General features: G+C 51.9%; 50 protein-coding genes (1 of these 50 running past the window's edge). 38 read left to right on the forward strand and 12 right to left on the reverse strand.

Features of this window, described 5'->3' with window-relative positions:
• Positions 1–771: 771 nt before the first annotated feature.
• From CG67_RS18810 to CG67_RS12630, 4 genes are all read left to right on the forward strand, one after another.
• Complete coding sequence (locus CG67_RS18810; protein WP_074011233.1) at positions 772–1,281, forward strand: sterol desaturase family protein; 510 nt, start codon at positions 772–774, stop codon at positions 1,279–1,281.
• A complete protein-coding gene (locus tag CG67_RS12620) occupies positions 1,278–2,360 on the forward strand; it encodes a PrpF domain-containing protein (RefSeq protein ID WP_025903304.1) in 1,083 nt (360 codons plus the stop codon). Before CG67_RS18810 ends, CG67_RS12620 begins: the two co-directional genes overlap by 4 nt.
• Before the next feature lie 663 nt (positions 2,361–3,023).
• The gene (locus CG67_RS12625; RefSeq protein WP_025903305.1) at positions 3,024–3,239 is read left to right on the forward strand and encodes a DUF6500 family protein; all 216 of its coding nucleotides are present in this window, start codon (positions 3,024–3,026) and stop codon (positions 3,237–3,239) included.
• A gap of 273 nt (positions 3,240–3,512) precedes the next feature.
• On the forward strand, positions 3,513–3,794 hold the full coding sequence (locus tag CG67_RS12630) for a YfcL family protein (protein WP_025903306.1): 282 nt from the start codon (positions 3,513–3,515) through the stop codon (positions 3,792–3,794).
• A gap of 20 nt (positions 3,795–3,814) precedes the next feature.
• Here CG67_RS12630 and mnmC read toward each other — a convergent pair whose 3' ends face one another.
• The gene (gene mnmC / locus CG67_RS12635) at positions 3,815–5,824 is read right to left on the reverse strand and encodes a bifunctional tRNA (5-methylaminomethyl-2-thiouridine)(34)-methyltransferase MnmD/FAD-dependent 5-carboxymethylaminomethyl-2-thiouridine(34) oxidoreductase MnmC (protein ID WP_025903307.1); all 2,010 of its coding nucleotides are present in this window, start codon (positions 5,822–5,824) and stop codon (positions 3,815–3,817) included.
• A 155-nt stretch (positions 5,825–5,979) separates the two neighbouring features.
• Here mnmC and fabB point away from each other — a divergent pair, with 155 nt between their 5' ends.
• The gene (gene fabB, locus CG67_RS12640) at positions 5,980–7,200 is read left to right on the forward strand and encodes a beta-ketoacyl-ACP synthase I (RefSeq protein ID WP_025903308.1); all 1,221 of its coding nucleotides are present in this window, start codon (positions 5,980–5,982) and stop codon (positions 7,198–7,200) included.
• Between the two features lie 393 nt (positions 7,201–7,593).
• Complete coding sequence (locus tag CG67_RS12650; RefSeq protein WP_025903310.1) at positions 7,594–8,793, forward strand: arabinose transporter; 1,200 nt, start codon at positions 7,594–7,596, stop codon at positions 8,791–8,793.
• A gap of 51 nt (positions 8,794–8,844) precedes the next feature.
• Here CG67_RS12650 and flk read toward each other — a convergent pair whose 3' ends face one another.
• On the reverse strand, positions 8,845–9,867 hold the full coding sequence (gene flk, locus CG67_RS12655) for a flagella biosynthesis regulator Flk (protein ID WP_025903311.1): 1,023 nt from the start codon (positions 9,865–9,867) through the stop codon (positions 8,845–8,847).
• Between the two features lie 144 nt (positions 9,868–10,011).
• Positions 10,012–10,893: a DMT family transporter gene (locus tag CG67_RS12660; protein WP_025903312.1), complete on the reverse strand. Its 882-nt coding sequence runs from the start codon at positions 10,891–10,893 to the stop codon at positions 10,012–10,014.
• Between the two features lie 202 nt (positions 10,894–11,095).
• Here CG67_RS12660 and pdxB point away from each other — a divergent pair, with 202 nt between their 5' ends.
• The 15 genes from pdxB to yfcD all read left to right on the forward strand — a co-directional run bounded on the left by pdxB (position 11,096) and on the right by yfcD (position 25,289).
• Entirely contained in the window at positions 11,096–12,232 is a 1,137-nt protein-coding gene (gene pdxB / locus CG67_RS12665) for a 4-phosphoerythronate dehydrogenase PdxB (protein WP_025903313.1), read from the forward strand.
• Between the two features lie 76 nt (positions 12,233–12,308).
• On the forward strand, positions 12,309–13,316 hold the full coding sequence (locus CG67_RS12670; protein WP_025903314.1) for an aspartate-semialdehyde dehydrogenase: 1,008 nt from the start codon (positions 12,309–12,311) through the stop codon (positions 13,314–13,316).
• A 2-nt stretch (positions 13,317–13,318) separates the two neighbouring features.
• The gene (gene truA, locus CG67_RS12675; protein ID WP_025903315.1) at positions 13,319–14,146 is read left to right on the forward strand and encodes a tRNA pseudouridine(38-40) synthase TruA; all 828 of its coding nucleotides are present in this window, start codon (positions 13,319–13,321) and stop codon (positions 14,144–14,146) included.
• Positions 14,147–14,152: 6 nt separating this feature from the next.
• On the forward strand, positions 14,153–14,809 hold the full coding sequence (locus CG67_RS12680; RefSeq protein ID WP_025903316.1) for a DedA family protein: 657 nt from the start codon (positions 14,153–14,155) through the stop codon (positions 14,807–14,809).
• A 151-nt stretch (positions 14,810–14,960) separates the two neighbouring features.
• On the forward strand, positions 14,961–15,872 hold the full coding sequence (accD, locus tag CG67_RS12685) for an acetyl-CoA carboxylase, carboxyltransferase subunit beta (RefSeq protein WP_025903317.1): 912 nt from the start codon (positions 14,961–14,963) through the stop codon (positions 15,870–15,872).
• 66 nt (positions 15,873–15,938) lie between these two features.
• The gene (gene folC / locus CG67_RS12690; protein WP_025903318.1) at positions 15,939–17,207 is read left to right on the forward strand and encodes a bifunctional tetrahydrofolate synthase/dihydrofolate synthase; all 1,269 of its coding nucleotides are present in this window, start codon (positions 15,939–15,941) and stop codon (positions 17,205–17,207) included.
• Entirely contained in the window at positions 17,197–18,045 is an 849-nt protein-coding gene (locus tag CG67_RS12695) for an SPOR domain-containing protein (RefSeq protein ID WP_025903319.1), read from the forward strand. Before folC ends, CG67_RS12695 begins: the two co-directional genes overlap by 11 nt.
• A gap of 211 nt (positions 18,046–18,256) precedes the next feature.
• Positions 18,257–18,745 (forward strand): colicin V production protein, encoded by a 489-nt coding sequence (gene cvpA, locus CG67_RS12700; protein WP_025903320.1) that lies wholly within the window; start codon positions 18,257–18,259, stop codon positions 18,743–18,745.
• A 36-nt stretch (positions 18,746–18,781) separates the two neighbouring features.
• On the forward strand, positions 18,782–20,299 hold the full coding sequence (gene purF / locus CG67_RS12705; RefSeq protein WP_025903321.1) for an amidophosphoribosyltransferase: 1,518 nt from the start codon (positions 18,782–18,784) through the stop codon (positions 20,297–20,299).
• Between the two features lie 122 nt (positions 20,300–20,421).
• Complete coding sequence (locus CG67_RS12710) at positions 20,422–20,994, forward strand: UbiX family flavin prenyltransferase (RefSeq protein WP_025903322.1); 573 nt, start codon at positions 20,422–20,424, stop codon at positions 20,992–20,994.
• Between the two features lie 261 nt (positions 20,995–21,255).
• Positions 21,256–22,038 carry a lysine/arginine/ornithine ABC transporter substrate-binding protein gene (locus tag CG67_RS12715; protein ID WP_025903323.1) on the forward strand — a complete coding sequence of 261 codons (783 nt, stop codon included), beginning with the start codon at positions 21,256–21,258 and terminating at the stop codon, positions 22,036–22,038.
• 63 nt (positions 22,039–22,101) lie between these two features.
• On the forward strand, positions 22,102–22,788 hold the full coding sequence (locus CG67_RS12720; RefSeq protein WP_025903324.1) for a histidine ABC transporter permease HisQ: 687 nt from the start codon (positions 22,102–22,104) through the stop codon (positions 22,786–22,788).
• Complete coding sequence (locus tag CG67_RS12725) at positions 22,785–23,489, forward strand: ABC transporter permease (RefSeq protein WP_025903325.1); 705 nt, start codon at positions 22,785–22,787, stop codon at positions 23,487–23,489. The genes CG67_RS12720 and CG67_RS12725 overlap by 4 nt, the downstream gene beginning before the upstream one ends.
• A 17-nt stretch (positions 23,490–23,506) precedes the next feature.
• Entirely contained in the window at positions 23,507–24,280 is a 774-nt protein-coding gene (gene hisP / locus CG67_RS12730) for a histidine ABC transporter ATP-binding protein HisP (RefSeq protein WP_025903326.1), read from the forward strand.
• Between the two features lie 463 nt (positions 24,281–24,743).
• Positions 24,744–25,289 carry an NUDIX hydrolase YfcD gene (gene yfcD, locus CG67_RS12735; protein WP_025903327.1) on the forward strand — a complete coding sequence of 182 codons (546 nt, stop codon included), beginning with the start codon at positions 24,744–24,746 and terminating at the stop codon, positions 25,287–25,289.
• A 55-nt stretch (positions 25,290–25,344) separates the two neighbouring features.
• Here the strand turns inward: yfcD and pta are convergent, their stop codons facing one another.
• Complete coding sequence (pta, locus tag CG67_RS12740) at positions 25,345–27,480, reverse strand: phosphate acetyltransferase (protein WP_025903328.1); 2,136 nt, start codon at positions 27,478–27,480, stop codon at positions 25,345–25,347.
• Positions 27,481–27,566: 86 nt separating this feature from the next.
• Entirely contained in the window at positions 27,567–28,769 is a 1,203-nt protein-coding gene (locus tag CG67_RS12745; protein WP_025903329.1) for an acetate kinase, read from the reverse strand.
• A 302-nt stretch (positions 28,770–29,071) separates the two neighbouring features.
• On the opposite strand from CG67_RS12745, the gene yfbV reads away from it, so the two are divergent.
• A complete protein-coding gene (gene yfbV, locus CG67_RS12750; RefSeq protein ID WP_025903330.1) occupies positions 29,072–29,521 on the forward strand; it encodes a terminus macrodomain insulation protein YfbV in 450 nt (149 codons plus the stop codon).
• Positions 29,522–29,724: 203 nt separating this feature from the next.
• Here the strand turns inward: yfbV and yfbR are convergent, their stop codons facing one another.
• Both yfbR and CG67_RS12760 read right to left on the reverse strand, forming a co-directional pair.
• Complete coding sequence (gene yfbR, locus CG67_RS12755) at positions 29,725–30,330, reverse strand: 5'-deoxynucleotidase (RefSeq protein WP_025903331.1); 606 nt, start codon at positions 30,328–30,330, stop codon at positions 29,725–29,727.
• A gap of 128 nt (positions 30,331–30,458) precedes the next feature.
• Positions 30,459–31,676 (reverse strand): pyridoxal phosphate-dependent aminotransferase, encoded by a 1,218-nt coding sequence (locus CG67_RS12760; protein WP_025903332.1) that lies wholly within the window; start codon positions 31,674–31,676, stop codon positions 30,459–30,461.
• 925 nt (positions 31,677–32,601) lie between these two features.
• Here CG67_RS12760 and CG67_RS12765 point away from each other — a divergent pair.
• The 15 genes from CG67_RS12765 (at position 32,602) to CG67_RS12835 (ending at position 49,860) form a co-directional block, all read left to right on the forward strand.
• Positions 32,602–33,537, forward strand: a complete 936-nt coding sequence (locus CG67_RS12765) for a LysR family transcriptional regulator (RefSeq protein WP_025903333.1) — start codon at positions 32,602–32,604, stop codon at positions 33,535–33,537.
• 520 nt (positions 33,538–34,057) lie between these two features.
• Positions 34,058–34,498: an NADH-quinone oxidoreductase subunit A gene (locus tag CG67_RS12770; protein WP_025903334.1), complete on the forward strand. Its 441-nt coding sequence runs from the start codon at positions 34,058–34,060 to the stop codon at positions 34,496–34,498.
• Positions 34,499–34,513: 15 nt separating this feature from the next.
• A complete protein-coding gene (locus CG67_RS12775) occupies positions 34,514–35,194 on the forward strand; it encodes an NADH-quinone oxidoreductase subunit B family protein (protein ID WP_025903335.1) in 681 nt (226 codons plus the stop codon).
• Between the two features lie 113 nt (positions 35,195–35,307).
• Positions 35,308–37,107 (forward strand): NADH-quinone oxidoreductase subunit C/D, encoded by a 1,800-nt coding sequence (gene nuoC, locus CG67_RS12780; protein WP_025903336.1) that lies wholly within the window; start codon positions 35,308–35,310, stop codon positions 37,105–37,107.
• Positions 37,108–37,109: 2 nt separating this feature from the next.
• On the forward strand, positions 37,110–37,625 hold the full coding sequence (nuoE, locus tag CG67_RS12785) for an NADH-quinone oxidoreductase subunit NuoE (protein WP_025903337.1): 516 nt from the start codon (positions 37,110–37,112) through the stop codon (positions 37,623–37,625).
• Positions 37,622–38,968 carry an NADH-quinone oxidoreductase subunit NuoF gene (gene nuoF / locus CG67_RS12790; RefSeq protein WP_025903338.1) on the forward strand — a complete coding sequence of 449 codons (1,347 nt, stop codon included), beginning with the start codon at positions 37,622–37,624 and terminating at the stop codon, positions 38,966–38,968. Before nuoE ends, nuoF begins: the two co-directional genes overlap by 4 nt.
• Positions 38,969–39,076: 108 nt before the next feature.
• A complete protein-coding gene (nuoG, locus tag CG67_RS12795; RefSeq protein WP_025903339.1) occupies positions 39,077–41,794 on the forward strand; it encodes an NADH-quinone oxidoreductase subunit NuoG in 2,718 nt (905 codons plus the stop codon).
• Positions 41,791–42,768 carry an NADH-quinone oxidoreductase subunit NuoH gene (gene nuoH, locus CG67_RS12800; RefSeq protein ID WP_025903340.1) on the forward strand — a complete coding sequence of 326 codons (978 nt, stop codon included), beginning with the start codon at positions 41,791–41,793 and terminating at the stop codon, positions 42,766–42,768. Before nuoG ends, nuoH begins: the two co-directional genes overlap by 4 nt.
• Positions 42,769–42,779: 11 nt before the next feature.
• Positions 42,780–43,322, forward strand: coding sequence for an NADH-quinone oxidoreductase subunit NuoI (gene nuoI / locus CG67_RS12805; protein ID WP_025903341.1), 543 nt, complete (start codon positions 42,780–42,782; stop codon positions 43,320–43,322).
• Between the two features lie 10 nt (positions 43,323–43,332).
• The gene (gene nuoJ, locus CG67_RS12810) at positions 43,333–43,887 is read left to right on the forward strand and encodes an NADH-quinone oxidoreductase subunit J (protein ID WP_025903342.1); all 555 of its coding nucleotides are present in this window, start codon (positions 43,333–43,335) and stop codon (positions 43,885–43,887) included.
• Positions 43,884–44,186 (forward strand): NADH-quinone oxidoreductase subunit NuoK, encoded by a 303-nt coding sequence (nuoK, locus tag CG67_RS12815; RefSeq protein ID WP_025903343.1) that lies wholly within the window; start codon positions 43,884–43,886, stop codon positions 44,184–44,186. The genes nuoJ and nuoK overlap by 4 nt, the downstream gene beginning before the upstream one ends.
• Positions 44,183–46,018, forward strand: coding sequence for an NADH-quinone oxidoreductase subunit L (gene nuoL / locus CG67_RS12820; RefSeq protein WP_025903344.1), 1,836 nt, complete (start codon positions 44,183–44,185; stop codon positions 46,016–46,018). Before nuoK ends, nuoL begins: the two co-directional genes overlap by 4 nt.
• Positions 46,019–46,124: 106 nt before the next feature.
• The gene (gene nuoM, locus CG67_RS12825) at positions 46,125–47,645 is read left to right on the forward strand and encodes an NADH-quinone oxidoreductase subunit M (RefSeq protein ID WP_025903345.1); all 1,521 of its coding nucleotides are present in this window, start codon (positions 46,125–46,127) and stop codon (positions 47,643–47,645) included.
• Between the two features lie 6 nt (positions 47,646–47,651).
• Entirely contained in the window at positions 47,652–49,109 is a 1,458-nt protein-coding gene (nuoN, locus tag CG67_RS12830) for an NADH-quinone oxidoreductase subunit NuoN (protein WP_025903346.1), read from the forward strand.
• A gap of 301 nt (positions 49,110–49,410) precedes the next feature.
• Positions 49,411–49,860 (forward strand): GNAT family N-acetyltransferase, encoded by a 450-nt coding sequence (locus CG67_RS12835; RefSeq protein ID WP_038024800.1) that lies wholly within the window; start codon positions 49,411–49,413, stop codon positions 49,858–49,860.
• Positions 49,861–49,888: 28 nt separating this feature from the next.
• Here CG67_RS12835 and CG67_RS12840 read toward each other — a convergent pair whose 3' ends face one another.
• Entirely contained in the window at positions 49,889–51,544 is a 1,656-nt protein-coding gene (locus CG67_RS12840) for a glucan biosynthesis protein D (protein WP_025903347.1), read from the reverse strand.
• 411 nt (positions 51,545–51,955) lie between these two features.
• Here CG67_RS12840 and CG67_RS12845 point away from each other — a divergent pair, with 411 nt between their 5' ends.
• Positions 51,956–53,143: a nicotinamide mononucleotide deamidase-related protein YfaY gene (locus tag CG67_RS12845; protein WP_038024801.1), complete on the forward strand. Its 1,188-nt coding sequence runs from the start codon at positions 51,956–51,958 to the stop codon at positions 53,141–53,143.
• A 243-nt stretch (positions 53,144–53,386) separates the two neighbouring features.
• Here the strand turns inward: CG67_RS12845 and yfaE are convergent, their stop codons facing one another.
• From yfaE to ubiG, 4 genes are all read right to left on the reverse strand, one after another.
• On the reverse strand, positions 53,387–53,656 hold the full coding sequence (yfaE, locus tag CG67_RS12850) for a class I ribonucleotide reductase maintenance protein YfaE (protein WP_025903349.1): 270 nt from the start codon (positions 53,654–53,656) through the stop codon (positions 53,387–53,389).
• A 2-nt stretch (positions 53,657–53,658) separates the two neighbouring features.
• The gene (gene nrdB, locus CG67_RS12855; RefSeq protein ID WP_025903350.1) at positions 53,659–54,789 is read right to left on the reverse strand and encodes a class Ia ribonucleoside-diphosphate reductase subunit beta; all 1,131 of its coding nucleotides are present in this window, start codon (positions 54,787–54,789) and stop codon (positions 53,659–53,661) included.
• An 82-nt stretch (positions 54,790–54,871) separates the two neighbouring features.
• Positions 54,872–57,151, reverse strand: coding sequence for a class 1a ribonucleoside-diphosphate reductase subunit alpha (gene nrdA / locus CG67_RS12860; protein ID WP_025903351.1), 2,280 nt, complete (start codon positions 57,149–57,151; stop codon positions 54,872–54,874).
• A gap of 438 nt (positions 57,152–57,589) precedes the next feature.
• Positions 57,590–57,671 carry the end of a bifunctional 2-polyprenyl-6-hydroxyphenol methylase/3-demethylubiquinol 3-O-methyltransferase UbiG gene (ubiG, locus tag CG67_RS12865; protein WP_025903352.1) on the reverse strand. Its footprint extends 644 nt past the window's final position, so the window shows 82 of its 726 coding nt (coding positions 645–726); the start codon falls outside the window, past its right edge — the gene reads right to left on this strand; the stop codon is at positions 57,590–57,592.

The following is a 57,671-nucleotide window of genomic DNA, read 5'->3' on the forward strand; positions in this document are numbered from 1 at the left end:
AGGATGTAAACCAGACTTAAATCAGCGACCTGCTTCTTCAGTCGCTGATTTTTATCCTCCGGCTACTACCGATAAGGCAGGGTTCCCACGAATTTATGAAAAATGGCCTTAGAAACAGTCATCTTTTTGCAGGTGTTACCTGCAGCGGGTACCGGTTTCGGCGCGGCTTCAGCACTGATATTCATACAAGCTGGGTCCTCGTGCAGTAGCGGCCAGACTGATACGCCTGGCCAGCTTCAGTGCCTCGTCACGGAATCCGGGCGTATGCTGCTTTCCGGGCTTTTTAGTGTTGGCAGAGATTTTTTCATCTGAGTTACTTCTGATGGAGAGTTTGTTCATTTAATCGCGAATCCACTTTTGCCGCGGAGGAACTGCCAGCTAGCCTGATACTTATCGGGTTGTAATAGCTCTCATTAAAACCACACATCCGGAAATCAATAGAAACAAAATACCGATAAAAAAGTATTTTAATACTAATTTGCTACGTTATATTAAAGAACCGAAAGAGAGGAGGGCAATATCATGCATTTCATTACTGAAAATTGGTTAGTTGCCTGGTTTTCCTTATTGTTTTTTTTAGAGGTTTTAATCTATAAGGATATTATCCTTACATGAAAAATAAAGAAATACTGGGGGGTAAATATTTTAAATTTTATTGCGACAAAGTTAGTCAGTATATTACTCATCGTCCCTTTCCTATCTATTTCATCTGATAATAGTTCTCACTTCATTAGCTCATTACCTTACTGGATTTCAATTCCCATTGGAGTTGTGCTCTTAGATTTATCTGGTTATATATTTCATCGGTTGAGCCATGAACTTGAGTTTTTTTGGCGGTTCCATGAAATTCACCACTTAGATGAGGTGTTAGATGTCAGCACATCACTAAGGGTCCATTTTTTAGAAGCAGTTTCTCACGCGTTGTTAAATGTATTATTCATCTATGCATTTGGGATAAGTCAGGAATGTATAGCGGCTCATGCATTAATATCTTTTTTATTTGCCACGTATCATCATTCCCGATTCAAACTACCATTGAATATTGAGAGTAAATTATCATTACTTGTGACTACCCCTGGATTCCACGAGCCACATCATGATGTTAATATTGAGAATAATCAAAGTAACTATGCCTTTATATTTCCTGTATGGAATTATATGTTTTCAACTTATCACCAGAATACATTTAAAAAAGAATGGGATTTTGGCCTCTCATATTCAAGAGATGTCGGTGCCATAAAGTCTTTAATTAAACCATTATCGAAGGATGGTGGAAAATGAAAAAAATAAAGTTATATTATGTCAGGGGCGGAACCTCATCAGGAGTCATCATTCAAAAAAAAGATTTGCCTGAGGACAGGGAAAGCATAGAACGTATCGCAAGGGAAATATTCGGTGTTCCCAGGAGTAGTTGCCAGACACCCGATGAGTACCAGATAGAAGGCATAGGTAAAGGTAAAAGTACCAGCAATAAGCTCTTTATTATTGATGTAAATATTGAAGATAAAATGGTCTGCAGTACATTTATTCAGTTGGAAAATATAAGTAGCCGTGTTTCGTGGGACGTCAACTGTGGGAATATGACAACTGCAATCCCCTTAGTTTTAGATGACCTGGGGTTAATGGACGTCATTAAGCATAATGAAAAAATAACAATCCACAATACAAATACCAATAAAATGATTTACTGCTCACTTCCAAAAAAAGGCGGAGAAAATAAGTTATGTAAAATACCCGGAGTTTATCATCGTTACCCGGAGATTGATATTTCCTTTAAAAATCCGGAAGCAAGCACGACAAACGCTCTTTTCCCGACAGGGAAAAAAACGGATAATATTAACGGGAAAAGTATTACCTGCATTGATGCCGTAATTCCAATGGTTATTATGAGGGCAGAGGATTTTGGTTTGTCTGGCATGGAGAGTAAAACTGAAATGTCGGAAAAACACAGGGTGCTTAATGAGATTGAAGAGATAAGGGTAAAGGCCGGAGTCCTGATGGGGATAAAGAACAAGTCAGGAGAGAATATGACAGAAGATGAAATAAGGGAGTCAATAACGGTTCCAAAAATATCGCTAATCAGTCAGGGAGGGGACGGATATGATATTTCTGCGTTTTATTTAACCCCCAAAGAGATACATAATTCAATAGCCGTTTCCGGAGGTGCATGCTTAAGCTATGCCTGCTATATAAGTAATACCGTTGCCTCTCAAATTTATTGTAATGCTGATGTGAGAATAAAACATTTCTCAGGGGTTTCTGAGTTTGGAGTGGTGGATAGTGATGGCGAAATTGAAATATATACTAAGAGGAATGCCCAGATATATATAAGTGGTAATTTTTATTTATATGATACCTAAATAGATAAATCAATAATCATACTTACTTCAGGCGTACCCTGGCAGGTAACAAGGTATGGCTGGTTGGTTTTTATCCGCTTTTACTTTTCTCCGGATGATTATTATAAGAGATTTTGAAACGGATGCAGAGAGAGTTCGGGTGCCGTTGGTCGGCAGGCTCATTACAGAGAAATGCTGCAGGATATTTTATGCCTGTAACCGTAATACCAGAAGTCAGTTGATTATTTTCGTCCATAAAATGCAACTCCAGCCAGCACTGCAGCGAATGACCACAGAAACCTTTTTTACTTCATTTCGTGGTTCAGGCAGGCCACTGTTGTGTTATCTGTCGATACATTCATGTCCGCCAGGCTGATTAAACATTTCCCGTCATACATGGTTCAGGATTGAACCCAAATATTTTGTATGTCGTAATCGGTTATGAGATACGCAACTTTCATCTGCAGCCGCCAGGTCTCCGGGGGGGAAGTGATGAGTGAGTTATCTGTAAGATCCTGACAGGATCACGCCACTTAGTGGGGGATATACACTCAGGATTATCTGAGCCATTCTGAGGTGTTTTTAGAGTGGGTTGAATAGAGCCCTGAGGTTGTTTCTGTGGTGAGAGCAAGACGGTGTTATAGTCAATCCTCCGACTTACAGCAATATCGGCAAGGAGATTATGTGCGGGAAGAAATGAAGGAAAAGATGATCAGTGTCTGTGAAGCAAAGATAATAGCCAAGGGGAGTAACGTTGGGCTGTCATTCTACGCTTTTTTTGCCAACAAAAATGATGACCCGGAGTTGCTGATGGAAGTTGCTCACTGGTGGATTATGGAAATGAAGCTGGACCATTTTGAGAAGGCTGAAAAGATAAAAATGCTCGTCTCAGCCATATAGTTTTGCGGGGAAGTCTCCTGCCACCTCCTCAGGCCCTCAGGGCTGCGCCCCTGACTCCGGCAGAATAAACACGGCATAAGTTAATACGCAACTTCACCGCGAAAAAGTCGGGCACTGCCTCGTTTTGTTATACAATCACTGACACCTGATACCATGGGCTGCTGAGGCGGTAGCAAGCGGAACCGGGTGTGGGTGAACGTCTGGCACTGCTCCCACACGATCAAACCTTTTGCAGGGTGAAACATACATAAAAACAAGTAAGAGGAATGCTGTTTGATTATTGAGATTGAAACAAAAATACTGACGATGATTGATGACATGGTCGAAGACGCGACCGATGATCAGTTATTCGCTGGCGGGTATATCCGCGGCCATCTTACCCAGTCGGTGGCCGAGCTGGAGCTGCAGGGGAAGACCAGTGCGGCAGCGCTGAAACAGCAGGTCGAAGAGAGTCTGCAGCAGGCAATCCGCCAGCAGGAACTCTCGCCACCGGATCAGGTGCTGGTACTGGATTTATGGCAGGAACTCTACCTGAAAGCCAGCAGTGCCGCCTGAGCCGGGCAGCATCCCCCCGGTCAGGTGACCGGGCGTCCTTTCAGTAACTTTCTCACCCAGAAACGGTTCGGTTGCAGGGCATCCAGTGTTTCTGCATCCAGCGGCTGAGGTTCCCCGCTGATCTGTGCCGCCAGAATTTCAGCGGCCAGCGGGGCACTGCATAATCCGCGGGAACCCAATGCGCCGAGCATAAACATCTCCGGCCAGACCGGGGCGTCAGGCACGGCCTCAGGCTGATGGCGTTGTTCGGAAAGCCGGGCATAGGCGGTCAGTAAACCCGCATAGTCCGGTACCGAACCGGCCATCGGCAGATGATCGCGGATAGCGCAACGCACGCCATTCCGGGCCTGCTGATCGGTGATATCCACTTCGGCTGGCCACTGACTCTCCGGCAGACAATCGATCAGCCGCTGGCGATTTTCCCGCTGGTCACTCTCACGATAGACCGCCTCACTCTCTCCCCGGTGATAACTGGCTCCGATGCAATGGGTATGGTGCGTTTCACTGACCGGCGTGAGATAGCCGTCGTAACACAATACTGTTTTCAGGGCAGAGAGTTGCGGGGTTGACGGCACATGGCTGACCTGACCTGACACGGCATACAACGGTAACTCCCGGGTCTGGCTGAACCCGGGGAGACGATGCCCGTTCGCCAGCACTACCGTCTGATGCCGTTGTGCCGGCTGGTCCCTGAAACGAAGTTCCCAGTGGTCGGTATCACGCTCACACTCCTGCAGATCATGCTGCCAGTAACAGCGCAATCCCTGCTGCTCTGCCAGCGCAATCATCTCACGGGTAAGCTCCCCCGGATTCAGCCAGCCTCCCTGTGGATAGCTGAGCGCAGTACAGTGAATGTTAACTCCGGCGAGCGCTGTGGCTTCTTTAGCATCGACGCCGGTGGCAATGGTCGCGGGCAAATCCATTGCCAGCATTTGCCGGATTTTGTGCTGACTTTTTTCATCCCAGCCAAGCTGCAGCACGCCGCTCCATTGATGTTCATAGGTGCAGGGGAGGGCATCATAGAATCGCCGGGCAAAGCTGAATGCCGTCGGAAAAAAACGCGCCAGTGCCGGGTCATGGCTGTTCAGTAACGGATAAAGTGCCCCCTGGCGGTTACCGGAGGCATTCTGAGCCGGGCAGGCATCGGCACAATAGAGGCTGACCTGATATCCCCTGCGTAGCAATGCCAGTGACAGGCAGGCGCTGGCGATACCGCCACCAATAATCGCGATATCCTGGCTTGCGGAAGCCTTCCTGGAAAACCAGGGGCGGGGCGGCGGTGAAGTCACGGCGCGGGGCAGAGTACCGCACAGCATTTCCCGTTTATGACCAAATCCCTTACGGCGTTCTACCTCAAAGCCTGCCTGCTGCAGACCACGCCGGACAAAGCCTGCGGCGGTGAAGGTCGCAAAGGTGCCTTCCTGGCGGGAAAGTCTTGCCATTGCCTGAAACAGCCGGTCATTCCACATCTCCGGATTTTTCGACGGCGCAAACCCGTCCAGAAACCAGGCATCGACCTGGCCGTTCATGCTGTCATCAAACGTCTCAGTCAGCTGATTAATATCTCCCAGCCAGAGATCCAGCGTGACCTGTCCCTGATTAAACAGCAGTCGCTGGCAGCCGGACAGGGCATCCGGCCACTGTTGCTGTAACTGTTGTGCATACCCGGCCAGCGCCGGCCAGTGCTGGTGGGCAGCAATCAAATCCTCGCGGATCAGTAAATATTTTTCACAGCTGATAAAGTGCAGACGTTTCAGCGGACCCTGCGGACCGGCGGCGATAGCCTGATCAAAAGCCTGCCAGAGTGTCAGAAAATTAAGGCCAGTGCCAAAACCGGTCTCAGCGGCGATAAAAACGGGTCTCTCATGGGTGTCGAAGCGCGCCGGCAGGCGATTTCCGCCCAGAAAGACATAGCGGGTTTCTTCCGCGCCATTGTCATTTGAGAAGTAGACATCATCAAAAAATTCGGAAACAGGTGTACCCTGTTCATTCCAGCGTAAGGAAGCATGGTCAATTCGGGAGGCGTTCACTGTCGGGGGCTCATTGGTCAGGCAATAGGCTAATTTTATCGATATCGTCCGGATGACGCAAATTTACACCGATATTTGCTGATCGGACTTGTTCGGCTTACAAGTGTACGCTAAAGTGCATCGTCAATCGAAGAGATGTGGAAGAGGACTTTTGAATGAAACGTGCAGTGATCACTGGCCTGGGGATTGTTTCCAGCATTGGTAATAATCAGCAGGAGGTTCTGGAATCCCTGCGGGAAGGGCGTTCAGGCATTACCTTCTCAGAAGAGATGAAAGACGCAGGCATGCGCAGCCATGTCTGGGGTAAAGTTAAACTTGATACCACAGGCCTTATCGATCGCAAAGTTGTGCGTTTTATGAGCGATGCGTCTATCTATGCTTTCCTCTCGATGGAAGAAGCTGTTAAAGATGCCGGACTGGAAACCGAACTCTACCAGAACAACCCGCGTGTTGGTCTGATTGCCGGTTCCGGTGGCGGTTCCCCGCGGTTCCAGGTATTCGGTGCTGACGCAATGCGTGGCCCGAGGGGCCTGAAAGCGGTTGGCCCGTATGTGGTGACCAAAGCTATGGCATCCGGTGTGTCTGCCTGTCTGGCAACCCCGTTTAAAATCCACGGTGTGAACTACTCCATCAGTTCTGCTTGTGCGACTTCTGCCCACTGTATCGGTAATGCGGTTGAGCAGATCCAGTTAGGTAAACAGGATATCGTTTTCGCCGGCGGCGGTGAAGAACTGAGCTGGGAAATGGCGTGCGAGTTTGACGCGATGGGTGCTCTGTCTACCAAATACAATGAAACCCCTGAAAAAGCATCACGGACTTACGACTCACAGCGCGATGGTTTCGTTATCGCTGGCGGTGGCGGTATGGTCGTGGTGGAAGAACTGGAGCACGCGTTGGCGCGTGGTGCACACATCTACGCTGAAATCGTGGGTTACGGTGCAACTTCTGATGGTGCGGATATGGTTGCGCCTTCCGGTGAAGGTGCGGTGCGTTGTATGAAGATGGCAATGGAGGGTGTGGATACCCCTATCGATTACCTGAACACACACGGTACTTCTACTCCGGTCGGAGATGTGAAAGAGCTGGGTGCGATCCGCGAAGTATTCGGTGATAACACGCCGCTGCTGTCCGCAACCAAAGCGATGACCGGTCACTCATTAGGTGCTGCCGGTGTGCAGGAAGCGATCTATAGCCTGCTGATGCTGGAGCACGGCTTTGTTGCGCCGAGCATTAACATCGAAGAGCGTGATCCGGCTGCGGAAGGTATGAACATTGTGACCCGTGCAACCGAAAAACAGCTGACGACGGTGATGTCTAACAGCTTCGGTTTCGGCGGAACCAATGCCACCCTGACTTTGCGTAAATACAAAGCATAATCTGCGGGTGATAAAAAACCGGTCGCTATTGCGGCCGGTTTTTTTTTGCCTGCAGAAAGGGGGCCGCACAGCCTGCGGCGAACTGAAAGCGGCAGAATAGCAGTGACGGGCTTACCCTTTTCCCGGTGTACTGAACGGCCAGCGGGTCGGGTGCAGGGGAAACGCCCTTGACCGACGCGTCGCTGCCTGCTCCGGTGAGTGATTGTGAGGTATCGTCAGCGGGGGCCTGAAGACGGTTGCTGAGCACGGCACCGCGAAGAAGGTGTTGTTTGACGATTCGGGCGCTCTTTTTTGACAATGCCTTTCACTGTGTCACAATTTTTCATTTAGGATCATCGGGCAGGGTGTGCCGCCAGGCGGAGCCTGTCGCCTGAAGTCACCGGAGTTTTACTTATGACTGAACCCGCATCCCCGTCTGCAGAGGCGACGCCCGGGACGTTCCCTGTTGCACTCACTTCATTTTCGGTTTTTCTCACCTATCTGACCGCCGGACTGGCCCTGCCTGTGATCCCGTTGTATGTTCATCAGCAACTGGGGATGAATGATTTCATGGTCGGGCTGGCCGTCGGTATTCAGTTTTTTGCCACCTTACTGACCCGGGGTTTCGCGGGTATCAGAGCCGATCAGCACGGTGCGAAACGAACCACCTTATCGGGCATGGTGGTGATTATTTTTGTCGGTGTTGCCTATCTCTGTTCGGCGTGCTTATCCGGAATGCTGTTTATGCAGTTCGGGTTATTACTGCTCGGCCGGGTGTTACTCGGTTTCGGTGAAAGCCTGCTCTTTACCGGTAACCTGACCTGGGGACTGGGCCTGATTGGCCCGAAGCGTTCGGGAATTGTAATGTCCTGGAATGGCATGGCTATTTATGGTGCGCTGGCTGCCGGGGCACCGGTAGGATTACTGATCCAGCATCATTATGGTTTTACCGGGGTCAGTGCAGCCGCCATCTGTTGTCCTGTACTGGCATTACTCTGCAGCAGTCGTGTCCGTGCGGTGCCTGCGACACCGGGTCAGCGGATCCCGCTGTTCAGTGTAATAAAACAGGTACTGACACCGGGCGCGGTGCTGGCACTACAGGGTGTCGGTTTTGCGGTGATCGGGGCTTTTACCTCACTCTATTTTGCGGAACGTCACTGGGGGAATGCCGGTTATACGCTGACCGTCTTCGGGCTGGCTTATGTGGTCATCCGGCTTATTTTTGGCAAGCTTCCCGATAAAATTGGCGGTGTACGGGTTTCTGTTATCTCGTTGCTGGCAGAAGCTGCCGGGCTGTTATTACTGGCTTTCGGGCGTCAGGAGTGGATGGCATTTACCGGCGCGGCATTGACCGGCTGCGGATGTTCACTGATCTTTCCGGCTATGGGCGTGGAAGTCGTAAAAAGTGTGGATGCACGGGTCAGAGGGACGGCACTCGGTTGCTTCTCCGCGTTTCAGGATATCGCCTATGGGGTAAGCGGTCCGCTGGCCGGATTACTGGCCAGTGGCTTTGGTTATAGCTCTGTGTATCTTGCCGGTGCCGTGGCCGCGTTAACGGGGCTGGCTATCAGTGTCCGGTTGTTGTTTCATCCCATAACTTCCCGTAACACCTGACAAGCCCGCAGAATTTCAGCCCGTTGCAGACGCGGGGGGTGAGTGTGGTTGTTAAAACAACCACACTGCCAGAGCCACAAAGACAGCCAGCACTATCAGCCACCCGATAAGCGGTATGCGTGAGCTGGCGGCAGAGGAAGAGGGCGTTATGGCCGTTGCATTTTCCGGACGCGGTCTGAGATCTGTTTCCTTACGGGCTCCCTGTCTCAGCGTTTCAGCCCGGAAACGAAACAGTTGATGTAAAATATCTTCGGCCCGCACAAGGGTCAGTGGCTGTGACGGGGAAAGTGTTTTTCCACCGTCGTGCTGAAGATACCTGATTTCTTCCTCTGTCGGTGGTTGTTTTAATGATGCCAGTAACGCCTGCAAAGTGAACGGGGTTGTTTGCGTACTCAGGGTAATACGAGCCGTCAGATACTGTGTCAGCAGCGGATAGTAGCGTGACGGGATCGGGTCGCCATTTTTCAGCGACACCAGGCTGAAGATGTTTTGCCAGACCGAGGCAGGGGTCCCGCCGCCGGAGATAGTCAGCCGGATCACCTGTTGCTGTAAGTTCTGATGTTCTGCCGGCAGAAGAGTCCTGTCTGTCACACGAAGCTGCTGCGGTTGCGGGATATCCATCTGTCCGTTCTGCAGCATAGTCAGCACCTGTTGCAGCTGAGGACGGGTCAGCGAACTCAGTACAGTCTGACCAAATTGCTGACGGATAAAGTCACTGACGGCCTGGCGGTTATTGCCCCGGGGTAACAGCGCCGTCAGTTGCTGTAACAGCAGGCGTACCGAGTGACTGTTTTGTTCCTGCGTCAGTTTCTCTGACAGCCAGTGTTCGGCAACCGGATAATGACTGGCGAGTAATTCGCTATCGTTGCTGACTCCGGCCTGATGGCGTATACCTGCCCAAAGCTCCGCAGATTTCAGCGAGCTGATAGCCATGATTTTAACAATAATGCGTTCCAGCGTCGTCCGCTGCGCCGATGTTAGCGGGGCAGAGGCAACGGAAGGAGATGTATTTTTCGGATGAACAGACGAATTTCTGTCACCCGAGACCTCAGAAGGGCCGCGGAGTGGTTGCATGACAAACATTCCAGCAAAAGAGAATTCAGGCCGGGGTAAGCCGGAGTGGATCTGACTATGATACCAATCCCCCCGTGAAATCCCAAGCAATAAGGGGGGATTATTGGTTAAACACGCCGCAGTCGTCGTGATCCCGCGCGGGAATTACCGGCGGGCGCGCGAAAGAGGTGTCCGTAGCCGCTGGGCCAGAATGACTCCAATCAGCGTCAGCCCGCCACCAATCCAGTGCCAGCTATGCATCTTTTCGTGCAGAAAAAGAATAGCAATAATGGCGGTAAAGACCGGTGACAGGTTAAGGAAAATGCTGGCAGTGTTGGCCCCCAGTCTCATGACGCCCTGGATCCACAGGTACGGCGCAAGAATCGAGGCCGGGATCGCGGCATATAAGACCAGAGGGATATTTTTCGGGGTCAGGGCGATGTCCGGCGTCAGCAGGAAACCCGGCAATAATAAAATAATGGCGAAAATGATCTGCACATACAGGCTCTGCCACTGAGGCAGCGCCATGGCCCAGCGTTTGGTCAGCACACCGTAAAGGGCATAGGCTGCAGCCGCTATCACCATCATCAGTTCACCGCTGCCTAACCCCTGATGAAGGAGTTGCAGAGGATGACCGGCACTGATAAGCCAGCTCAGCCCGACAAACGACAGCACTGTACCGATAACAATCCCCACCGTCGGTGCCAGCCGTAGAATAAACAGACTGAAAATAACCGTCATCAGCGGGATGCTGGCGACCATAATGCCGATAAACAGCGCGCTGACCGTCCGTGCCGCAAAATAGGCCAGGCTCTGGTACAGCACCATGCCCAGTGCGCCCAGGATAAGCAGCCGCCAGCGGTTACGCCATAAGGCGTGCCGGTTACGGATAACCCCGGGCAGCACAAAAGGGCTCAGTACCAGCAGTGCTATACTCCAGCGGTAAAAAGAGATGGCCTCCGGGGTGATCAGCCCGACCGTCAGTTTACTGACGACGGAGTTGATGGCCCAAATCAGCACCGCTCCCAGCGGGAAAAGAAAGTTCATAGCAGTTCCTTCAACAACATACTCTGCGCTACCTGACACCGTAACGCCTGCGGGGGGGTTATTCAGGGAGGATATCCCGGGCAATTAAGATGACTGAGCTGGCGGCGCATAGCAAGCGCAAATCTGAAAGAATCGACGGATGTTTTCCCTCCGGGTTTATGCCAGAATAACCGGATATTTCCGGTGGAACAGGACAAGTGCAGTGAAAATTGTTGTCGATGAAAATATGCCGTATGCCCGTGAATTATTCAGTCAGCTGGCAGACGTTGAAAGTGCGCCAGGCCGCTCACTTTCCTCTGAACAACTGACCACAGCCGATGGACTGATGGTGCGCTCCATCACCCGGGTGGATCAGGCACTGCTGGAAAATACGGCGGTACGTTTTGTCGGTACGGCAACGGCCGGAATGGATCATCTGAATACGGCTGATCTGCAGGCTGCCGGCGTTGCTTACTCGGCTGCCCCCGGGTGTAACGCCATTGCCGTGGTCGAGTATGTTTTCTCTGCATTGCTGGCCCTGGCTGAGCGTGATGGCTTCCTGCTGACGGACCGGACGGTCGGTATCGTCGGTGCAGGGAATGTCGGCGGCAGACTGCAACGCCGTTTCGAAGCGCTGGGGATCAAAACACTGATTTGTGATCCACCGCGGGCGGATCGCGGTGAGTCAGGCGAATTTCATTCACTGGAAACCCTGGTGCGTGAAGCCGATGTCCTGACCTTTCACACGCCGCTCTATAAAGAAGGCCCGTATAAAACATGGCATCTTGCGGATCAGACCCTGCTGGAGGCCCTGAATCCCGGCACTATTCTGATCAACGCCTGTCGTGGCCCGGTGGTGGATAACGCGGCGCTGTTAACGGTACTGAACCAGCGGAATGACCTCTCTGTGGTTCTGGATGTCTGGGAGCCGGAACCGGAACTCTCTTTACCTCTGCTGGCGAAGACTGACATTGCCACGGCCCATATTGCCGGGTATACCCTGGAAGGCAAAGCCCGCGGCACCACGCAGGTATTCGAGGCCTGGTCAGCGTTTATTGGTCAGCCCCGTCAGGTTTCACTGTCTGAGTTGTTACCCGCGCCGGATATCGGGCAAATCACCCTGAACGGCGAGTGCTCTCAGGCAATGCTAAAACGTCTGGCCCATCTGGTGTATGATGTGCGCCGTGATGACGCACTACTGCGTGCTGTGGCCGGTCAGGCCGGGGAATTTGACCGTTTGCGTAAGCACTATCAGGAGCGACGTGAATGGTCTTCGTTGCAGGTGGACTGTGATACGGCAGCCACGGCCGAAAAACTGCAGCAGCTTGGCTTCACCGCAAAATTTACCGGTACCTGCTGATTTCTCAGCGGTGACCATAATCTGTTCAGGCGGTGTGTGACACCGCTTTCTTTTTTGTTTTCTGGAGTAAACCCACATGTCTGACGGCTGGAATATCGCGCTTTTAGGAGCAACCGGTGCAGTAGGAAGCGCTGTACTGGAGTTGCTGACGGAGCGTCAGTTCCCGGTTGGCGAACTATTTTTATTAGCCAGCGAAAGCAGTGCCGGAGAAACGGTGCGTGTTGATAATAAAAATCATCGGGTGAGTGATGCGGCTGATTTTGACTGGTCGCAGGCTCAGCTGGCTTTCTTCGTGGCCGGGACAGAAGCTTCTGCCCGTTATGCTGAACTGGCGGCAAATGCCGGCTGTCTGGTCATCGACAGCAGTCCGCTGTTTGCACTCTCCCCGGATGTCCCTTTGGTGATTGCGGATGTTAACCCGCACGTACTGGCGGATTACCGTAACCGTAACATTGTGTCGGTGGCCGACAGTCTGGTCAGCCAGTTGTTATGTGCCATTAAACCGCTGGCGGATACTGCCGGCCTGGGACGCCTGCAGGTGACAACGCTGATTTCTGCCTCTGCTCACGGTAAAGCCGCCGTGGATGGCCTGGCCGGGGAGAGTGCCCGTCTGCTGAACGGTATTCCGCCGGAGGAGCACTATTTTGGCCGCCAGCTGGCCTTTAACCTGTTACCTCTGGTGCCGGATGAGCAGGGCAGTGTTGCCGTGAACCGCCGTATGGTCGACCAGATCCGCAAAATTCTGCAGGACGAAGGGTTACCGGTGTCGGTCAGTGCTATTCAGGCGCCGGTTTTCTACGGCAATGCTCAGAGTGTGCTGATGGAAACCTTGCGTCCCTACTCGGCCGATGAGGCACGTAACGACCTGGCGATGAACAGCGATATCGCACTGAGCGATGAAGGGGACTACCCGACCCCGGTCGCGGATGCCAGCGGCAATGGCCAGCTTTGCATCGGTGCCGTCCATAATGACTACGGTATCCCGGAGCAATTACAGTTCTGGTCCGTCGCCGATAATGTCCGCTTCGGTGGGGCATTGATGGCGGTGAAAGTGGCTGAACGTCTGGTGCAGGAGTATCTGTAAGCATGTCTGAAGTTAAGACACAAAAACTGGCACTGGGTATTGAGTACGATGGCAGCCGTTATTACGGCTGGCAACGTCAGCCGGAGGTTCGCAGTGTTCAGGGTGCGCTGGAAAAAGCCTTATCTAAGGTGGCCGACCATGAGGTCAATGTGTTCTGTGCCGGACGTACCGATGCCGGTGTGCATGGCACGGGACAGGTTGTTCATTTTGAAACCACGGTTCAGCGGGCCGATAGCGCCTGGACGCTGGGAGTGAATGCGAATCTGCCGAAAGATATTGCAGTGCGCTGGGTGAAAAGCGTTTCAGAGGATTTTCATGCCCGGTTCAGTGCGACCGCCAGACGCTATCGCTACATTATTTTTAACCAGCGTCTGCGTCCTGCCATCCTCGGGCAGGGGATAACGCATTTCTATCATCCGCTGGATGCAGCATCGATGCATCGTGCAGCGCAAAGTCTGCTGGGAGAAAATGACTTTACGTCTTTTCGCGCAGTGCATTGCCAGTCAAAAACCCCCTGGAGAAATATTCACCATGTGCATGTCTGGCGTCAGGGCGCGTTTGTGATCGTCGACATCAAAGCCAATGCCTTTGTTCACCATATGGTGCGTAATATTGTAGGCAGTCTGATGGAAGTGGGGTGCGGTAATCAGCCGGAGTCCTGGATGGCTGATTTGCTGGCGGCGAGAGATCGTAAACTGGCGGCGGCTACGGCCAGAGCGGAAGGTTTATACCTGGTTGCGGTGGATTATCCCCCTGAGTTCGCCTTACCCGAGCCGGAGCCCGGTCCGTTGTTTCTGATGCAGGATCAGATGACATTTCAGAAGGATTAACACGTCATGGAATATATCCATCTTATTATCGATTTCATCCTGCACATTGACGTGCATCTGGCGCAGCTGGTGGCGGAATATGGCACATGGATTTATGCCATTCTGTTTCTGATTATTTTCTGTGAAACCGGGCTGGTGGTCACACCTTTCCTGCCGGGCGACTCGTTATTGTTTGTGGGCGGCGCGCTGGCGGCATTACCGGGAAATGAGTTGAATATCCATCTGCTGACACTGGTGATGGTGGTGGCAGCCATTGCCGGCGATGCGGTTAACTATACAATAGGTCGTCTGTTTGGCGATAAGTTATTCAGTCGTCCGCAGTCTAAGATCTTCCGCCGCAGCTACCTGGAGAAAACCCACGGTTTCTACGAGAAGCATGGCGGAAAAACGATTATACTGGCACGTTTCATCCCGATCATCCGTACCTTTGCGCCTTTCGTCGCCGGTATGGGGAAAATGTCTTATCGTCGTTTCGGGATGTTTAATATTGCCGGGGCACTGGCGTGGGTACTGCTGTTCAGCTATGCCGGTTATCTTTTTGGCGATCTGCCGGTCGTACAGAAAAATCTCAATCTGTTGATTGTGGCGATTATCGTCGTTTCTGTGCTGCCCGGACTGATCGAATTCTGGCGGCAACGCCGACAGGCAGTGCGGAAGAACTAGTTTTTTCTGCAGGCCCGGGACACGTCCGCCAGATTTTTATCCACAGTCTCGACAGGTTGTGGTTTAATGGGCGTCATTTAGCGGCTGTTGAATAAAAATTCAGCAGGAACAATACAACTGGAAAACCCAGGTTCAAACAGAAAGGTCATCAATGAGCTGGATTGAACGAATTCTTAGTAAGAATAATGTAACCCCGACGCGTAAAGCGAGTATTCCTGAAGGGGTCTGGACAAAATGTGATAGTTGCGACCAGGTGCTGTACCGTGCAGAACTGGAGCGTAACCTGGAAGTCTGTCCGAAATGTGATCACCATATGCGTATGCATGCCCGTGATCGTCTGACCTCCTTTATGGATCAGGATACCCTGGTCGAGCTGGGCAGCGAACTGGAACCAAAAGATGTTCTGAAGTTCCGCGACTCAAAAAAATATAAAGACCGTTTACTGGCAGCGCAGAAGAGCACCGGCGAGAAAGATGCACTGGTGGTCATGAAAGGTGAACTGCACGGTATGCCTGTCGTTGCCGCTGCATTTGAGTTCGCTTTTATGGGCGGCTCAATGGGGTCTGTGGTCGGCGCACGTTTTATTCGTGGTGTTGAGCAGGCTCTGGAAGACAACTGTCCGTTTATCTGCTTCTCTGCCAGCGGCGGGGCGCGTATGCAGGAAGCGCTGATGTCACTGATGCAAATGGCGAAAACCAGTGCAGCACTGGCAAAAATGCGTGAACGCGGATTGCCTTATATTTCGGTACTGACCGACCCGACCATGGGCGGTGTATCGGCAAGCTTTGCGATGCTGGGTGACCTGAATATCGCTGAGCCGAAAGCACTGATCGGTTTTGCCGGTCCGCGTGTTATCGAACAGACGGTCCGCGAGAAACTGCCACCGGGCTTCCAGCGCAGTGAGTTTCTGATCGAAAAAGGGGCGATTGATATGATTGTCCGTCGCCCGAATATGCGCTTTAAGCTGGCAAGTTTACTGGCAAAAATGATGAATCTGCCGGCACCACTTCATGAAACCCATCAGTCGGATGTAAAGACTGAAGCGGAACATGACGAGGCCTGACAGGTATGAAAAAGACGCTTTTATAGCGTCTTTTACCTATGCACCGTAATAACATCAACGGGACACATGGAAAATCTTCATCTACCTCAAGCCACGTCGCCCCTTGCCACGTGGCTTACTTATCTCGAAAATCTGCACAGCCAGGCCATCGACTTAGGGCTTGAGCGTGTGCGTCGTGTTGCGACTCAACTGAACCTGTTGAGACCGGCCCCCTTTGTTTTTACCGTCGCCGGGACCAATGGTAAAGGGACAACCTGCCGGACACTTGAAGCCTTGCTTATTGCTGCGGGTTATCGTGTCGGGGTCTACAGTTCACCCCATCTGGTCCGATACACTGAACGGGTTCGTATACAGTCACAGGAACTGAGTGAAGCGGAGCATACGCAGAGCTTCTCGATCATCGAACAGGGGCGCGGGGATACGTCGCTGACGTATTTCGAATACAGCACCTTGTCTGCATTACAGTTGTTCCGCCAGGCGGATCTGGATGTGGTGATCCTGGAAGTCGGGCTGGGTGGCAGGCTGGATGCAACCAATATCGTTGATGCGGATGTGGCGGTGATCACCAGTATTGCGCTCGACCATACTGACTGGCTGGGGCCGGATCGTGAAAGCATTGGTCGTGAGAAAGCCGGCGTTTTCCGCAGCGGTAAACCAGCGGTCGTCGGTGAACCTGATATGCCTGCATCGATTGGCCGGGTCGCGGCGGATAAAGGCGCGATACTGCTGCAACGTAATCAGCAGTGGTCTTATCAGGCGGATGCACAGGCCTGGGACTTCCGTGATATTCAGGGTGAACTTCGCAGGTTACCTCTGCCCCGGGTACCGCTCCCGAATGCAGCGACCGCCCTTGCAGCCTTGCGGGTGTCCGGTTTGCAGGTCAGCGAAGCCTGTATTCGTGAAAATCTGCCTGAGATTATCCTTCCCGGGCGTTTCCAGACCGTCAGTGAATCTCCGCGGGTGATCCTGGATGTGGCACACAACCCACATGCCGCCGCATTTCTGGCCTCGCAGCTTGCCACACTGGCACGAAGAGGAAAAGTCAGAGCCGTGGTCGGTATGCTGCACGATAAAGACATCGCCGGTACGCTGGCCGAACTCCGTCCTCAGGTCGATTACTGGTACTGTGCGCCGCTCGAAGGCCCGCGGGGAGCGAGTGCTGAGGAACTGGTGGCCCATTTGCCGCAGGCAGAACGTTTTGCTACGGTGGAAGAAGCGTGGAAAGCGGCACAACAGCAGGCCGATGCTCAGGACATTATTCTGGTTTGTGGTTCCTTCCATACGGTAGCTCATGTGATGACGTCTGTCTCAGGGGAGAAGGGAAGTGGCGAGTAAATTTCAGAATCGTTTAGTCGGAACGGTTATTCTGGTCGCGATCGGTGTCATTGTCTTACCGGGATTGCTGGACGGTAAGAAAAAACATTACAAAGAAGAGTTCGCGGCCATTCCCCTGGTGCCTAAGCCTGGTGATCAACAGGACAATGACCTGGTGCCGCCGGTCACTCAACCGCTGGCCGCAGCTCCGGCGGCGTCAACCGCAGCAGGGGATGCAAGTACGGCTGCCCATGCCGGGACCGTGACCCCCGACAACGGTAGCGGAGAAGATGCTCCGGTAACACCGCACAGTCAGCCCCCGATCACAGCCTCTTCAACGGCAGCCAACCCCTCGGCTTCATCGCAGGCTGAGAAACTCCGGCAACAACAGGAGCGACAGGAGCAACTGGAGCAGCAACAGGCTGAGCGTCAGAAGCAGGCACAGTTAGCCCGTCAACAGCAGGCTGAAGAACGTGCCCGTCAGCAGGCGACTGAGGCTGCCGCTAAGGCAAAGGCAAAGCAGATACAGGAAGAGCGTGAGCGTGAAAGGGCGTTACAGGCACTGAATGATCAGTCTTCGGCGCCACAGCCTCAGAGTAAACCGGAAACGCCGTCAGGGCAGGCCTGGGTGATTCAATTGGGGGCATTGAAGAATGCTGCCAGAGTCAGTGAAATTGTGGCACAGCTACGCAGTGCCGGGTTCAGGGCTTATTCTCTGCCGGCTGAGCCGGTTCAGGGAGAAATCAACCGCATTCTGGTCGGTCCGGACAGTTCGAAAAGTCATTTGCAGTCTCAGGTGGCTGAACTGAAGAGTAAAACCGGCCTGAGCGGTGTGATACGGCCGTATTCTGCCCGCTGAACCTGCCCCCGGAAACGGGGGACAGGTCTTGCTCATTGAATTGTTATATAATTCATACAGATAAATATTTTTAATGTCGGGGTAATGAATAAAAAATTTCATTCCCCTTTTTTTCTGTCGTCCGGGAAAACGCTACGCAAACGTTTTCTTTTTCTGTTAAAATGCGCCGCGAACAGATGACAGAAAGGATCATAGTGCGCCGGAAACATTCATGAACTGGATTGATTACGTCATTATAGGGATTATCGGATTCTCAGCGTTTGTGAGTCTGATCAGGGGCTTTGTCCGTGAAGCTTTATCTTTAGTCACCTGGGGATGTGCGTTTTTTGTAGCGAGTCATTATTTTTCCTATCTGGCCGTCTGGTTTACCGGGTTTGCAGAACCCATGGTACGAAATGGTGTAGCAATAGCCGTACTGTTTATTGCGACGCTAATTGTCGGGGCCATTGTTAATTATGTGATTGGAACGCTTGTGGAAAAAACCGGCTTGTCCGGGACTGACCGGGTGCTGGGTGTTTGTTTTGGCGCATTAAGGGGCGTGCTGATCGTTTCGGCTATCCTCTTTTTCCTGGATACATTCACCGGGTTTTCCAAAAGCACAGACTGGACACAGTCACAATTGATCCCTCAGTTCAGCTACATCATCAGATGGTTTTTTGATTATTTACAGAGCACGTCGAGTTTTTTACCCCGGTCATAAGGTCGGGGGGATGCGGCTTAATGAGGAAATGACACCATGTGCGGTATTGTCGGTATCACCGGATTTCTGCCGGTTAACCAGTCTATTTATGATGCTTTAACTGTATTACAGCATCGCGGTCAGGATGCAGCAGGTATCTGTACTATCGATAGCATGAATTGCTTCCGCCTGCGCAAAGCAAACGGACTGGTGAGCGATGTGTTTGAAGCACGTCATATGCAGCGCCTACAGGGAAACATGGGAATTGGCCATGTTCGTTACCCGACAGCAGGTAGCTCAAGTGCCTCTGAAGCCCAGCCTTTTTATGTAAACTCCCCTTACGGTATTACACTGGCGCATAACGGTAACCTGACTAACGCACATGAACTGCGTTCCCGTCTGTTTGAGCACGGTCGTCGCCATGTCAATACCACCTCAGATTCTGAGGTGCTGCTGAACATTTTTGCCCAGGAACTGGACCGTTTTCAGGATTACCCGCTGTCTGCAGACAATATCTTTGCGGCGGTAGAGTCCTTACACAAGCAGGTGCGGGGTGCCTATGCGGTCGTTTCCATGATCATCGGACACGGCATGGTCGCGTTCCGCGATCCGAACGGTATCCGTCCGCTGGTATTAGGAAAACGTGTTCTGCCGGATCAGCGCGTTGAATATATGGTGGCTTCCGAAAGCGTGGCACTGGATACCCTGGGCTTTGAGTTTATCCGTGATGTCGCCCCGGGTGAAGCGGTCTATATCACCGAAAAAGGGCAACTTTCTACCCGCCAGTGTGCCGAAAATCCGAAGTGTAATCCGTGCCTGTTTGAATATGTTTATTTTGCCCGTCCGGATTCCTTCCTGGATAAAATTTCTGTTTACAGTGCCCGTGTGCGTATGGGGACGAAACTGGGCGAAAAAATTGCCCGGGAATGGGAAGATTTGGATATCGATGTGGTGATCCCCATCCCGGAAACCTCGACCGATGTGGCACTGGAAATTGCCCGTATCCTTGATAAGCCTTATCGTCAGGGGTTTGTGAAAAACCGCTATGTGGGCCGGACATTTATTATGCCCGGACAGCAGATGCGCCGCAGTGCGGTCCGCCGTAAGCTCAACGCTAACCGTGCCGAATTCCGTGATAAAAACGTGTTACTGGTCGATGATTCGATTGTACGCGGCACGACTTCTGAGCAGATTATCGAAATGGCACGTGAAGCCGGCGCGAAGAAAGTTTATCTGGCCTCTGCAGCGCCTGAAGTACGGTTCCCGAATGTCTATGGTATCGACATGCCCAGTGTCACGGAGCTGATTGCTCACGGACGGGAAGTGGATGAAATTTGTCAGCTGATTAAAGCGGATGCGTTAATTTTCCAGGATCTTAACGATCTGGTCGCGGCCGTGCGGGAAGAAAACCCGGAAATCACGCAATTCGACTGTTCGGTGTTTGACGGTATCTATGTGACTAAAGACGTGGATCAGGCCTATCTGGATTATCTGCAATCGTTACGTAATGACGACGCGATGGCGATTGCCCGGCAGACTGAAGCCGAAAATCTGGAACTGCATAACGAAGGTTAATGACCGGCGTTGTCAGAGAAAAGAACAGGGCGGATTTCCGCCCTGTTCTTTTTGGCAAATCCATTCGCTCACAGCGTTCTCCCGCGGTATCATAGGCGTTTTAAGGAAGTGCAGGGCAGGTTATGAAGAGGCTGATTGTTGGGGTATCAGGGGCCAGTGGCGTTATCTATGGTATACGTATGCTGGAAGTTTTAAAAAACGTGCCTGAGGTGGAAACCCATTTAGTGATGAGTCAGTCAGCCCGCCAGACGCTGGCACTGGAGAGCGACTATTCTGTACGTGATATTCAGTCACTGGCGGATGTGGTTCATGACATTCGTGATATCGGTGCCAGTATTTCTTCCGGATCGTATAAAACGGACGGTATGGCGCTGCTTCCATGCTCAATGAAGACGCTGTCCGGCATTGTTCACAGCTACAGTGACAACCTGCTGACACGTGCAGCTGATGTCGTACTGAAGGAGCGGCGTAAACTGGTATTGGGTGTGCGTGAAACTCCTCTGCACCTCGGACATCTGCGGATGATGACGACTGCCGCAGAAATGGGAGCGATTATTATGCCTCCGGTGCCTGCATTTTATCACCGGCCGCAGAGCGTGATGGATATTGTCGACCAGACAGTAAACCGGGTAATCGATCAGTTCGATATTACGTTACCTGAAGACCTCTTTGCCCGCTGGCAGGGCAAAAGTTAAGGTGAAATGATCCTTAATAGTGCACTTTTCCCTCTAAGCACCGTTCCGGTGCTTCTGAATCCCCCTATTGGTGCATGACCTTCCCTCTGAGTCGGCTGCCACCGGCAGCATCATTCCTGTTTGTGCAAAAAAAACACTATTTTCGTGATTGTCGGCCATTCCCGGAAGACATGCGCATTCTGGCATGAAATGTGCAAAACTCCTTCTGCACACATGACAGTAAGATTAATCACTATAAAAAAATTAACCAGAGGGCAATCTATGAAAAAGCGTGTTTTGGCTCTTTCGCTTGTTTTGGCATTTTCCAGTGTTGGCAGCGTATTCGCGGCGCTCCCGCAAACACTGCGTATCGGCACAGACCCGACGTACCCGCCCTTTGAGTCCAAAAATTCTGACGGACAGATAGTGGGATTTGATATCGACCTGGCCAACAATATCTGTCAGCGTATTCATACCAGGTGCGTCTTTGTGGAAGGTGATTTTGACAGCCTGATCCCGTCGCTGAAAGCGCAAAAGATTGATGCCATTATCTCGGCTCTGTCGATTACACCGAAACGTGAAGAGCAGATTGCGTTCTCTGACAAACTCTATGCCGCCAACGCGCGTCTGGTTGCGGTCAAAGGCTCTGCACTGCAACCGACCGTCGCTTCCCTGAAAGGGAAAAGTATCGGAGTAGAGCAGGGGACGACGCAGGAAACCTATGCCGATCAATACTGGCGTCCGAAAGGGGTGAATGTTATCTCTTATGCGACTCAGGATCAGGCGTATCAGGATCTGAATGCTGGCCGTCTCGATGCCGCTTTCCAGGATGAAGTTCAGGCCGGAGAAGGCTTCCTGAAGAGCCCTGTCGGGAAAGGATATGCGTTTGCCGGCCCGGCGGTGAAAGATGCAAAAATTTTCGGTGTAGGTACCGGCATGGGTCTGCGTAAAGGAGATACTGAGCTGAAGACCGCCGTGGATAAAGCGTTTGAGGCGATGCGTAAAGACGGGACTTACGATAAGCTGGCGAAGAAATATTTCGATTTTAATGTGTACGGTGGCTAATGTGTCATTCGCTGCCCGCCCCGGGCGGGTAGCGGTTATTTATTTTGTTGCAGGAATTTGTTGATGCTCTACGGATATACCGACGTCATTATGAAAGGCGCGCTGGTTACAATTGAACTGGCATTAAGCTCCGTGGTACTGGCGGTCGTACTAGGGCTGATAGGTGCCGGGGCAAAGTTATCGAAGAATCGTGTGTTGTCCACGATTTTTGGTGCATATACCACCATTATTCGCGGTATTCCGGATCTGGTTTTAATGCTGCTGATTTATTATGGCTTGCAGATTGCCCTGAATGAGTTCACTGATCTGCTGGGTATAGAGCAGTTTGATATTGATCCTATGATGGCGGGGATCACCACCATCGGGTTTATTTACGGAGCGTACTTCACTGAAACGTTCCGCGGCGCTTTCCTGTCCGTACCCAAGGGCCAGGTGGAAGCAGCCACTGCCTTTGGAATGACCCCTTCTCAGGTTTTCCGGCGGATACAGTTTCCGCTGATGATGCGTTTTGCACTGCCGGCTATCGGTAATAACTGGCAGGTTATCCTGAAAGCGACGGCGCTGGTTTCCTTACTCGGTCTGGAAGATGTGATTAAGGCAACGTCCCTGGCAGGGAAGAGTACCTGGCAGCCGTTTTATTTTTCTCTGGTTGCCGGCGCGATTTATCTGTTTTTTACCACGGTTTCCAATGGGGTGTTGTGGTGGCTGGAACGCCGCTATTCAGTGGGAGTGAAAAAGGCTGAATTATGATTGATATTATTCACGACTACTGGAAGTCGCTGTTATGGACCGACGGATATCATATTACCGGGGTCGCTATTACGTTATGGTTGCTGGTGCTGTCGGTGTCTATTGGCGGTGTGATGGCCTTGTTTCTGGCTATTGCCCGGGTGTCACCTAACCGTTTTATCAGCACGCCGGTCTGGCTGTTCACTTATGTTTTTCGCGGAACACCACTCTATGTGCAGTTACTGGTGTTCTACACCGGAATGTATACCCTGGAAATTGTGAAAGGTAACGAGTTACTGAATGCCTTTTTCCGTAGCGGAATGAACTGTGCAGTGCTGGCGTTTACCCTGAATACCTGTGCCTATACCACCGAACTTTTTGCCGGTGCTATCCGCTCTGTGCCTCACGGAGAAATCGAAGCCGCCAGAGCCTACGGATTTTCAACGTTCAAGCTGTACCGTTGCATTATTTTGCCGGCAGCTTTACGTATTGCGTTACCCGCGTACAGCAATGAAGTGATCCTGATGCTGCATTCCACGTCTCTGGCGTTTACCGCTACCGTGCCGGATGTGCTTAAAATCGCCAGGGATATTAATGCTGCGACCTACGAGCCTTTTACGGCCTTTGGTATTGCGGCGGTGATCTATCTGGTGATCTCTTATTGCCTGATTTCGCTGTTCCGCAAAGCAGAACGTCGCTGGCTGCCCCACGTTAAATCCTGATCCCGCTGAGAATTACTATGTCTGAATTAAAATTAAGTGTGACAGAGCTCCATAAACGTTATGGGGATCATGAAGTCCTGAAGGGTGTTTCATTACAGGCTGCGGCAGGTGATGTGATCAGTATTATTGGTTCTTCAGGTTCAGGAAAGAGTACTTTTCTGCGTTGTATAAATTTTCTGGAAAAACCGAGCGAAGGCTCTATCTCTCTGAATAATGAAAATATTAATCTGGTCAGAGATAAAGATGGTCAGCTGAAAGTGGCGGATAAAGAGCAACTGCGTAAGTTACGTACCCGCCTGACTATGGTCTTCCAGCACTTTAACCTGTGGAGTCATATGACGGTACTGGACAACGTGATGGAAGCTCCGGTCCGGGTGCTGGGGATCAGTAAGCAGGAAGCGCGTGAGCGTGCGATTAAATACCTCGATAAAGTCGGTATTGATGCCCGTGCCCGGGATAAATATCCGGTTCATCTTTCCGGAGGGCAGCAGCAACGTGTCTCTATCGCACGGGCGCTGGCAATGGAGCCGGAAGTTTTGCTGTTTGATGAACCCACTTCCGCACTGGATCCGGAACTGGTGGCTGAGGTGTTACGTATCATGCAGCAACTGGCGGAAGAAGGAAAAACCATGGTCGTGGTCACCCATGAAATGGAATTTGCCCGCCATGTCTCAAGCCAGGTTATTTTCCTGCATCAGGGTAAAATTGAAGAGCAGGGCTCGCCTGAAAAAGTCTTTGGTCACCCGGAAAGTCCGCGTCTGCAGCAGTTTTTGTCCGGCGCATTGAAGTAAACCGTGCTCCCGCCCGGTGCAGTCCGGCGGGCGGGAGACAGAGTCAATTTCTGACAGTGACCTCCAGGCACAGTCAATTGACGATACTTGTCTTATCCTGTGCATGACCCTCTGATCGCGACTGGTTCGGCAGTCAGACCGATATTAATCGTTTATGTCTTCTGCGGGATGGGTTACCGGATCTTAGAGCATCGTTGTCCGTCCTGATATTTCCCGGTTGTTTGTCGTGCCAGGGGAGAGCACCGTTACCTGGCAACGGTGGCTAAAAGCCTGCCGGAAATCGCGCAAAAGCAGGCTCTGCCTCAGTATCCTACGCCTCTGGTTCAGTCGCTGAGAAAAGCACGGGATAAGAAGAAAAATATAAAGTCATCAATGGGTGACATTTAACAATATATTAACGCCCATTATCATCATTGTCTGATAAAATCAGATGTTATGTGGATCTGCGAAAAAAGGGTTACGGATGGTGGAGCAAATTCCTGAAGATGATATCGAGTGGGTCGATATTGTTAACGAAAATGATGAAGTCATCACGACGGCCAGTCGTACACATATGCGTGCCGAATGTCTCCGTCACCGGGCAACCTATATAGTGGTCCATAACGGGATGGGTGAAATACTGGTTCAGCGCCGTACTGAGAATAAGGATTTTATGCCGGGCAAACTCGATGCGACAGCCGGTGGGGTAGTGCAAAGCGGTGAAGATATCCTGGCATCAGCGCGACGTGAAGCCGAGGAGGAGCTGGGTATTGCAGCGATTCCGTTTGCCGAGCACGGGAAATTTTATTTTGAAGACAAACATTGTCGTGTCTGGGGCGCACTGTTCAGTTGCGTCTGTCATGGCCCGTTTGCCATGCAGGAAAGTGAAGTCGCTGAGATTTTCTGGATGACACCTGAAGAGATCACTGTCCGTTGTGACGAGTTTACTGATGACTCTCTTAAGGCACTGTCGTTGTGGATGAGCCGCAACAGTGAAGGGCGCCGGGCCTCTAACGAGTTGCAGGCATAATCGCGGTATTTCCTTATTTCCGCAGGCAGCTGTCTTAGCTGCCTGCGGGGACCGGTTATTTCTGGCTTTCTGCCTGTTCCGACTGAATAGCGGTTAACGCAATGGTGTAGACAATGTCGTCTACCAATGCTCCGCGGGAAAGGTCGTTTACCGGTTTACGCATACCCTGCAACATCGGACCGATAGAGACCAGGTTCGCAGAACGCTGTACGGCTTTATAGGTTGTATTACCGGTGTTCAGATCCGGGAAGATAAATACGGTCGCACGGCCGGCAACCGCAGAATCCGGCGCTTTAGACTTCGCAACATCTTCCATAATGGCCGCATCATATTGCAGCGGTCCGTCAATGACCAAATCCGGACGTTTGTCCTTCGCCAGGCGCGTCGCCTCGCGAACTTTTTCGACATCGCTGCCTGCTCCGGAATTGCCGGTAGAATAGGAAATCATCGCCACCCGGGGTTCAATCCCAAAGGCTTTGGCTGAATCGGCCGACTGGATAGCAATTTCCGCCAGCTGTTCAGCACTGGGATCCGGGTTAATGGCGCAGTCACCGTAAACCAGTACTTGTTCCGGCAATAACATAAAGAAGACGGATGAGACCAGAGAACTGTTGGGGGCCGTCTTAATCAATTGCAGTGGCGGGCGAATGGTATTGGCAGTGGTATGTACCGCCCCGGAGACCAGACCATCGACTTCGCCTTTTTCCAGCATCAATGTGCCCAGCACGACGTTATCTTCCAGTTGTTCTCTGGCAACGATATCAGTCATCCCTTTGTTTTTACGCAGTTCCACAAGACGGCTGACGTAGTTTTCACGCGCCTGTTGCGGGTCCACGATTTCGATGCCATCGCCCAGAGTAACGTCCTGCAGGGCCGCGACACGATGTATTTCGTCCGGGTCACCCAGTAACACACAACGGGCGATCCCACGGGCAGCACAGATCGCGGCGGCTTTAATTGTTCTGGGTTCATCCCCCTCAGGTAACACAATACGCTTAGAGGCCTGACGGGCCAGCTCAGTCAACTGATAACGGAAAGCCGGAGGTGAAAGCAGACGGTTGCTCACCGTTGCGTTGCTCAGAGAATCGACCCAGTCTGTGTTGATGTGGCTGGCGACGTATTCCTGAATCTTCTCTACCCGCTGAGTGTCATCTATCGGCACTTCCAGGTTGAAACTTTGCAGATTTAACGACGTTTGCCAGGTATTGGTATTGACCGTAAATATCGGCAGCCCGGTTTGTAATGCCCGTGAACAAAGCTTACTGATGGCGGGGTCGATTTCATAGCCGCCGGTCAGCAGGATAGCCCCGAGCTCTACCCCATTCATCGCCGCCAGACACGCTGAGACCAGCACATCCGGCCGGTCAGCGGAGGTGACCAGTAATGACCCCGGACGGAAAAGTTCAAGCATATGGGGCAGGCTGCGGGCACAGAAGGTGACTGACTTAATTCGTCGGGTGTTGATGTCTCCTTCATTGACGATACGGGCATTCAGATGACGACACATATCGATAGCACGGGTCGCAATCAGTTCGAAATTCCAGGGGATAATGCCCATCACCGGTAACGGGCTTTGTGCCTTCAGTTCGTCAATATCGACAGGGGCAATCTTCGTTTCGGTTGGATCTTCAAAAAATTCTGACAGATCCGGGCGTGTGCGGCCCTGCTCGTCGAGCGGGGCATGAAGTTTATTAAAGATAACCCCTTTGATTTGTTTATTTTTTTTGCCACCGAAACTGTTCTGAATAAACTCCAGACGTTCTTTCAATTGTGCCGCAGAATCATTGCCGGGTGACATCACAAAAATGATCTCGGCATTCAGCGTGCGGGCAATTTCAAAGTTCAGTGCGTTGGCAAATTCATGTTTACGGACCGGTACCAGTCCTTCAACCAGCACGACTTCTGCATCACGGGTGTTATCATGAAAGCGGGCAATAATTTCTTCCATCAAAACATCCTGCTGGTCCGCACCCAGAAGATTTTCGACGTAAGACATATTCAGGGGTTCGGCGGCAGGTATTGCGAAGTTATGACGGACAATCGCAGTGGTATGATCTTCTGCATCAGCATTAGAACGGGGCTGGGCGATGGGTTTAAAAATGCTAAGACGCATTCCTTTACGCTCCATCGCACGAATGACTCCCAGGCTGACACTGGTCAGGCCGACACTGGTGCCGGTCGGAATAAGCATAATTGTGCGGGACACTTGCGGCCTCTCTGCGTTTATCAGATCTGTAAAAAAGACCGCCAGACTGTGCTGGCGGCAGACGAGTTCATTCAGGCGGTCAGGCGTGCGGCATCGCGGGCAATGACAAGTTCTTCATTGGTCGGGATGACAAGTACCGGGCGGGTGCCTGGCTTGTTGATAAACCCGGCCTGACCAAAACGGGCTTCCAGGTTACGGTCATGGTCGACATCGAAATTCAGCAATGCCAGTTTTTTCATGGTCAATTCACGGACCGTTGCGGCATTTTCACCAATACCGCCGGTAAATACGACCGCATCCAGACGGCCTTCCATCAGGGAGGTATAGGCACCGATGTATTTCGCCAGCCGGTGACAGAAGACTTCCATCGCCCGTCTGGCTTCTTCCTGATGCTGGTAATTTTCTTCGACAAAGCGGAAATCATTAGTGACCCCGGTCAGTCCCAGTAAACCGGACTCTTTGGTCAGCAGGGTGTTGATCTGATCGGTACTCATTCCCAGGCTATCATGCAGGAAGAAAATAATCGCAGGGTCGATATCGCCGCTACGGGTGCCCATGACCAGCCCTTCCAGAGGCGTCAACCCCATTGACGTATCCACGCTTTTTCCGCCCCGGATAGCGGTGACAGAACCGCCATTACCCAGATGGCAGGTAATAATATTCAGCGACTCTGGTGGGGTTTCCAGCATTTTTGCGGCTTCCAGAGAAACGTAATAATGGCTGGTTCCGTGTGCACCATAACGGCGTACCCCGTGCTCTGTGTAAAGCTGATAGGGCAGTGCATACAGATAAGAAGACTCAGGCATAGTCTGATGAAATGCCGTATCGAACACGGCCACATTTTTAGAGGCCAGGTGCGGGAAGTTCTTCAGGGCTTCGGCGATACCGATAAGGTGGGCCGGATTGTGCAGCGGTGCAAAACAGGATGCATTTTTGATTTCTTCGATGACCTGGTCATCGATTAAAATGGACTGAGTCAGCCGCTCTCCGCCATGAACAATACGGTGGCCAATGGCCACGATTTGCGCTGAGAGTTCCGGCTGCTGACTGAGGATTTGCCCGACAATAAAATTCAGCGCTTCACTGTGCGCAGCCCCCGCTCCCAGAGCCGCCTCCTGTTTACCGCTTTCCTGTTTCCATTTTATGCGGGCTTCGGGCAGGTTAAAGCATTCCGCTAATCCGGAAAGATATTCATCACCATTCTCCGGATTTATAATAGCAAACTTGAGGGAAGAACTGCCGCAGTTGAGAACCAGAACTAACTTACTCGACATGGAAGCACCTATTTGTTTAAAGTGGTGATGAACAACGTAATAAGACGTTAATGTAACCCATGAAAGCTGACATGTTCATGATAAACAGCCTGCTGAATTAAAAAATTGTCCCCACTCAAAAAAATTAGTTATTTTTACCTGTTTTTTTGAGTGGCTACGCTTACGTGTCATGCTTTAATGGCTACAATTTATCACAGGGTGCTAATAAGCCCCTGTCTTATTGAAAATTATGCTAAATTTTACTCTTTATCTGCGTGGGATTAAAATTTTTTGCACGTTAGATTGTTATCTGAGGTACCGGTATGAGTAATACGGGCAATGTTAACTGGTTCGGTGTGCTTAAGCGCGGACAACACTATATGAATACCTGGCCCAATGACAAGCGCCTGAGCCCGGTGTTTCCGGAACATCGCATCGGAAAGGCGATTCGCTTTGGTATCCGCTTTATGCCGCCCGTCGCCGTGTTTACCCTTTGCTGGCAAATTGCCCTCCATGCACAAACCGGCCCCGCGGTTGCCAGTGCGCTTTTTGCATGTAGCCTGCCGGTTCAGGGATTATGGTGGATGGGTAAACGAGCCATGAAGCCGCTGCCTCCGACATTGCTGCAATGGTATCATTCCGTGCGCACTAAACTTGAGCAGGCAGGACAACCCACCGCTATTCCTGACGGTGAACCGACTTATCAGTCGCTGGCGGATTTACTGAAAAGGGCTTTCCGGCAGCTGGATAAGACTTTCCTGGATGATCTCTGACCTGCCCTGACAGGGACTGGTGGCCGGAGGTATTTATTCGGGATGAATTCCCCGGATTGAGCTGCGTGAAACCGGTCAGACGGAAGGTATGACACCGCCCCGGGGTAAACCGTAACTGGCAAAATTAACGCTGACTGTTCAGGGAACGGGCAGTGTCAGTTAACAGTCACCCCTGCCGGTTCCTGACTGCCTGCATGGATCGGTTACTGATAGTGTTCAGAGATTTTATCCAGCGTTGTGGTGCAGCTGGCACAAAATATTTCCATAAAGTCATCCACCTCTGGCATTTCCCGGCGTAACTCGCTGATGCGCGATTCCAGCCCTTCTTTGACATGGATGAACTCATCATTATGAAAACGAAGTTCATTCAATGCCTTAATATAGGCTGACAGGATATCTGCAGCTTTAACAATGGCTTTATAGCGTGGGTCGACATTCTTCTGAATAATCAGTCCGGAGAAACGTTCGCGTAAATCTTCCGGCAGGGTTTCGATGCATTCCTGTTCAGCCAGGGTTTCCAGTTGCTTAAACGCCTGAGTAAACTGCGGATTATGATATTTCGTTTTAGAATTGATGTCCTGCAGCTTTGTTTCAGAGACTTCATGATACAGGGCAATCACTGCGGCGCGATCCGGATCCAGGGGATTGTTATAGCGGGTATTACCGATGACGGTCAGTAAGTGGGCGATAACCGCGACCTGATGACTATGTTCAGCCACATTCTCTTTCTGTACGCAATGCATTAATGCCCAGCGTTTTATCAGAGGCATACGGGTTATCCAGGCCATAAAAGTACTTTGAAATTTCATCAGTCATGTTCCTGGTGCAGTAAAGAGGGGGGAGGGGGAGTTCCGGATTGCGCGTCCACCGGATGATCCGCACAACCCGCAGAACGGGGGGAGCCCCCCGTCACTGGCAGAAAGCGAAGGCCGGCAGGTTACTGGTGATAGTGCTCCAGAAAACGTCCGAACTTACTGATGGCCATTTCCAGGTCATCGACGCGTGGCAGAGTCACAATACGCACATGATCCGGCCATGGCCAGTTAAATGCACTGCCTTGTACCAGCAAGACTTTTTCCTGCAATAAAAAGTCCAGCACCATTTTCTGATCATCGTGCAGGTTAAACTTTTTCGGATCAATGCGCGGGAACATATAAAGTGCGCCCTGTGGTTTTACGCAACTGACTCCCGGAATATCATTGATCATTTCCCAGGCGCGTTCACGTTGCTGGTAAAGGCGTCCTTCAGGAACAATAAACTCGCTGATACTCTGATATCCCCCCAGCGCTGTCTGGATAGCATGTTGTGCAGGCACGTTGGCGCACAAACGCATAGAGGCCAGCATTTCCAGGCCTTCTATATATCCCTTGGCATGCTTTTTCGGCCCGTTAAGTACCATCCAGCCCTGGCGGAATCCGGCTACGCGATACGTCTTGGACAGACCGTTAAATGTCACCGTGAGCAGGTCAGGTGCCAGCGCCGCGATGGAGTGATGCTGTGCTTCATCGTAGAGGATCTTATCGTAGATCTCATCGGCGAAAATGATCAGGTTATGCTGACGAGCGATCTCGACGATCTCCAGTAACAGTTCTTTGCTGTATACTGCACCGGTCGGGTTATTCGGGTTAATGATGACAATACCGCGGGTTCTTGGTGTAATCTTTGCACGGATATCATCCAGGTCCGGGAACCAGCCTGCAGATTCATCACACAGGTAGTGGACGGCTTTGCCGCTGGAGAGGGAGACTGACGCCGTCCAGAGCGGATAATCCGGCGCAGGGACCAGCATTTCATCCCCCGTGTTCAGTAAAGCCTGCATTGACTGCACGATCAGCTCTGACACACCGTTACCGATATAAATATCTTCAACGGTGACATCACGCATCCCGCGAGCCTGGTAATGCTGCATAATCGCTTTGCGGGCAGAATACAGTCCCTTTGAATCACAATAGCCCTGTGAGGTGGGGAGATGTTTAATCACATCGACCAGAATTTCGTCCGGAGCCTCGAAGCCGAACGGGGCAGGGTTGCCGATGTTCAGTTTAAGGACTTTGTTGCCTTCTTCTTCGAGGCGGCGGGCCTCTTTGAGTACCGGACCTCGGATGTCATAACAAACGTTATCAAGTTTTGCGGATTTTTCAATTTTAGTAGTCATTACAATCGCCCTGGACAGCAGAGTCCGTGTATTTGCCCGACAGTGAAGCCTATAAATGTACGCTTCTGGTCACCCTAAAAGAAGGGTTAAGGTGAATTTTAGCGACTTTTGGCGTATATCAATACTTTTAATGTTATAAAGTGTTGGTTTTATGTTGGTTTTTGGTGTTTAAATCTGTATTTGATCAATAAGTTGGTTTTTTATTCTGTTGAAAATTCAGATTTAATAGCCACAAATTGAATCGAATAAAATTAACTCATCTCAAAATAATTTTATGCTGTAGAGAAAATTATTCGCAGGAACTTATTAATAATTTAAAACTGAAATCGGTTTCATTTTTCCTGCAGAGATGAGAAATATCTTAAATAGTATTCGTCATTAATCGTTAATTGAGATATTTCTGTTAACTATTAATAATTTCCGATAGGTGACAATTAATAGAATAGGAAAATCACAGTTTAAAAACAATATGATAGAATATTTACCTCTGTTGCCAGCACATAATAGGACCTGACGGAGATAATTACCCTTTAAGTAAAGTTCCCTGAATATGAAGCAGGTCAAAATTTGTGTAATTTTATATAAAAAAAATTCCAATTCTCTGCTAAAAATGATTAAGTATAATTAACAAATTAAAAGGCAGGATGTACCTTCTGAAATACTGTAAAAGAGGAGGGGACTGCGGGCCTGCGAATATTTTTAATTTGTTTCCGGAATAACGGCCCTTTGCAGGTGTCTGAGGCCGGAGAGCACGATCAAAGTGAGGTTGTTTAGGCGAAACTGCCGCAGTTTCGTCATCAGTACTGACGATAAACCACCCTTTTCGCGCAATGATAAAAAATTTTATTTATATCCTGTCTATTGGCAGGTTCTTTGAAGTAACACCAGGGCAGTAGCAATAAAATCCTATAAGTGACTATAAAATATGACAAATATTAATCCCCCGATAATGAATCTGGATCTTGATCTTTTAAGAACCTTTGTGGCTGTAGCGGACCTGAATACATTTGCAGCGGCAGCTGCAGCGGTCTGTCGCACTCAATCTGCAGTCAGTCAGCAAATGCAACGACTGGAACAACTGGTAGGAAAAGAACTTTTTGCCCGCCATGGTCGCAATAAGTTGCTGACAGAGCACGGGATTCAGCTACTCGGTTATGCCCGAAAAATCCTGCGCTTTAATGATGAGGCCTGTGCATCGCTGATGTACAGCAATGTTCAGGGCATTCTGACGATAGGGGTAACGGAAGATACCGCGGAAACGCTGTTACCTTATGTACTTAACCGGATCACCACACTCTATCCTAAGCTGACTATCGATATCCGTATCAATCCGCCCGAAGATATCTTTGCCATGCTGGAGCGGGAAGAAGTTGATTTGGTGCTGGCCACGAAAGCGTTTGGCGATGTGGTCAGTCAGGTACTGCGTACATCACCGACGCTGTGGTTTTGTGCAGCCGATTATGCGTTCCGCCATGGTGAAGCCTTACCGCTGGTATTACAGGATGAACCGAACCCGTTTCGTGAAATGGCCATTGAACATCTGGATAAAATCGGTATGCCGTGGCGCATCTCTTATGTTGCGGCGTCCCTGTCTGCCGTTAAAGTCGCCGTGAAATCCGGACTCGGGGCAACCGCGCGTCCTGCAGAGATGATTGGCCCGGATGTGCGGGTGCTTGGAAGTGCAGAGTATTTACCCCAGTTACCGGATACGCAATATTTGTTATGTCGCAAAGAGGCGACAGAAAACGAATTGCTGCAGTCGGTGTTTAATGTACTCAGGCCGTTAGCGGATCCTTCACATCCGCCGGCAGAGATGTCTGAAGACATACCTGAAGTTGCTGAAGATATTGCGGCGGATTAAATACAGCCGTTATCCCTTTCTTTCCGGACAAAAGACCTGCCCGGTAACGCGCGGGTCTTTTTTTATTCCCTCTCACTGCTGTTTCCTGCCCCCCGCCCCCTCTCATTCTGTTTGATTTTTGAACACTCAGACCGTAAGGCTGTTCCTGATCAAAAAAAAATCACCCGCCTGACAGGAAAATAACCAAAGACCTGCCAGAATGTAGGTGTTTAGACCAAAATTTAAACACTTCGTCCAGAGTTAGCCGTTCTCCGGCACCGACGGGCCATAAAGACAATTTTCAGGTCGACCCGGGTGCACTAATTGTTAATAATATGTTTCGTATGTTTCCTACTATTTAATTTAAATATGTAAAGGTTGACAAAAGGTTTACTAAGAGGGTAAAACCCCTAAAAAGCTATGGATATCAAGCCGGCTGAGCAATTTTTATCGGGCTTATCTCCTTTTCCTGAATTTTTGTGTTGATGGGGGGCGTGTCATTGCCGGTCACCTGAAACACATTTCGTGAGTAAGCAAGAGTATGTCAACAGCTACGGAAGTAATTGCACATCATTGGGCATTCGTTGTGTTTGTCGTCATTGCTATAGGTTTATGCATCTTCATGCTGGCCGGGGGCTGGTTATTGGGGGGCAGGGCAAAGGCCAGATACAAGGATACACCTTTCGAATCGGGTATTGCGCCGGTCGGCAACACTCAACTGCGGTTGTCCGCAAAATTCTATCTCGTGGCGATGTTCTTCGTCATTTTCGATGTTGAAGCCCTGTTTCTCTATGCATGGTCTGCCTCCGTGCGGGAAAGCGGTTGGATAGGATTTGCAGAAGCGGCAATTTTTATTCTGGTATTGCTGGCGGGCCTTGTCTATCTGGCACGGATCGGTGCGCTTGACTGGGCACCGGCGCGTCGCCGGATTCCGGTCGTTACGGCCACTCGTCAGCATCATACCCCCTCAGAAAAGCAGTAACAGCGAGGCATTGAAATGGACTATACGCTGACCCGCATAGACCCCGAAAATAACGGTGAAAACGATCGCTATCCCCTGCAAAAACAGGAAATCGTCACGGATCCGCTTGAACAGCATGTCCATCGCAGCGTGTATATGGGGAAACTCGAACATGCCCTGCACGATATGGTGAACTGGGGAAGAAAGAACTCGCTCTGGCCTTATAACTTCGGGCTTTCCTGTTGCTATGTCGAAATGACAACCTCTTTTACCGCCGTACATGATGTTGCCCGCTTCGGGGCTGAAGTCATGCGTGCTTCACCGCGTCAGGCTGATTTTATGGTCATTGCCGGTACGCCATTTACCAAAATGGCCCCGGTTATCCAGCGATTGTATGACCAGATGCTGGAACCGAAATGGGTGATCTCTATGGGGGCTTGTGCTAACTCCGGCGGTATGTACGACATCTATTCCGTGGTTCAGGGAGTCGATAAGTTCCTGCCCGTTGATGTGTATATCCCCGGGTGTCCGCCACGTCCCGAAGCCTATATGCAGGCGCTATTACTGCTTCAGGAATCTATCGGCAAAGAGCGCCGTCCGTTGTCCTGGGTGGTCGGAGACCAGGGCGTGTATCGTGCCAATATGCCTTCTGAGCGGGAAAGAAAGCGCGGTGAACGCATTGCTGTGACCAATTTACGTACCCCGGACGAAATCTGAGCCGGTTACTTATGGATGAATATGTATGGCGCTTTTAGAGTCATAATCCCGCCGGATACCATCCTGATGTCATCTTATTAGTGCCTGAAACAGGCCGGCATGGTGAATATCATATGACTGATTTGAACACGCACGACTCCGTTCAGCCCTCATGGCAAACCCGTGATCATCTTGATGATCCCGTCATCGGTGAACTGCGTAATCGTTTTGGCCCGGATGCCTTTACTGTTCAGCCCACCCGCACCGGTATTCCGGTTGTCTGGGTTCCCCGTGAACAACTCACGGATGTCGTCACCTTTTTGCGCAAACTCCCTGAGCCGTATGTCATGCTCTATGATCTGCACGGCGTGGATGAGCGTTTACGTACCCATCGGCAGGGGCTTCCGGCCGCAGACTTTTCGGTGTTCTATCATCTGTTATCGATAGGGCGTAACCGCGACATTATGCTGAAGGTTGCTCTTGCGGAAAATGATCTGAATTTACCGACATTGATCCCTGTCTTCCCGAATGCGAACTGGTATGAGCGCGAGACCTGGGAGATGTTCGGGATAACGTTTAACGGACATCCGCATCTGACCCGCATCATGATGCCACAGACCTGGACCGGGCATCCGCTGCGTAAGGATTATCCCGCCCGGGCCACTGAGTTTGATCCTTTTTCACTGACTAAAGCGAAAGAAGATCTGGAGATGGAGGCGCTGACCTTTAATCCCGAAGAGTGGGGCATGAAGCGGGGTGGCAGGAATGAAGATTTTATGTTCCTGAACCTTGGCCCGAACCACCCCTCAGCGCATGGTGCGTTCCGTATTATTCTGCAACTGGATGGCGAAGAGATCGTCGATTGCGTTCCGGATATTGGCTATCACCATCGTGGTGCCGAAAAAATGGCCGAGCGTCAATCCTGGCACAGCTATATCCCCTATACCGATCGTATCGAGTATCTGGGCGGGTGCGTCAATGAAATGCCTTATGTGCTGGCTGTCGAAAAACTGGCGGGGATCACGGTCCCGGAAAAGGTCGACGTGATCCGCGTGATGCTTTCAGAGCTGTTCAGGATCAATAGCCATCTGCTGTACATCTCCACCTTTATTCAGGATGTCGGTGCGATGACGCCGGTGTTCTTTGCCTTCACGGACAGACAGAAAATTTACGATGTTGTCGAAGCGATTACCGGATTTCGTATGCACCCGGCCTGGTTCCGCATCGGCGGTGTTGCTCATGATCTGCCAAAAGGTTGGGAACGACTGTTACGTGAATTTCTGGACTGGATGCCAAAACGGCTGAAAGAGTATGACAAAGCCGCACTGCGTAACTCCGTGCTGGTAGGACGTTCAAAAGGGGTGGCGGCATATAACCTGCAGGAAGCTCTGGAGTGGGGTACCACCGGCGCGGCATTACGGGCCACCGGTCTCGATTTTGATGTCCGCAAATGGCGTCCGTATTCCGGGTATGAGAATTTCGATTTCGACATCCCGGTTGGTGATGGCATCAGCGATGCTTACAGCCGTGTCATGCTGAAAATGGAAGAGATGTGGCAGTCACTGAGGATCCTGGAGCAGTGCCTGAATAACATGCCTGCCGGGCCGTTTAAAGCAGACCACCCACTGACGACGCCTCCGCCGAAAGAGCGCACATTGCAGCACATCGAAACGCTGATCACCCATTTCCTGCAGGTTTCCTGGGGCCCGGTCATGCCGGCCAATGAATCTTTCCAGATGATTGAGGCCACCAAAGGGATCAACAGTTATTACCTGACCAGTGATGGCAGCACGATGAGCTATCGCACCCGGGTAAGAACACCGAGTTTCCCGCATTTGCAGCAAATACCTTCGGTGATCCGTGGCAGCCTGGTGTCGGATCTGATTGTTTATCTGGGCAGTATTGATTTTGTTATGTCTGACGTGGATCGCTAATGATGAATGAGCAAAACATAACCATTAAGACGGTTGAACCTGAACAGGTTTTTTCCCTGAGTGGGGAAGAACGTCAGGCGATAGAACATGAAAAACACCATTATGAAGATGCCCGTGCCGCCTCCATCGAAGCGCTGAAAATTGTTCAGAAGCAGCGGGGATGGGTTCCTGACGGAGCTATCGGGGCGATCGCTGATGTGCTGGGGATCCCGGCCAGTGATGTCGAAGGTGTGGCGACGTTTTACAGCCAGATTTACCGGCAGCCGGTTGGCCGCCATGTGATCCGCTATTGTGACAGCGTCGTCTGCCATATCACCGGTTATCAGGGGATACAGGCCGCACTGGAGCAGCAACTGAAGATTAAACCCGGTCAGACAACCCCTGACGGTCGCTTCACTCTGCTGCCTACCTGCTGCCTGGGGAATTGTGATAAGGGGCCGGTCATGATGGTCGGTGAGCAGACCCATGTTCATCTGACGCCGGAAGCGATTGCGACATTACTGGAGCAGTACCCATGAGTGTAAAAACGATCATTCGTACGGCGGAAACCCATCCGCTGACCTGGCGTATGCGGGATGACCAGCAACCGGTCTGGTTAGAGGAATACCGTAGCAAAAACGGGTATGCCGGCGCGGAAAAAGCGCTGAAAAGCCTGGCGCCGGAAGAGATCGTCGCACAGGTGAAAGACTCAGGGCTGAAAGGCCGTGGAGGGGCCGGGTTCTCGACCGGTCTGAAATGGAGCCTGATGCCGAAAGATGAATCGATGAATATCCGTTATCTGCTCTGTAATGCAGATGAGATGGAACCAGGCACCTACAAAGACCGCTTACTGATGGAGCAGATGCCACATCAGCTGGTGGAAGGCATGCTGATCAGTGCGTTTGCGCTGAAAGCTTACCGCGGATATATCTTCCTGCGCGGTGAATATATTGAAGCGGCAGTGCATCTGCGGCGGGCGATAGAAGAAGCCAAAGCGGCGGGTTATCTCGGTGAAAATATTCTGGGGACGGGCTTCAGCTTCGAACTTATCGTCCATACCGGGGCCGGTCGTTACATCTGTGGTGAAGAAACCGCCCTGATCAACTCCCTGGAAGGCCGGCGAGCGAACCCCCGTTCCAAACCGCCATTCCCGGCGTCGGCCGGAGTCTGGGGGAAACCGACCTGTGTTAACAACGTAGAAACGCTATCCAATGTTCCGGCAATCCTCGCTAACGGGGTCGACTGGTACAAAGGGATCTCCGGCAGTGAGGACGCCGGCACCAAAATGATGGGCTTCTCCGGCCGGGTTAAGCATCCCGGCGTGTGGGAGCTGCCTTTCGGCATCACGGCCCGCGAAATCCTGGAAGATTATGCCGGGGGGATGCGGGACGGGTTGCGTTTCAAAGCCTGGCAACCCGGCGGTGCCGGGACGGATTTTCTGACCGAAAGTCATCTGGATCTGCCAATGGAGTTTGCCAGTATCGGTAAAGCCGGCAGCCGACTGGGCACGGCCCTGGCGATGGCGGTGGATCACGAAATTAATATGGTGTCTCTGGTCCGTAACCTGGAAGAATTTTTTGCCCGTGAATCCTGTGGCTGGTGTACGCCCTGTCGGGACGGATTGCCCTGGAGTGTCAAAATCCTGCGGGCGCTGGAACAGGGCAAGGGCCAGCCGGGCGATATCGAAACTCTGCAGCAGTTGTGTCGTCAACTGGGGCCGGGTAAAACCTTCTGTGCCCACGCGCCGGGAGCGGTCGAACCGCTGCAAAGCGCCATCAAATATTTTCGTGAAGAGTTTGAAGCAGGTATTGCACCACAGGTCTTCGGGAATGTCCGCAGTATTGCGGGGATCCAGCCTAACCTTTTGAAAGCACGCTGGTAACTGAGTTTCTCTTATCGCAATCGCGGTCAGAGCCGGTTGACCAACAAAAATTATAAGTACTGTGTCTAACGCTCGTGCCTGCACGAGCCTTACGGAAGCATGTTCACTATGGCTACAATCCATGTAGACGGTAAAGAATATGAAGTAAACGGGGCAGACAATCTGTTACAGGCGTGTCTGTCACTGGGGCTGGATATTCCTTATTTTTGCTGGCACCCGGCGCTGGGCAGCGTGGGGGCTTGCCGCCAGTGTGCGGTAAAGCAATATCAGAATGCCGAAGATACCCGTGGACGGCTGGTTATGTCCTGCATGACGCCCGCGGCGGACGGCACCTTTATCTCCATTGACGATGGAGAAGCAAAAGAATTCCGTGAAAGTGTGGTGGAATGGTTAATGACTAACCATCCGCACGATTGTCCGGTGTGTGAAGAGGGGGGTAACTGTCACCTTCAGGATATGACCGTGATGACCGGCCACAGCTTCCGGCGGTATCGTTTCACTAAGCGGACACATCAGAATCAGGATCTCGGGCCGTTTATCTCTCACGAAATGAACCGCTGTATTGCCTGCTATCGCTGTGTCCGTTACTACAAAGATTATGCCGGCGGCACCGATCTTGGCGTGTACGGTGCGCATGATAATGTGTATTTCGGACGCCCGCAGGACGGCACACTGGAAAGTGAATTTTCCGGCAATCTGGTGGAAGTCTGCCCGACCGGGGTCTTTACCGATAAAACCCATTCTGAACGCTACAACCGTAAGTGGGACATGCAGTTTGCACCCGGCATTTGTCAGCAATGCAGCGTGGGTTGTAATACCAGCCCCGGCGAACGTTACGGGGAGTTACGGCGTATTGAAAACCGCTTTAATGGCAGCGTAAACCACTATTTTCTGTGTGACCGTGGCCGCTTTGGTTACGGGTATGTCAATCTGAAAGACAGGCCCCGTCATCCCTGGCAGCGCCGTGGTGATAATCCGGTGACGATGGATGCCACACAGGCAGTGAATGCCGTTGCGGATGTATTGCGTCAGGCCGGAAAAGTGGTCGGTATCGGTTCTGCCCGGGCCAGCATTGAAAGTAACTTTGCGTTACAGCAACTGGTGGGGGCAGAAAACTTTTCTACGGGCATGGCCAGCCAGGAACATCAGAATGTAATGCAGGTACTTCAGGTACTGCGCGAAAGCGGTATTTACACGCCGTCATTGCGGGAGATTGAAGACTACGATGCCATTCTGGTGCTCGGTGAGGATCTGACACAGGTCGGTGCCCGTATCGCACTTTCGGTACGTCAGGCCGTGAAAGGTAAAGCCCGTGAAATGGCAGCAGCCCAGAAAGTGGCGGACTGGCAGATAGCGGCCATCCTGAATATTGGTCAGCATGCGAAACATCCGCTGTTTATCACCCATGTTGATGAAACCCGGCTGGATGATATTGCGGCCTGGAGTTATCGCGCACCGGTGGCTGAGCAGGCCCGTGTCGGCTTTGCGATTGCCCATGCTATCGACAGCGCAGCACCGGCCGCAGAAGGTATCGATAGCGCACTGGAGGGGAAACTGGACGTTGTCGTTCAGGCGCTGACCGGTGCAAAGAAACCATTGATTATTTCCGGGACACACTCCGGATCGCCCGCCATGATCGAGGCGGCGGCCAATGTGGCGCGTGCGCTGAAAAATACCGGCGCAGACGTAGGGCTGACCTTGCTGGTCCCCCGGGCGAATAGCCTGGGTCTGGCGATGCTGGGCGGACAGCCTCTTGAGCCGGTACTGGATCAACTGCGCCGCGGCGAAGCTGATGCGGTCGTGATTATGGAAAATGATCTGTACCGCAATGCGCCGCGTGCGCTGGTAGATGAGGCTCTGAGTGTCTGCCGGCAGGTCATCGTGGTTGATCACCAGCAGACGGCGACGCTGGAAAAAGCCGGTTTCGTGTTACCTGCCGCCAGTTTTGCTGAAGCCGACGGCACCCTTGTGAACAATGAAGGCCGGGCACAGCGCTTCTTCCAGGTCTTTGATCCGGCCTTCTACGACAACACTGTACTGATTTCTGAAAGCTGGCGCTGGCTGCACTCACTGCACGCGGTGCTGGAAAGCCGTAAAACCGACTGGTCACAGCTGGATCATGTGATTGAGTCCGTGATTGTGCAGCAACCGCAGCTGGCGGCCATCAGGGATGCTGCACCCGATGCCTCTTTTCGGATCCGCGGCCAAAAACTGGCCCGCTCTCCTCATCGCTCCAGTGGCCGTACGGCGATGCGGGCCAATATCAGTGTCCATGAACCACGTCAGCCTCAGGACAAAGACACCATGTTCGCTTTTTCCATGGAAGGGAACAACCAGCCAGAGGCACCTCGCTCGCAGGTACCTTTCGCCTGGGCGCCGGGCTGGAACTCGCCTCAGGCCTGGAATAAGTTTCAGGATGAAGTGGGCGGACATCTGCGACACGGGGACCCGGGTGTCAGGCTGATTGAGCCTGCCGCAGGGCAACTGCCCTGGTTCCCGGTGCCGGGTCAACGTGCCCCTGAGGGCTGGCAGGTCGCGCCACTGTATCGTCTGTTCGGCAGTGACGAATTGTCCCAGCGTTCAGCCGTTTTCCGTGAGCGCATGACCGAGGCCTTCGTGGTGCTTCATCCGTCAGACGCCGCTACCCTGGGCGTTAATGAAGGGGCCCGGCTGGAGCTGCAATGTTGCGGAGAAACGCTGGTGTTGCCGGTCCGGTTTTCTGCACAGTTACCCGCGGGGCAGGTAGGTCTGCCCTTAGGCTTGCCGGGGATCCCGCCGTTCCTGTCTGGTGCAACCATTGATAAACTGCAGGAGGCAGCACAATGAGCTGGTTTACCCCTGAAGCGGAAGCAGTCATTGTCCAGGTCATTAAGTCGGTGGTGATCCTGCTGGTCGTGGTGGTCTGCGGGGCGTTTATGAGTTTTGCAGAACGCCGGCTGCTTGGATTGTTCCAGAACCGTTACGGGCCAAACCGTGTCGGCTGGGGCGGCTCTCTGCAGCTGGCCGCAGACATGATTAAAATGTTCTTCAAAGAAGACTGGGTGCCGCCCTTTACGGATCGCGTTATTTTTACCCTGGCACCGGTGATTGCTTTTGTGGCGTTACTGCTGGCCTTTGCCATCATCCCGGTCGCCCCGGGCTGGATGGTAACCGACCTGAATATCGGTTTACTGTTTTTCCTGATGATGGCCGGACTGGCGGTGTATGCGGTGCTGTTTGCCGGCTGGTCAAGTAATAATAAATACTCCCTGCTGGGGGCGATGCGTGCCTCTGCCCAGACCCTGAGTTATGAGGTTTTTCTGGGACTTTCCCTGATGGGCGTGGTGGCGCAGGCGGGATCATTCAATATGTCTGATATCGTCAACAGCCAGGCCCATTTGTGGAATATCATCCCGCAGTTCCTTGGCTTTATTACCTTCTGTATTGCCGGAGTGGCGGTCTGTCACCGCCATCCGTTTGACCAGCCCGAAGCCGAGCAGGAACTGGCGGATGGTTATCATATCGAATATGCTGGGATGAAGTTCGGGTTGTTCTTTGTCGGTGAATATGTGGCTATCACGACAGTTTCTGCGCTGATTGTTACCTTATTCTTTGGCGGCTGGCTTGGTCCCTGGCTGCCTCCCTTCGTCTGGTTTGCCCTTAAAACTGCCTTCTTCATGATGATGTTTATTCTGATCCGCGCCGCACTGCCTCGTCCGCGCTATGACCAGGTCATGTCGTTCGGCTGGAAAGTCTGTTTGCCGTTGACGCTGTTGAATCTGCTGGTGACTGCCGCAGTGATCCTGTTCAACGCGCAGTAAGGAGTAGCACCGTGAAAATCAAAGAAATTGCGACAGGCTTTGCGACCCAGGTACGGAGTATCTGGATGATAGGGATGCATGCCTTTGCTAAACGTGAAACACAGATGTATCCGGAGGAGCCGGTTTATCTGCCTCCGCGCTATCGGGGACGGATTGTCCTGACCCGTGACCCGGACGGAGAAGAACGCTGTGTTGCCTGTAACCTGTGCGCGGTGGCCTGTCCGGTGGGATGTATTTCCCTGCAAAAAGCGGAGATGGCCGACGGACGCTGGTACCCCGAATTTTTTCGTATCAACTTCTCGCGTTGCATCTTTTGCGGTCTTTGCGAAGAAGCCTGTCCGACCACGGCTATCCAGTTAACGCCCGATTTCGAGCTGGGTGAATTCAGGCGTCAGGATCTGGTGTACGAGAAAGAGGATTTGCTGATTTCAGGGCCAGGCAAATATCCGGAATACAATTTTTATCGTATGGCCGGTATGGCGATCACCGGTAAAGAAAAAGGTTCCGCCGAAAACGAAGCCAAACCTATCGACGTTAAAGGCTTATTACCCTAAGGAGTCGGGCATGGAATTCGCGTTTTACTTTTGCGGGGCGGTGGCAGTGTTAACCACACTCAGGGTGATTACTCATACGCATCCTGTACATGCCTTACTGTACCTGATCATCTCTTTACTGGCCGTGGCCGGGGTATTTTTCTCCCTGGGGGCTTATTTTGCCGGAGCACTGGAAATCATCGTCTATGCCGGGGCCATTATGGTGCTGTTTGTCTTTGTGGTGATGATGCTTAATCTGGGCAAGGCTCAGCAAAAGCAGGAACAGGAATGGCTGAAACCCTCGTTGTGGATCGGCCCCGGCGTTATTGCCTTATTGTTACTGATAGCGATGATCCATGCGATCAGTACGGTTAATGATCAGGGGATCGACGGAACCGTGATCGCCGCTAAAGCGGTGGGGATCAGTCTGTTCGGCCCGTATGTCCTGGCGGTGGAACTGGCATCCATGTTACTGCTGGCCGGTGTGGTGGTGGCCTACCACATTGGTCGTGAAGAACGCCGTGGTGAAGTATTAAGTAACCTTACAGATGACTCAGTGCAGGCTAACAGGGAGGAACAGATATGATACCTCTGCAACACGGACTGATCCTTGCAGCAATTCTTTTCGTACTCGGACTGACCTCGCTGATCGTCCGGCGTAATCTGCTGTTTATGCTGATTGGTCTGGAAATTATGATCAATGCCGCTGCGCTGGCGCTGGTGGTGGCGGGAAGTTGCTGGGGGCAGGCAGACGGTCAGGTGATGTATATTCTGGCCATCAGTCTCGCGGCGGCAGAAGCCAGCATCGGACTGGCCTTATTGCTGCAATTACATCGTCGTCGTCAGACCCTGAATATCGATTCAGTGAGTGAGATGCGCGGATGAACCTTCTCTATTTAACTATTTTATTGCCACTGCTGGGTTTCCTGTTGCTGGCATTCTCCCGGGGCCGCTGGTCAGAAAATGTCTCCGCCACGGTGGGGGTAGGATCTGTCGGACTGGCGGCTCTGGTGACTCTGTATGCCGGCATCGATTTTTTTGCGCACGGTGAAGCGCTCTATCAGCAACCGCTCTGGACCTGGATGCAGGTCGGACAGTTCAATATTCAGGTCAGTCTGACGCTGGATGGACTGTCGATGACCATGCTGTCGGTGGTGACCGGGGTGGGTTTTCTGATCCATATGTTTGCCTCCTGGTATATGCGTGGTGAAGAGGGCTATTCGCGTTTCTTCGCCTACACCAACCTGTTTATCGCCAGTATGGTCGTTCTGGTACTGGCGGATAACCTGATGCTGATGTATCTGGGCTGGGAAGGGGTAGGGCTGTGCTCTTATCTGCTGATTGGTTTCTATTACACCAATCCGGATAACGGTAAAGCCGCGATGAAAGCATTTATCATCACCCGCATCGGGGATGTCTTTCTCGCCATTGGCCTGTTTATCCTCTACAACCAGTTGGGTACGCTGAATTTCCGGGAGATGGCCGCTCTGGCGCCGGAACACTTTGCCGCCAATAATCACCTGCTTGAGTGGGCGACACTGATGTTACTGGGCGGTGCGGTCGGTAAATCGGCACAGTTACCTCTGCAAACCTGGCTTGCGGATGCGATGGCGGGTCCGACCCCGGTATCCGCACTGATCCATGCGGCAACAATGGTCACCGCGGGGGTCTATTTAATTGCCCGGACGCATGGGCTGTTTCTGCTGACGCCGGAAGTGCTGCATCTGGTCGGGATTATCGGGGCTATTACCCTGGTGCTGGCAGGATTTGCAGCACTGGTTCAGACAGATATCAAACGGGTACTCGCCTATTCGACCATGAGCCAGATTGGCTATATGTTCCTGGCCTTAGGTGTACAGGCCTGGGATGCGGCGATTTTTCACCTGATGACCCATGCTTTCTTTAAAGCGTTGTTGTTCCTCTCTTCCGGTTCCGTGATCCTGGCGTGCCATCATGAGCAGAACATTTTCAAAATGGGTGGCTTGCGTAAGCGCATCCCGCTGGTCTACACCTGCTTCCTGGTCGGGGGCGCCGCGTTATCGGCATTACCGATCATAACGGCCGGTTTCTACAGTAAAGACGAGATCCTCTATGGTGCGATGGCTAACGGTCATCACCTTCTGCTGATCGCCGGTCTGGTGGGAGCGTTCCTGACGTCGGTCTATACCTTCCGGATGATTTTTATCGTCTTCCATGGTGAAGAAAAAATTAAGGCGCATGCCGGGAAAGGGATCACTCACCATTTACCGTTGCTGGTACTTCTGGTGTTGTCGACCTTTATCGGGGCGCTGATCACACCCCCTCTGCGTGGCGTGTTACCGGATACAGGAACAGGTGAAGCCGGTAAAACAGTGCTGGAAATCACTTCCGGCGTGGTGGCGGTGGCCGGAATTGTGATAGCGGCTCTGCTATGGCTGGGGCGCAGAACACTGGTGACGGCTGTTGCAGCCAGTGCGCCCGGACGTTTTCTTTCCCGCTGGTGGTTTGCTGCCTGGGGCTTTGACTGGCTCTATGACCTGGTGTTTGTCAAAACCTTCCGGGGCATTGCCTGGCTGCTGAAATCGGATCCCTTCAACGCCTTGGTTGATCTGTCAGGCACGGTTTCGCGGGCTGCGGGCAGGGCTCTGGCTGTAAGTGAGAACGGGTATCTGCGCTGGTATGTGGCCTCCATGGGGATTGGTGCAGTCGTCGTGCTGGCGTTAATGCTGGTGGTTTGAGGTGAGCGGAACAGAGCAGGGTGCAGATACACCTTTGTCTTTCGAAGCTTGATAAATTTTCGCGGTGGCATGACTGCCGCGGATCACTAAAAGGGAACCTAACGCCGTGTTACTACCTTGGCTAATTATCCTCCCCTTCGTCGGCGGCTTGCTCTGCTGGCTGGCTGAACGCTTAGGCGTCAGAGCACCACGCTGGATAGCGTTGCTGACCATGGGGTTAACGCTGGTCCTTTCCTTGTTACTCTGGTCTCAGGGGGGGTATTCATTCACTCAGGCTGCGGGGATCCCGCAGTGGCAATCGTCTTTTTCTGTTCCCTGGATCCCTGCATTCGGCATCAGCTTTCATCTGGCGATTGATGGTTTATCGTTGCTGATGGTTGTGCTGACCGGTCTGCTGGGTGTGATGGCCGTTCTCTGTTCCTGGAATGAAATTCAGAAGTATCAGGGCTTTTTTCACCTGGACCTGATGTGGATCCTGGGCGGGGTGGTCGGCGTTTTCCTGTCCGTTGATCTGTTCCTGTTCTTCTTCTTCTGGGAACTGATGCTGGTCCCGATGTACTTTCTGATTGCCCTCTGGGGACATAAAGCTTCGGACGGTAAAACACGGATTTCGGCAGCCACTAAGTTCTTTATCTATACCCAGGCGTCCGGGCTTATCATGCTGATCGCTATCCTCGGACTGGTGATGGTGCATTATCACGCCACAGGGGTCTGGACGTTTGACTATGAACAATTGCTGCATACGCCGATGTCTTCGACGGTGCAGTATTTGCTGATGCTGGGCTTCTTTATCGCTTTTGCGGTAAAAATGCCGGTTGTGCCTTTGCATGGCTGGTTACCGGATGCGCACAGTCAGGCACCGACCGCGGGTTCTGTTGACCTGGCCGGTATTTTGCTGAAGACCGCGGCCTATGGTTTGTTACGCTTCAGTCTGCCCTTATTTCCGCAGGCATCCGCAGAGTTTGCTCCTATCGCCATGGGGCTGGGACTGCTGGGGATTTTCTACGGGGCCTGGATGGCGTTCTCCCAAACGGATATCAAGCGCCTGATCGCCTACAGTTCGGTTTCACATATGGGGTTTGTCCTGATTGCCATCTATACCGGCAGTCAGCTGGCATTTCAGGGGGCGGTAGTGCAGATGATTGCTCATGGTCTGTCTTCCGCGGCGCTGTTTATTCTCTGTGGTCAGTTGTACGAGCGACTGCATACCCGCGACATGCGTCTGATGGGCGGATTGTGGGCGCGTATTAAATGGTTGCCAGGGCTCTCACTGTTCTTTGCGGCAGCCAACCTCGGCATGCCGGGGACCGGGAACTTTGTTGGCGAATTTATGATCCTGACCGGCGGTTTCCGCACGGTGCCGGCCATTATTGTGATTGCAACGTTCGGACTGGTATTTGCTTCGGTGTACTCTCTTATCATGATACAGCGGGCATATTATGGTGCGCCTCAATCTCCGGCACCGCTGCGGGGGTTGTCTGTGCGTGAGTTTACGATGATTCTGGTACTGGTGGTGCTGCTGGTTCTGTTGGGGGGTTACCCGCAACCGATTCTGGATACCTCAAATGCTGCGATGAGCAATATTCAGCACTGGTTTACCGTTTCAACTTCTATGACAAGGCCGTGATCCGCCATGACAATTACTACTGAACAATTGATTGCACTGCTCCCCCTGTTAATCACCGGATTAACCGTGGTGGTCGTGATGCTGTCTATTGCGTGGCGACGTAATCACTTTGTGAACGCTACGCTGACAGTCATTGGTCTTAATATCGCGCTGGTGTCTCTGTGGTTTAGCGGCCATAGCGGGGGGGCAGACGTTACCTCCCTGCTGCGGGTGGATGGCTACTCAGTTTTTTACAGTGCGCTGGTTATCCTGTCCGGGCTTGCGACCTGCACCTTCGCTTACCCCTGGCTTAAGTCTTTCAAAGACCACTGTGACGAGTTCTATCTGCTGGTCGCCATTGCTGTGCTGGGAGGTATTGTACTGGCGAGTGCCGATCACCTGGCCTCACTGTTTATTGGTGTTGAACTGCTCTCTTTGCCCCTGTTCGGTCTGGTGGGTTATGCCTTCCGCCATAAGGGATCACTGGAAGCGGCCATTAAATATACTTTGCTGTCTGCCGCGGCTTCATCTTTCCTGCTGTTCGGTATTGCGCTGGTCTACGCAGGGTGCGGGGAACTGACCTTTGCAGGACTGAGCCAAAGCCTGACGGGAGCGGCACCGGCATCACCTCTGATGCTGACCGGGTTCGGCATGATAGTGATTGGTGTCGGGTTTAAACTGTCGCTGTTTCCGTTCCACCTCTGGACGCCGGATGTGTATCAGGGCGCGCCGGCACCGGTATCGGCGTTCCTCGCCACCGGCAGTAAAATCGCTATTTTTGCGGTGGTGATGCGTTTATTCCTGGACGTGCCGATAAGCCAGAGTGAGGGGATGCGAACGGCACTGGCGGTTATTGCTTTCGCCTCTATTCTGGCGGGTAACCTGATGGCACTGGCCCAGAATAATATTAAACGGATGCTGGGCTACTCCTCTATTGCTCACCTGGGGTATTTGATGGTGGCGCTGACAGCTGCCGCTTCCCATGAGCTATCCATCGAAACGTCCGGGGTCTATCTGGCGGGGTATCTGTTCAGCAGCCTGGGGGCCTTCGGTGTGGTCAGTCTGATGTCGGGGGCAGGTAATGAGAGTGATACTGACTCATTGTACTCCTATCGTGGATTGTTCTGGCACCGCCCGGTTTTGTCCGGCGTACTGGCGATGATGATGCTGTCGCTGGCTGGGATCCCTGCCACACTCGGTTTTATCGGTAAGTTTTATGTGCTGGCTTCGGGCGTTCATGCCGGTCTGTGGTGGCTGACCGCCGCCGTTGTCGTCGGAAGTGCCATCGGGCTTTACTATTATCTGCGTGTTACCGTCAGTCTGTTCCTGAGCGCACCGGGCTTACATCATCGGGATACGACTAACAACTGGGGATACACCGCCGGCGGTATTGTGGTGCTGATCTCGGCTGTGCTGGTGTTATTACTGGGCGTTTACCCGCAACCGTTGATCTCGCTGGTCAGACTGGCGCAGCCCTTACTGTAACCGGCTTGCTTTGCGGTATCTGATTAAAAGGCCATGGGTTCCATGGCCTTTTTTTTATCTCCGGAGGTGCCGGAAAAAGCGGAACCGGTCCCGATCTCTGAACCCGGATTACAGTTTCGCTGGGCCCGCATTCCTTTCCGGAATATTTACCGGTGTTCTGTCTGGCGGACGGTGTGTTAACCGGTGTTTTCCGGGGCAGTGGTTTACTGCTACAGTCATCAGCAGACAGGTACGCGGCCAGGCAGTTCAGTGCCGGACGTTTTTAAACCCGCGGTAAAATCAGGACAAGAATATGTAGCAAGTGATCTGGAAAGATTACCACCACACTGAATTACCGGTTGCAGAGTGTTATCAGATGCTGGCATTGCGTAATCAGGTATTTATTGTTGAGCAACAGTGCCTTTATCAGGATATCGATGGCGAGGATCTGCGGGGAAATAACCGGCATCTGTTCGGCTACCGTGACGGTTTGCTGGTGGCTTATGCACGGATCCTGGTGGCGGAAACTGCTCCGGAAGAGGTAAGCATCGGGCGGGTTATTGTCGCTCCGGCGGCACGCGGGCAGGGGCTTGCTTATCTGTTGCTCGACAGACTACTGGAAAGTTGCAGGCTTCACTTTACTGCGTTGCCGATACATTTATCCGCTCAGGCACATTTGCAGGCATTTTATGCGGGCAGGGGATTTGTGGCCGAAGGGGATATTTACCAGGAAGACGGGATTGATCACATCGCGATGAGGTTACAAAAATAACGGAGCCCGCAGGCTCCGTCAGAGGTTATCAGCCAGCGCTCATCTGGCGATCATCCACATATTTCCGCTGGTCGGGTGTCGGCGGAACATACTGATACATCCAGGTTTCGCTGAGTGTCTCATCTTTCGTACGCAGGAACAGACGCATATTGACCGGTGCCGTTGAATCACTGTCAGGATACCAGTCAAACAGGATCCGGTACGCGTTCAGAGGTTCGACATACAGGATTTCAACCTGTTTAAACGTTCCGGAAGAGACGTTGATCACCGGCTCAATGCCTTTCGGGGCTGCAGCTTTCAGGTCTCCGCCCACAAAGTCGATAGCAAAGCGGCGGCACCAGACTTCCGGGAAGTGCTCACCCGGTGCCCAGCCCTCAGGGAAACCGCCGATGCCTGTGCGGGTTGCACCCACACGAGCAAGCGAGCTTTCTACCGGTGGCAGGCTGCTCCAGTACAGTTTGTACTCAAAGCTGAGTGTATTACCGGCTTTCACCGGAGTCTCCGGTTGCCAGAAACAGACAATGTTATCCAGTGTTTCACCCGTGGTCGGGATCTCCATCAGATTTATTGCCCCTTTGCCCCATTGACCAACAGGCTCTACCCACAGGCTGGGCCGTTTGTTATACCAGCCAATAACATCCTGATAATCAGAGAAATCATGGTCAAGTTGTAACAGACCAAAACCGCGCGGGTTTTCATCGCTAAAGCTGTTAAAGGTCAGGCGTTGCGGGTTATTCAGCGGCCGGGCAATCCACTCACCTTTGCCTGTCCACATCGCCAGGCGATCAGAGTCATGAATTTGCGGGTGGTAGGTGTTACACATCCGGCGATCGTTGGTACCGCAGCTAAACATACTGGTCATCGGAGCGATACCCAGTTGTTCTATATCTTTACGTACATACAGACTGTTTTCCACCGTCATGACGACACGCTCTTTCTCGCAGTCGATGGTGAATTTGAACGCACCGGTCAGGCTGGCTCCGTCCAGCAGCGCATATACTACAAAAGTGGTGTCCTGAGGCTTCGGCGTTTCAAACCAGAAGGCGGTAAAATCAGGAAACTCTTCATGGTTAGTAAAGGTATCAATAGCAACCCCGCGCGCAGATAAACCGTACTGATAAGTGTCATCGACCGCACGGAAGTAGCTGGCGCCAAGGAACGATACGATATCTCTGCGGGCCAGTTCCGGTTTTTTGAAGACACGGAACCCTGCAAAACCGAGATCGGTTTTCCCTTTTAGTTGGCTGACGTCCACATGTGCATCATTGTAATTAAACAGCTCGGGGCGGAAATGGACTTCTCTGGCATAATGTGTTGCGGGATCGACAGAGAACATACGGATACGGCGTTTGAAACCCATCCCGACATGGAAGAACTGCACATCCAGTTCACGATCCGGGACATTATTCCACAAGGAATGACTGGCATCATACTGTATGGCGTTGTAGTCCTGTGGGGTTAGATTGGCCAGGGTTTCTGGCAACGGGCCCGGCGCGCCGGCCCAGGGTTTTTTCGCCAGTGCTGACGCCTGTTGTTTCAGCTGACTGAAATCGAATTTTCTGGCATTACCATCGGCGATCCCATCGGCCGCCCAGGCCTGGTTTGCCAGCAGTGAAGATAAACCTGTCATAGAACCAAGAGCCGAGACAGCCATCGTTCCTTTAATAAACTTTCTGCGATTCATGCCGGAAACATATCCTCTGTTGTTAAAGTGTAGAGTGGCTGCGGTAAGCGTTCCCCGGTCACTGTGCCGGTGAGCGCAATTCATCTGTTACGACAAAGCACCCCCGCTAAAATTCACTGTTAAGAAATTTATCAGATTAATCAGAGAAGCGATGCTTTTTCGTGGGTGATGAACAGGAATTTTATTCTAATTGTCGGGGAGTGTTAGCAGAAAATTCCGGATGAGGCCTTTAGCGGGTTCGGCATCCCTGTCTTTGTGATTATTTTTACCTGTCTTTATCAGGTCAATAGCTGAAAAGCGTTGCCGGTGGTATTTTAAGAAAGAGAAAGTTTTTTATTTTTCCGGTCAGAGGGTTAACAGATGTCCGGCCGGTGTCCGTCCTTAATAAAGGAGCTGCACGTGAAGATAGAGATGTTATCGACCGGTGATGAAGTCCTCTACGGACAGATTACTGATACCAATGCCAGCTGGCTGGCAGAAACCCTGTTCTCTCAGGGACTGGTAATGACACACCGCTCCACGGTCGGGGACTCTCTGGACTCGCTGGTTGAGGAACTCACGCAACGCAGTCAGGTCGCAGATGTGTTGATAGTTAACGGCGGTCTGGGGCCGACCAGCGATGACTTAAGCGCGCTGGCGGCAGCGACGGCTTGTGGCGTACCACTGGAAATGAATAAGCCATGGCTGGCGCATATTGAAGACTTTTTCAGGCAGCGCGGACAGCCGATGGCGCCGCAAAATCGTAAACAGGCCGAAATTCCGCAATCGGCGGAAATGATTAATAACCGTGCAGGGACGGCCTGCGGTTTTAGCGTCACACTCAATGGATGCCGGATTTTCTTTACCCCCGGAGTCCCTTTTGAATTTAAGATCATGGTGACCGAACAGATCCTGCCCCGCCTGCAACAACAGTTCAGCCTGCCGGAGCCTCCTCTGTGTCTGCGTATGACAACGTTCGGCCGCGGTGAAAGCTCACTGGCGGCGATGCTGGAAGCCTATCCGCTGCCTGAAGGCGTCACTATGGGTTACCGGGCTGCCATGCCAGTGGTTGAAATCAAACTGACCGGGCCGCAACGTCTGAAAGCGCCCATGCTGGCGCTATGGCAGCAGATCCGCGAAGCTCTGAATGAGTGGGTTCTGTTTGAAGGGACGCAAGGCTTGCCTGTGCAACTGGCGGCGCTCCTTTCATCGCGCGGGCTCTCTCTGGCCGTCAGTGAAATGTATACGGCCGGCTTAGTACACTGGCAACTGGCCGGTGCAGACGTCCCGCTCAGGGGAGGGGAGTTACCGGTTTCTGTCCCGGAAACATTAGCTCAGATGGGGGAACGTGCAGCGGCACTGGCCCGAAAATCGGGCGCTGAACTGGCGCTGGTGATCGGCGGACTGGATAATGAATCGCTGGGGGTTGCATTAATGACCCCGGAAGGGCTTCAGGCTGAAAAGTTAACCTTTAGCAGCAGCCGTCATTCACTTGCCATGCGTCAGGAACTGATCAGCACAGTGGCACTGAACCGGCTGCAACGCTGGCTACAGGGGAAATCAGCCCCGCAATCTTATAGCTGGCTGAAGGTCAGTGAACGGTTCCCGCCGACCCGGTAGCAGGGCAGTGATCCCTTTCCGGCACAGGTACGGCTATACCGGTTAACCATTGGCGATAGCACGACTGCAACAGGGTGAGCGCACAGGCCGCCGATACAAAGGCTACCCGCAGGAATTTATATTCAAACTACCGGCGGAGGCTGACTCAGGGGCGTTACCGGCGGGATGGGGTTCGCGTTGACCTGGCGGATAAAACTGCCACCGGGGAAAAGTGAAGAACACCTCTTTTCCCCGGCAACAGGTTCACAGTTCCAGCTCAATATCCCCGACGGGCTGACAGCAGCAGGGGAGGATTTCTCCCTGCTGAATAAATGCCAGCGGTTGGCTGCGATAGCATACCTGCCCTTTGCACAGCCTGACGCGGCAGGAACCGCAATAACCTTCACGGCACTGATACTCCACCTCCAGCTGATGTGCTTCAAGTGCACACAGCAGGTTAGGGTGTTCACTCTCTACACATTCCAGCTGCTGGCCGGAGCGGGTAAGCGTTACGGTAGCAGATTTGCCGTTCATGATTACAGCTGGAAGTCGTTGAAATCGTCGGCCCCGACTTCAGAGTCGATCTGACCCACTAAATACGAGCTGACTTCCACTTCCTGTGGTGCTACCTGGACGTTGTCGGAGACCAGCCATGAATTAATCCATGGGATTGGGTTCGAACGGGTCTGGAAAGGCAGATCCAGTCCGACGGCGTGCATACGAATATTAGTGATATATTCAATATACTGGCACAGGATATCTTTGTTCAGGCCGATCATGGAACCGTCACGGAACAGATATTCTGCCCACTCTTTCTCCTGGATGGCCGCCTTTTTAAACAGCTCATAACACTGTTGCTGGCATTCTGCGGCAATCTCTTTCATTTCCGGGTCATCTTCACCGCTGCGCATCAGGTTCAGCATATGCTGGGTACCGGTCAGGTGCAGTGCTTCATCACGGGCAATCAGGCGGATAATTTTAGCATTACCTTCCATCAGCTCGCGTTCAGCGAAGGCAAATGAGCAGGCAAAGCTGACATAAAAGCGGATCGCTTCCAGGGCATTGACGCTCATCAGACACAGATAGAGTTGTTTTTTCAGGTTACGCAGACTGACCACCACTTCTTCACCTGCCACCTGGTGAGTACCTTCACCCAGTAAGTGCCAGTAATTGGTCATCCGGATCAGGTCATCGTAGTAACCGGTGATATCTTCCGCACGTTTCAGGATCTGTTCGTTGGTGACAATATCGTCGAACACCAGCGCCGGATCATTGACGATGTTACGGATAATATGGGTGTAAGACCGGGAGTGGATCGTCTCTGAAAATGCCCAGGTTTCAATCCAGGTTTCCAGCTCCGGAATCGACACCAGTGGCAGCAGGGCCACGTTCGGGCTGCGTCCCTGAATAGAATCCAGTAAGGTCTGATATTTCAGGTTACTGATAAAAATGTGCTTTTCGTGTTCAGGTAACGACTGATAGTCGATTCTGTCACGGGCAACATCCACTTCTTCCGGACGCCAGAAAAAGGACAGTTGCTTTTCGATCAGTTTTTCAAAAATATCGTATTTTTGCTGGTCATAACGGGCAACGTTGACCGACTGACCGAAAAACATCGGTTCTTTTAACTGGTCGTTTTTATTTTGTGAAAATGTAGTATAGGCCATCAGGAAACATCCGATTCATACAGGCTGACGTTTCAGCGGTTAACTAAAGCCAGGGGCAAAAAGCGTCCCCTGGCGGAAAGGGTTAAATCTTGCAGGCGCCGCCTTCACAACCATCATCGGCCGGCGCAAGATCATCCTGAGAATCCTCTGCACCGTCACGGGTGTTCTGGTAATAGAGGGTTTTTACGCCGAATTTATAGGCCGTCAGCAGGTCTTTCAGCAGCTGTTTCATCGGCACCTTGCCGTTAGGGAAACGGGAAGGGTCGTAGTTAGTGTTTGCAGAAATCGACTGATCGACAAATTTCTGCATCAGCCCGACCAGTTGCAGGTAACCATCATTCGAAGGCAGATCCCACAGCAGTTCGTACTGATCTTTCAGCGCATCATACTCAGGAACGACCTGACGCAGGATACCGTCTTTCGAGGCCTTGATACTGACGTGACCACGTGGTGGTTCAATACCGTTAGTCGCGTTTGAAATCTGTGAAGATGTCTCAGAAGGCATCAGGGCAGATAATGTCGAGTTACGCAGGCCGTGTTCTTTAATTGATGCCCGCAGTGCTTCCCAGTCCAGGTGTAGTGGTTCATCACTGATAGCATTCAGGTCAGCTTTATAGGTATCAATAGGCAATACGCCAGCGGCATAGGTGGTTTCGCTGAACCACGGGCAGGCACCTTGCTCTTTCGCCAGTTCGTTAGACGCTTTCAGCAGATAGTACTGAATGGCTTCAAACGTTTTATGGGTCAGGTTATTGGCGCTGCCGTCAGAGTAGCGTTTACCGTGTTTTGCCAGGTAGTACGCAAAGTTAATTACGCCGATACCCAGGGTACGACGTCCCATCGCGCCACGTTCGGCAGCAGGGATTGGGTAGTCCTGATAATCCAGCAGAGCATCGAGTGCCCGTACGGCCAGTACGGAAAGCTCTTCCAGTTCATTAAGGTCGCTGATAGCGCCCAGGTTGAACGCAGACAGTGTACAAAGGGCTATTTCCCCGTTTTCGTCATTCACGTCGTTTAACGGACGGGTCGGCAGGGCAATTTCCAGACACAGGTTAGACTGACGTACCGGGGCAATGGCCGGGTCAAACGGACTGTGGGTATTACAATGGTCGACGTTCTGGATGTAGATACGTCCGGTCGACGCACGTTCCTGCATCATCAGTGAGAACAGTTCCACCGCTTTAATACGCTGTTTACGGATGCTGCTATCCTGCTCGTATTGCGTGTACAGACGTTCAAATTCCGCCTGATCAGCAAAGAAGGCATCGTACAGGCCGGGAACATCTGACGGGCTGAACAGGGTAATATCTTCACCTTTCAGCAGACGCTGATACATCAGTTTGTTCAGCTGGACGCCATAGTCCATATGACGGACACGGTTACCTTCAACGCCACGGTTATTCTTCAATACCAGCAGGCTTTCAACTTCCAGGTGCCATAACGGGTAGAAAAGTGTCGCTGCACCGCCACGTACGCCACCCTGAGAACAGGATTTCACGGCGGTCTGGAAATGCTTATAGAACGGAATGCATCCGGTGTGGAAAGCTTCGCCGCCACGGATCGGGCTACCCAGTGCACGGATACGGCCCGCATTAATCCCGATACCCGCACGCTGTGAAACATATTTCACAATCGCACTGGACGTCGCATTAATGGAGTCCAGGCTGTCACCGCACTCAATCAGTACGCAGGAGCTGAACTGACGGGTAGGGGTACGTACACCCGCCATAATAGGTGTCGGCAGAGAAATCTTGAAGGTAGATACCGCATCATAGAAGCGTTTGATGTAGTCAAGACGCGTCTCACGCGGGTATGCAGAAAACAGGCACGCTGCGACCAGGATATAAAGGAACTGGGCGCTTTCATAAATGTCACCGTTAACACGGTTCTGTACCAGATATTTTCCTTCCAGCTGTTTAACCGCGGCATACGAGAAATTCATGTCCCGCCAGTGATCGATAAAGCCGTCCATCAGGGCAAACTCTTCTTCACTGTAATCTTCCAGCAGATGAGCATCATATTTCCCACGGCTGACCATGGATTGGACATGGGTCAGCAGTGCAGGTGGCTCAAACTGGCCGTAGGCTTTTTTACGCAGGTGGAAAATAGCCAGGCGAGCGGCCAGATACTGGTAATCCGGCGCTTCACGCGAAATCAAATCTGCTGCAGCTTTGATGATGGTTTCATGAATGTCGGAGGTTTTGATTCCGTCATAAAACTGGATATGGGAGCGCAGCTCGACCTGAGAGACCGAAACATTCTGAAGACCTTCCGCTGCCCAATCGAGTACCCGGTGTATTTTATCGAGGTTGATTCGTTCCTGGCTTCCATCGCGTTTCGTGACGAGCAGACTTTGATTCATGTCGCGTTTACCTATCTATGCATGAGTATCAGTGAGTTATATATTCCGGGCACTTATGCACAGATTTTCCTTTGTGAATAAAACTGTGGATAAGCACTACATGTAGGGGGTGTTCAGAAAATATATAACAAGATAGGGTTTATTTTAGTGAGATCCTGCGACTTAACAAGAGAAAAAAATGATGTTAAACCGGGTTGTATTTTTCTGTTTTTTTCGAAGCCCGCATGATTCAAGGCATAAGATGATGTCAACGATTTGAAGAAAAATTTTCTTTCCGGACTCAGTCGCCGATTTTTCGCGCACAGCAGGGGTGCCGGGAAAAGAACAGCTGCACAACGGGGTGAAAAAAGAGACTAAAGCTGGATTATTTCCCGGCAGGAAAATTTTGTCGGCCTGCCGGAAAACATATCAGCACAACTCTCCGCAAAAACGACAGCGTTATTCCGGGCAGCTGGTATGGACCATATAATTGACATCGACGCCGCGGCCCAGGCGGAACTGATTGGTGAGCGGATTATAA

The sequence above is a fragment of the Tatumella sp. UCD-D_suzukii genome (genome assembly GCF_000611875.2).
Taxonomy (GTDB): domain Bacteria; phylum Pseudomonadota; class Gammaproteobacteria; order Enterobacterales; family Enterobacteriaceae; genus Tatumella; species Tatumella ptyseos.

Excerpts from the sequence above, each read along its gene's own strand:
- purF (WP_025903321.1), top strand. The coding sequence starts at position 18,782 with ATGTGCGGTATTGTCGGTATCACCGGATTTCTGCCGGTTAACCAGTCT.
- nuoN (WP_025903346.1), top strand. The coding sequence starts at position 47,652 with ATGACAATTACTACTGAACAATTGATTGCACTGCTCCCCCTGTTAATC.
- nuoH (WP_025903340.1), top strand. The coding sequence starts at position 41,791 with ATGAGCTGGTTTACCCCTGAAGCGGAAGCAGTCATTGTCCAGGTCATT.
- nuoG (WP_025903339.1), top strand. The coding sequence starts at position 39,077 with ATGGCTACAATCCATGTAGACGGTAAAGAATATGAAGTAAACGGGGCA.
- CG67_RS12680 (WP_025903316.1), top strand. The coding sequence starts at position 14,153 with ATGGAATATATCCATCTTATTATCGATTTCATCCTGCACATTGACGTG.
- CG67_RS12650 (WP_025903310.1), top strand. The coding sequence starts at position 7,594 with ATGACTGAACCCGCATCCCCGTCTGCAGAGGCGACGCCCGGGACGTTC.
- nuoK (WP_025903343.1), top strand. The coding sequence starts at position 43,884 with ATGATACCTCTGCAACACGGACTGATCCTTGCAGCAATTCTTTTCGTA.
- nuoE (WP_025903337.1), top strand. The coding sequence starts at position 37,110 with ATGAATGAGCAAAACATAACCATTAAGACGGTTGAACCTGAACAGGTT.
- truA (WP_025903315.1), top strand. The coding sequence starts at position 13,319 with ATGTCTGAAGTTAAGACACAAAAACTGGCACTGGGTATTGAGTACGAT.
- nuoL (WP_025903344.1), top strand. The coding sequence starts at position 44,183 with ATGAACCTTCTCTATTTAACTATTTTATTGCCACTGCTGGGTTTCCTG.
- nuoC (WP_025903336.1), top strand. The coding sequence starts at position 35,308 with ATGACTGATTTGAACACGCACGACTCCGTTCAGCCCTCATGGCAAACC.
- yfaE (WP_025903349.1), bottom strand. The coding sequence starts at position 53,656 with ATGAACGGCAAATCTGCTACCGTAACGCTTACCCGCTCCGGCCAGCAG.
- CG67_RS12745 (WP_025903329.1), bottom strand. The coding sequence starts at position 28,769 with ATGTCGAGTAAGTTAGTTCTGGTTCTCAACTGCGGCAGTTCTTCCCTC.
- fabB (WP_025903308.1), top strand. The coding sequence starts at position 5,980 with ATGAAACGTGCAGTGATCACTGGCCTGGGGATTGTTTCCAGCATTGGT.
- pta (WP_025903328.1), bottom strand. The coding sequence starts at position 27,480 with ATGCTTATTCCGACCGGCACCAGTGTCGGCCTGACCAGTGTCAGCCTG.
- yfbR (WP_025903331.1), bottom strand. The coding sequence starts at position 30,330 with ATGAAATTTCAAAGTACTTTTATGGCCTGGATAACCCGTATGCCTCTG.
- cvpA (WP_025903320.1), top strand. The coding sequence starts at position 18,257 with ATGAACTGGATTGATTACGTCATTATAGGGATTATCGGATTCTCAGCG.
- nuoF (WP_025903338.1), top strand. The coding sequence starts at position 37,622 with ATGAGTGTAAAAACGATCATTCGTACGGCGGAAACCCATCCGCTGACC.
- CG67_RS12775 (WP_025903335.1), top strand. The coding sequence starts at position 34,514 with ATGGACTATACGCTGACCCGCATAGACCCCGAAAATAACGGTGAAAAC.
- CG67_RS12840 (WP_025903347.1), bottom strand. The coding sequence starts at position 51,544 with ATGAATCGCAGAAAGTTTATTAAAGGAACGATGGCTGTCTCGGCTCTT.
- flk (WP_025903311.1), bottom strand. The coding sequence starts at position 9,867 with ATGCAACCACTCCGCGGCCCTTCTGAGGTCTCGGGTGACAGAAATTCG.
- CG67_RS12845 (WP_038024801.1), top strand. The coding sequence starts at position 51,956 with ATGTTATCGACCGGTGATGAAGTCCTCTACGGACAGATTACTGATACC.
- CG67_RS12765 (WP_025903333.1), top strand. The coding sequence starts at position 32,602 with ATGACAAATATTAATCCCCCGATAATGAATCTGGATCTTGATCTTTTA.
- CG67_RS12660 (WP_025903312.1), bottom strand. The coding sequence starts at position 10,893 with ATGAACTTTCTTTTCCCGCTGGGAGCGGTGCTGATTTGGGCCATCAAC.
- CG67_RS12670 (WP_025903314.1), top strand. The coding sequence starts at position 12,309 with ATGTCTGACGGCTGGAATATCGCGCTTTTAGGAGCAACCGGTGCAGTA.
- CG67_RS12725 (WP_025903325.1), top strand. The coding sequence starts at position 22,785 with ATGATTGATATTATTCACGACTACTGGAAGTCGCTGTTATGGACCGAC.
- accD (WP_025903317.1), top strand. The coding sequence starts at position 14,961 with ATGAGCTGGATTGAACGAATTCTTAGTAAGAATAATGTAACCCCGACG.
- CG67_RS12760 (WP_025903332.1), bottom strand. The coding sequence starts at position 31,676 with ATGACTACTAAAATTGAAAAATCCGCAAAACTTGATAACGTTTGTTAT.
- CG67_RS12770 (WP_025903334.1), top strand. The coding sequence starts at position 34,058 with ATGTCAACAGCTACGGAAGTAATTGCACATCATTGGGCATTCGTTGTG.
- hisP (WP_025903326.1), top strand. The coding sequence starts at position 23,507 with ATGTCTGAATTAAAATTAAGTGTGACAGAGCTCCATAAACGTTATGGG.
- nrdB (WP_025903350.1), bottom strand. The coding sequence starts at position 54,789 with ATGGCCTATACTACATTTTCACAAAATAAAAACGACCAGTTAAAAGAA.
- CG67_RS12710 (WP_025903322.1), top strand. The coding sequence starts at position 20,422 with ATGAAGAGGCTGATTGTTGGGGTATCAGGGGCCAGTGGCGTTATCTAT.
- CG67_RS12715 (WP_025903323.1), top strand. The coding sequence starts at position 21,256 with ATGAAAAAGCGTGTTTTGGCTCTTTCGCTTGTTTTGGCATTTTCCAGT.
- nuoJ (WP_025903342.1), top strand. The coding sequence starts at position 43,333 with ATGGAATTCGCGTTTTACTTTTGCGGGGCGGTGGCAGTGTTAACCACA.
- yfbV (WP_025903330.1), top strand. The coding sequence starts at position 29,072 with ATGAGTAATACGGGCAATGTTAACTGGTTCGGTGTGCTTAAGCGCGGA.
- CG67_RS12620 (WP_025903304.1), top strand. The coding sequence starts at position 1,278 with ATGAAAAAAATAAAGTTATATTATGTCAGGGGCGGAACCTCATCAGGA.
- CG67_RS12720 (WP_025903324.1), top strand. The coding sequence starts at position 22,102 with ATGCTCTACGGATATACCGACGTCATTATGAAAGGCGCGCTGGTTACA.
- yfcD (WP_025903327.1), top strand. The coding sequence starts at position 24,744 with ATGGTGGAGCAAATTCCTGAAGATGATATCGAGTGGGTCGATATTGTT.
- folC (WP_025903318.1), top strand. The coding sequence starts at position 15,939 with ATGGAAAATCTTCATCTACCTCAAGCCACGTCGCCCCTTGCCACGTGG.
- nrdA (WP_025903351.1), bottom strand. The coding sequence starts at position 57,151 with ATGAATCAAAGTCTGCTCGTCACGAAACGCGATGGAAGCCAGGAACGA.